The 56,405-nt window shown below is 61.0% G+C and carries 59 protein-coding genes and 1 tRNA gene (1 of these 60 only partly in view); 46 read left to right on the top strand and 14 right to left on the bottom strand.

From position 1 onward, the window contains the following. Together WOB96_RS01915 and WOB96_RS01910 are read left to right on the top strand one after the other, a co-directional pair. Positions 1-110: the end of a hypothetical protein gene (locus tag WOB96_RS01915; protein ID WP_341369573.1), read on the top strand. It extends 319 nt beyond the left edge of the window; only the last 110 of its 429 coding nucleotides appear in the window; the start codon falls outside the window, past its left edge; it ends in the stop codon at positions 108-110. Between the two features lie 79 nt (positions 111-189). Next, a complete protein-coding gene (locus WOB96_RS01910; RefSeq protein WP_341369572.1) occupies positions 190-2,208 on the top strand; it encodes a thioredoxin domain-containing protein in 2,019 nt (672 codons plus the stop codon). 11 nt (positions 2,209-2,219) lie between these two features. Here WOB96_RS01910 and WOB96_RS01905 read toward each other — a convergent pair whose 3' ends face one another. From WOB96_RS01905 to WOB96_RS01890, 4 genes are read right to left on the bottom strand one after another with little or no spacing between them, the layout of a single operon-like run. Beyond that, positions 2,220-3,662, bottom strand: a complete 1,443-nt coding sequence (locus WOB96_RS01905; protein WP_341369571.1) for a bifunctional metallophosphatase/5'-nucleotidase — start codon at positions 3,660-3,662, stop codon at positions 2,220-2,222. Between the two features lie 12 nt (positions 3,663-3,674). Then, the gene (locus tag WOB96_RS01900; RefSeq protein WP_341369570.1) at positions 3,675-4,460 is read right to left on the bottom strand and encodes a sulfite exporter TauE/SafE family protein; all 786 of its coding nucleotides are present in this window, start codon (positions 4,458-4,460) and stop codon (positions 3,675-3,677) included. Positions 4,461-4,487: 27 nt separating this feature from the next. Continuing rightward, the gene (locus WOB96_RS01895) at positions 4,488-5,102 is read right to left on the bottom strand and encodes a 7-cyano-7-deazaguanine synthase (protein WP_341369569.1); all 615 of its coding nucleotides are present in this window, start codon (positions 5,100-5,102) and stop codon (positions 4,488-4,490) included. Next, complete coding sequence (locus tag WOB96_RS01890) at positions 5,099-6,442, bottom strand: sigma-54 interaction domain-containing protein (protein ID WP_341369568.1); 1,344 nt, start codon at positions 6,440-6,442, stop codon at positions 5,099-5,101. Before WOB96_RS01890 ends, WOB96_RS01895 begins: the two co-directional genes overlap by 4 nt. 170 nt (positions 6,443-6,612) lie before the next feature. On the opposite strand from WOB96_RS01890, the gene WOB96_RS01885 reads away from it, so the two are divergent. The 39 genes from WOB96_RS01885 (at position 6,613) to glgP (ending at position 41,943) form a co-directional block, all read left to right on the top strand. Further along, positions 6,613-7,278 (top strand): MBL fold metallo-hydrolase, encoded by a 666-nt coding sequence (locus tag WOB96_RS01885; protein WP_341369567.1) that lies wholly within the window; start codon positions 6,613-6,615, stop codon positions 7,276-7,278. 7 nt (positions 7,279-7,285) lie between these two features. Then, positions 7,286-7,477, top strand: a complete 192-nt coding sequence (gene cydP, locus WOB96_RS01880; protein ID WP_341369566.1) for a cytochrome oxidase putative small subunit CydP — start codon at positions 7,286-7,288, stop codon at positions 7,475-7,477. A gap of 18 nt (positions 7,478-7,495) precedes the next feature. Next, positions 7,496-9,115, top strand: a complete 1,620-nt coding sequence (locus tag WOB96_RS01875; RefSeq protein WP_341369565.1) for a cytochrome ubiquinol oxidase subunit I — start codon at positions 7,496-7,498, stop codon at positions 9,113-9,115. A gap of 2 nt (positions 9,116-9,117) precedes the next feature. Continuing rightward, a complete protein-coding gene (cydB, locus tag WOB96_RS01870; protein ID WP_341369564.1) occupies positions 9,118-10,257 on the top strand; it encodes a cytochrome d ubiquinol oxidase subunit II in 1,140 nt (379 codons plus the stop codon). Positions 10,258-10,269: 12 nt separating this feature from the next. Further along, on the top strand, positions 10,270-10,389 hold the full coding sequence (gene cydX / locus WOB96_RS01865) for a cytochrome bd-I oxidase subunit CydX (RefSeq protein WP_341369563.1): 120 nt from the start codon (positions 10,270-10,272) through the stop codon (positions 10,387-10,389). 50 nt (positions 10,390-10,439) lie between these two features. Continuing rightward, on the top strand, positions 10,440-10,859 hold the full coding sequence (locus tag WOB96_RS01860; RefSeq protein WP_341369562.1) for a group II truncated hemoglobin: 420 nt from the start codon (positions 10,440-10,442) through the stop codon (positions 10,857-10,859). 33 nt (positions 10,860-10,892) lie between these two features. Beyond that, complete coding sequence (locus tag WOB96_RS01855; protein WP_341369561.1) at positions 10,893-11,267, top strand: rhodanese-like domain-containing protein; 375 nt, start codon at positions 10,893-10,895, stop codon at positions 11,265-11,267. A 63-nt stretch (positions 11,268-11,330) separates the two neighbouring features. Beyond that, positions 11,331-12,668 (top strand): NAD(P)/FAD-dependent oxidoreductase, encoded by a 1,338-nt coding sequence (locus WOB96_RS01850; RefSeq protein WP_341369560.1) that lies wholly within the window; start codon positions 11,331-11,333, stop codon positions 12,666-12,668. 111 nt (positions 12,669-12,779) lie between these two features. Continuing rightward, complete coding sequence (locus WOB96_RS01845) at positions 12,780-13,046, top strand: FmdB family zinc ribbon protein (protein ID WP_341369559.1); 267 nt, start codon at positions 12,780-12,782, stop codon at positions 13,044-13,046. A gap of 111 nt (positions 13,047-13,157) precedes the next feature. Further along, the gene (aspS, locus tag WOB96_RS01840; RefSeq protein WP_341369558.1) at positions 13,158-14,960 is read left to right on the top strand and encodes an aspartate--tRNA ligase; all 1,803 of its coding nucleotides are present in this window, start codon (positions 13,158-13,160) and stop codon (positions 14,958-14,960) included. 104 nt (positions 14,961-15,064) lie between these two features. Next, on the top strand, positions 15,065-16,162 hold the full coding sequence (gene nadA, locus WOB96_RS01835; RefSeq protein ID WP_341369557.1) for a quinolinate synthase NadA: 1,098 nt from the start codon (positions 15,065-15,067) through the stop codon (positions 16,160-16,162). Positions 16,163-16,180: 18 nt separating this feature from the next. Further along, entirely contained in the window at positions 16,181-16,816 is a 636-nt protein-coding gene (locus WOB96_RS01830; RefSeq protein ID WP_341369556.1) for a lysophospholipid acyltransferase family protein, read from the top strand. A gap of 68 nt (positions 16,817-16,884) precedes the next feature. Next, positions 16,885-17,640 carry a YebC/PmpR family DNA-binding transcriptional regulator gene (locus WOB96_RS01825; RefSeq protein WP_341369555.1) on the top strand — a complete coding sequence of 252 codons (756 nt, stop codon included), beginning with the start codon at positions 16,885-16,887 and terminating at the stop codon, positions 17,638-17,640. A 10-nt stretch (positions 17,641-17,650) separates the two neighbouring features. After that, positions 17,651-18,223, top strand: coding sequence for a crossover junction endodeoxyribonuclease RuvC (gene ruvC, locus WOB96_RS01820; RefSeq protein WP_341369554.1), 573 nt, complete (start codon positions 17,651-17,653; stop codon positions 18,221-18,223). Next, positions 18,220-18,810: a Holliday junction branch migration protein RuvA gene (ruvA, locus tag WOB96_RS01815; protein ID WP_341369553.1), complete on the top strand. Its 591-nt coding sequence runs from the start codon at positions 18,220-18,222 to the stop codon at positions 18,808-18,810. Before ruvC ends, ruvA begins: the two co-directional genes overlap by 4 nt. Positions 18,811-18,841: 31 nt before the next feature. Continuing rightward, positions 18,842-19,888: a Holliday junction branch migration DNA helicase RuvB gene (ruvB, locus tag WOB96_RS01810; RefSeq protein ID WP_341369552.1), complete on the top strand. Its 1,047-nt coding sequence runs from the start codon at positions 18,842-18,844 to the stop codon at positions 19,886-19,888. Beyond that, positions 19,881-20,315, top strand: coding sequence for a tol-pal system-associated acyl-CoA thioesterase (gene ybgC, locus WOB96_RS01805; RefSeq protein ID WP_341369551.1), 435 nt, complete (start codon positions 19,881-19,883; stop codon positions 20,313-20,315). The genes ruvB and ybgC overlap by 8 nt, the downstream gene beginning before the upstream one ends. After that, the gene (gene tolQ / locus WOB96_RS01800; protein ID WP_341369550.1) at positions 20,312-21,025 is read left to right on the top strand and encodes a protein TolQ; all 714 of its coding nucleotides are present in this window, start codon (positions 20,312-20,314) and stop codon (positions 21,023-21,025) included. The genes ybgC and tolQ overlap by 4 nt, the downstream gene beginning before the upstream one ends. Next, complete coding sequence (gene tolR, locus WOB96_RS01795) at positions 21,022-21,426, top strand: protein TolR (protein ID WP_341369549.1); 405 nt, start codon at positions 21,022-21,024, stop codon at positions 21,424-21,426. Before tolQ ends, tolR begins: the two co-directional genes overlap by 4 nt. 11 nt (positions 21,427-21,437) lie before the next feature. After that, positions 21,438-22,289, top strand: coding sequence for a cell envelope integrity protein TolA (gene tolA / locus WOB96_RS01790; RefSeq protein ID WP_341369548.1), 852 nt, complete (start codon positions 21,438-21,440; stop codon positions 22,287-22,289). Further along, positions 22,282-23,556, top strand: a complete 1,275-nt coding sequence (gene tolB / locus WOB96_RS01785; protein WP_341369547.1) for a Tol-Pal system beta propeller repeat protein TolB — start codon at positions 22,282-22,284, stop codon at positions 23,554-23,556. The genes tolA and tolB overlap by 8 nt, the downstream gene beginning before the upstream one ends. A gap of 89 nt (positions 23,557-23,645) precedes the next feature. Continuing rightward, on the top strand, positions 23,646-24,203 hold the full coding sequence (gene pal, locus WOB96_RS01780) for a peptidoglycan-associated lipoprotein Pal (protein ID WP_341369546.1): 558 nt from the start codon (positions 23,646-23,648) through the stop codon (positions 24,201-24,203). 2 nt (positions 24,204-24,205) lie between these two features. Further along, the gene (gene ybgF, locus WOB96_RS01775; protein ID WP_341369545.1) at positions 24,206-25,057 is read left to right on the top strand and encodes a tol-pal system protein YbgF; all 852 of its coding nucleotides are present in this window, start codon (positions 24,206-24,208) and stop codon (positions 25,055-25,057) included. 2 nt (positions 25,058-25,059) lie between these two features. Next, entirely contained in the window at positions 25,060-25,704 is a 645-nt protein-coding gene (gene queE, locus WOB96_RS01770; RefSeq protein WP_341369544.1) for a 7-carboxy-7-deazaguanine synthase QueE, read from the top strand. A 1-nt stretch (position 25,705) separates the two neighbouring features. Then, positions 25,706-26,395, top strand: a complete 690-nt coding sequence (queC, locus tag WOB96_RS01765; protein WP_341369543.1) for a 7-cyano-7-deazaguanine synthase QueC — start codon at positions 25,706-25,708, stop codon at positions 26,393-26,395. Between the two features lie 57 nt (positions 26,396-26,452). Continuing rightward, a tRNA-Lys gene (locus WOB96_RS01760) sits at positions 26,453-26,528 on the top strand. 267 nt (positions 26,529-26,795) lie between these two features. Next, entirely contained in the window at positions 26,796-27,080 is a 285-nt protein-coding gene (locus tag WOB96_RS01755) for a hypothetical protein (protein ID WP_341369542.1), read from the top strand. Further along, positions 27,077-27,478: a type II toxin-antitoxin system VapC family toxin gene (locus WOB96_RS01750; RefSeq protein ID WP_341369541.1), complete on the top strand. Its 402-nt coding sequence runs from the start codon at positions 27,077-27,079 to the stop codon at positions 27,476-27,478. The genes WOB96_RS01755 and WOB96_RS01750 overlap by 4 nt, the downstream gene beginning before the upstream one ends. Positions 27,479-27,648: 170 nt before the next feature. Next, positions 27,649-28,038: a 30S ribosomal protein S6 gene (gene rpsF / locus WOB96_RS01745; protein ID WP_341369540.1), complete on the top strand. Its 390-nt coding sequence runs from the start codon at positions 27,649-27,651 to the stop codon at positions 28,036-28,038. 5 nt (positions 28,039-28,043) lie between these two features. Continuing rightward, positions 28,044-28,373 carry a primosomal replication protein N gene (gene priB, locus WOB96_RS14435; RefSeq protein WP_423229712.1) on the top strand — a complete coding sequence of 110 codons (330 nt, stop codon included), beginning with the start codon at positions 28,044-28,046 and terminating at the stop codon, positions 28,371-28,373. Positions 28,374-28,382: 9 nt separating this feature from the next. Next, positions 28,383-28,646, top strand: coding sequence for a 30S ribosomal protein S18 (gene rpsR, locus WOB96_RS01735; protein WP_341369538.1), 264 nt, complete (start codon positions 28,383-28,385; stop codon positions 28,644-28,646). 41 nt (positions 28,647-28,687) lie between these two features. Then, positions 28,688-29,602, top strand: coding sequence for a DUF2232 domain-containing protein (locus WOB96_RS01730; RefSeq protein WP_341369537.1), 915 nt, complete (start codon positions 28,688-28,690; stop codon positions 29,600-29,602). A 64-nt stretch (positions 29,603-29,666) separates the two neighbouring features. Next, entirely contained in the window at positions 29,667-30,113 is a 447-nt protein-coding gene (gene rplI, locus WOB96_RS01725) for a 50S ribosomal protein L9 (RefSeq protein WP_341369536.1), read from the top strand. A gap of 53 nt (positions 30,114-30,166) precedes the next feature. Next, the gene (gene dnaB, locus WOB96_RS01720; RefSeq protein WP_341369535.1) at positions 30,167-31,543 is read left to right on the top strand and encodes a replicative DNA helicase; all 1,377 of its coding nucleotides are present in this window, start codon (positions 30,167-30,169) and stop codon (positions 31,541-31,543) included. Positions 31,544-31,573: 30 nt separating this feature from the next. Then, a complete protein-coding gene (alr, locus tag WOB96_RS01715) occupies positions 31,574-32,677 on the top strand; it encodes an alanine racemase (RefSeq protein ID WP_341369534.1) in 1,104 nt (367 codons plus the stop codon). Next, positions 32,674-34,035 (top strand): DNA repair protein RadA, encoded by a 1,362-nt coding sequence (gene radA / locus WOB96_RS01710; protein WP_341369533.1) that lies wholly within the window; start codon positions 32,674-32,676, stop codon positions 34,033-34,035. The genes alr and radA overlap by 4 nt, the downstream gene beginning before the upstream one ends. A gap of 83 nt (positions 34,036-34,118) precedes the next feature. Beyond that, positions 34,119-37,955, top strand: a complete 3,837-nt coding sequence (locus WOB96_RS01705) for a DUF3683 domain-containing protein (protein WP_341369532.1) — start codon at positions 34,119-34,121, stop codon at positions 37,953-37,955. Between the two features lie 8 nt (positions 37,956-37,963). Continuing rightward, positions 37,964-39,319 carry a Xaa-Pro aminopeptidase gene (pepP, locus tag WOB96_RS01700; protein ID WP_341369531.1) on the top strand — a complete coding sequence of 452 codons (1,356 nt, stop codon included), beginning with the start codon at positions 37,964-37,966 and terminating at the stop codon, positions 39,317-39,319. Between the two features lie 71 nt (positions 39,320-39,390). Then, on the top strand, positions 39,391-41,943 hold the full coding sequence (gene glgP, locus WOB96_RS01695) for an alpha-glucan family phosphorylase (RefSeq protein WP_341369530.1): 2,553 nt from the start codon (positions 39,391-39,393) through the stop codon (positions 41,941-41,943). 86 nt (positions 41,944-42,029) lie between these two features. Here glgP and mazG read toward each other — a convergent pair whose 3' ends face one another. Beyond that, entirely contained in the window at positions 42,030-42,827 is a 798-nt protein-coding gene (gene mazG / locus WOB96_RS01690) for a nucleoside triphosphate pyrophosphohydrolase (protein WP_341369529.1), read from the bottom strand. Between the two features lie 104 nt (positions 42,828-42,931). Here mazG and ycaO point away from each other — a divergent pair, with 104 nt between their 5' ends. Then, complete coding sequence (ycaO, locus tag WOB96_RS01685) at positions 42,932-44,680, top strand: 30S ribosomal protein S12 methylthiotransferase accessory factor YcaO (RefSeq protein ID WP_341369528.1); 1,749 nt, start codon at positions 42,932-42,934, stop codon at positions 44,678-44,680. Positions 44,681-44,742: 62 nt separating this feature from the next. Here the strand turns inward: ycaO and WOB96_RS01680 are convergent, their stop codons facing one another. The 5 genes from WOB96_RS01680 to WOB96_RS01660 form a co-directional block, all read right to left on the bottom strand. Continuing rightward, positions 44,743-45,135 (bottom strand): DUF202 domain-containing protein, encoded by a 393-nt coding sequence (locus tag WOB96_RS01680; protein WP_341369527.1) that lies wholly within the window; start codon positions 45,133-45,135, stop codon positions 44,743-44,745. Next, positions 45,132-45,281 (bottom strand): DUF2283 domain-containing protein, encoded by a 150-nt coding sequence (locus WOB96_RS01675; protein WP_341369526.1) that lies wholly within the window; start codon positions 45,279-45,281, stop codon positions 45,132-45,134. Before WOB96_RS01675 ends, WOB96_RS01680 begins: the two co-directional genes overlap by 4 nt. 20 nt (positions 45,282-45,301) lie before the next feature. Continuing rightward, complete coding sequence (locus tag WOB96_RS01670; RefSeq protein WP_341369525.1) at positions 45,302-45,595, bottom strand: helix-turn-helix domain-containing protein; 294 nt, start codon at positions 45,593-45,595, stop codon at positions 45,302-45,304. A 179-nt stretch (positions 45,596-45,774) separates the two neighbouring features. Continuing rightward, a complete protein-coding gene (locus tag WOB96_RS01665) occupies positions 45,775-46,167 on the bottom strand; it encodes a tyrosine-type recombinase/integrase (protein WP_341369524.1) in 393 nt (130 codons plus the stop codon). 143 nt (positions 46,168-46,310) lie between these two features. Beyond that, the gene (locus tag WOB96_RS01660; protein ID WP_341369523.1) at positions 46,311-47,000 is read right to left on the bottom strand and encodes a hypothetical protein; all 690 of its coding nucleotides are present in this window, start codon (positions 46,998-47,000) and stop codon (positions 46,311-46,313) included. 480 nt (positions 47,001-47,480) lie between these two features. Here WOB96_RS01660 and mug point away from each other — a divergent pair, with 480 nt between their 5' ends. The 3 genes from mug (at position 47,481) to WOB96_RS01645 (ending at position 52,534) form a co-directional block, all read left to right on the top strand. Then, positions 47,481-47,987, top strand: a complete 507-nt coding sequence (mug, locus tag WOB96_RS01655) for a G/U mismatch-specific DNA glycosylase (protein ID WP_341369522.1) — start codon at positions 47,481-47,483, stop codon at positions 47,985-47,987. 76 nt (positions 47,988-48,063) lie between these two features. Then, positions 48,064-51,747, top strand: a complete 3,684-nt coding sequence (gene metH, locus WOB96_RS01650) for a methionine synthase (RefSeq protein WP_341369521.1) — start codon at positions 48,064-48,066, stop codon at positions 51,745-51,747. Next, positions 51,740-52,534, top strand: coding sequence for a class I SAM-dependent methyltransferase (locus tag WOB96_RS01645; protein WP_341369520.1), 795 nt, complete (start codon positions 51,740-51,742; stop codon positions 52,532-52,534). The genes metH and WOB96_RS01645 overlap by 8 nt, the downstream gene beginning before the upstream one ends. Before the next feature lie 37 nt (positions 52,535-52,571). Here WOB96_RS01645 and WOB96_RS01640 read toward each other — a convergent pair whose 3' ends face one another. The 4 genes from WOB96_RS01640 to WOB96_RS01625 form a co-directional block, all read right to left on the bottom strand. Further along, positions 52,572-53,411, bottom strand: a complete 840-nt coding sequence (locus WOB96_RS01640) for a mechanosensitive ion channel family protein (RefSeq protein ID WP_341369519.1) — start codon at positions 53,409-53,411, stop codon at positions 52,572-52,574. An 88-nt stretch (positions 53,412-53,499) separates the two neighbouring features. Then, on the bottom strand, positions 53,500-53,880 hold the full coding sequence (locus tag WOB96_RS01635) for a hypothetical protein (RefSeq protein WP_341369518.1): 381 nt from the start codon (positions 53,878-53,880) through the stop codon (positions 53,500-53,502). 133 nt (positions 53,881-54,013) lie between these two features. Next, complete coding sequence (locus WOB96_RS01630) at positions 54,014-54,250, bottom strand: hypothetical protein (RefSeq protein WP_341369517.1); 237 nt, start codon at positions 54,248-54,250, stop codon at positions 54,014-54,016. Beyond that, positions 54,247-54,543: a hypothetical protein gene (locus WOB96_RS01625; protein ID WP_341369516.1), complete on the bottom strand. Its 297-nt coding sequence runs from the start codon at positions 54,541-54,543 to the stop codon at positions 54,247-54,249. Before WOB96_RS01625 ends, WOB96_RS01630 begins: the two co-directional genes overlap by 4 nt. A 302-nt stretch (positions 54,544-54,845) precedes the next feature. Between WOB96_RS01625 and WOB96_RS01620 the strand changes: the two genes are divergently transcribed. Then, a complete protein-coding gene (locus tag WOB96_RS01620) occupies positions 54,846-56,288 on the top strand; it encodes an HDOD domain-containing protein (protein ID WP_341369515.1) in 1,443 nt (480 codons plus the stop codon). Positions 56,289-56,405: the final 117 nt, after the last annotated feature.

Here is a 56,405-nt window from a genome sequence, read left to right as displayed (position 1 = left end):
AGCTGATCCTGCCGGGCTGGATCCTGAGCCGCCTGGCCCCGGAAGACCTCAAAAGTCAGCAGATCACGCCCGAAGGCCGGCGGCGCTGGTGGAACCGGCTGTTTGGCTGATTCACCAAAGTCGGAGCGGCCCGGTCCGAACCCGTCAGGCGGGTGGCAGTCATAACATGTAAATCACAAAGGGACTGCCATGCCTAATCACCTCGCAAAAGAGACGAGCCCCTATCTGCGGCAGCACGCCGACAACCCGGTGGACTGGTATCCCTGGGGAGAGGAGGCCTTGAACCGCGCCCGCCAGGAAGACAAGCCCATCCTGCTGTCGATCGGCTACTCCGCCTGCCACTGGTGCCATGTCATGGCTCATGAGTCCTTCGAGGACCCGGACGTGGCTTCGGTCATGAACCAGCTCTTCATCAACATCAAGGTGGATCGCGAGGAGCGGCCGGATCTGGATCATATCTATCAGCTCGCCCACAGCATGCTGACCCAGCGCAATGGCGGCTGGCCGCTGACCATGGTGCTCACGCCCGATCAGGTTCCCTATTTCGCGGGCACTTATTTCCCGAAATCCCCTCGCTACGGGCTGCCGGGTTTCGCGGATCTCTTAAGACGCGTCGAGGACCTGTATCGGAATCGGCGCGAGGACGTTGCCGAACAGAATGCCTCTCTGCTCGAAGCGCTACAGGGCAGTGGCGGCGCGGGCCCAGGCTCCGGCGAGATCAGCCGGGCGCCCCTGGAAGCGGCCCGGGCGCGACTCAAGGAGAGTTTCGACCCCCGCTTTGGCGGCTTTGGCGAGGCCCCAAAGTTTCCGCATCCAGGCGATCTTTTCTATCTCCTGCGGGACTACGCCATCCATGGCGACACCGATTCGCGCCACATGGCCTGTTTCACTCTGCGCAAGATGGCCGAGGGTGGGCTGTATGATCAGCTCGGCGGCGGATTTTATCGCTACAGCGTTGATGAGCAATGGCTGATCCCGCACTTTGAGAAGATGCTCTATGACAATGGCCTGCTGCTTGCCGCCTACGCCGAGGCTGCGGGTATCTGCCGGGACAGCGATTTTCATGCGGTGATCGAGGACACGGTGGCCTGGGCCCTGCGCGAGATGCGTGATCCCCAGGGCGGTTTTTACTCAGCCCTGGATGCTGATACCGAAGGCGGGGAAGGGGCCTTTTACGTCTGGACCCCGAAGCAAGTGCAGGGGCTTCTGACACCCGAGGAGTACGCCGTCTTCGCGCCGCGCTTTGGTCTTGAAGGTCCGGCCAATTTCGAGGGCCACTTCTGGCATCTCTTTCTGGATCGTCCCTTGGGGGAGGTGGCCAGCAGTCAGGGGCTGGACACCGAGGCCGCACAGGCGCTGATCCGTAGCGCCCGCGAAAAGCTCTTTGTCGCCCGTGAAAAACGCGCGCGTCCCGGGCTCGACAACAAGGTGCTCACCAGCTGGAACGGGCTGATGATTCAGGGGCTGGCCCGCGCCGCCTCCGCTCTTGACCGGCCCGACTGGACCCGCGCCGCCCAGCAGGCCGTGGATTTCATCCGCCGCGAGCTCTGGCGGGATGGGCGGCTGCTGGCCACCTATACCGCAGGGCAGGCTAGGCTCAACGCCTATCTCGATGACTATGCCTTTCTCCTGAATGGTCTGCTGGAGCTGATGCAGGCAGAATTCCGCTCCGAGGACCTTGCCTTTGCCCGGAACCTGGCCGATGTGCTGCTCGAAGAATTCGAGGACAAGGAGGAAGGGGGCTTCTTCTTTACCGGGCATAGTCATGAGCAGCTCATCCAGCGCCCGAAAAATGCCTTCGATGCCGCCACCCCGGCCGGCAATAGCGTGGCGGCCTTTGCCCTGCAACGGCTGGGGCATTTGCTGGGCGACATGCGTTATCTGCATGCCGCCGAACGAACCCTGCGCAGCTTCTATGGCATGCTTGAGCGCTTTCCCGGCAGCGGCGCGAGCATGTTGCTGGTGCTCGAGGAGTATCTCAGCCCGCCACGCATCGTGATTTTGCGCGGCGAAGCAGAGCGTCTGCCCGAGTGGCGGCGGGCGCTGGAGGCCCAGCGCAAGCCCGACGACATGATCCTGGCGCTGCCAAACGGCTTGAGCGACCTACCCGATGCACTGAACAAGCCCCAGGGGCATCCGGTCGGCGCCTGGATCTGTCAGGGTGTGACCTGCTCGCCGGAGGTAACGGATCTCTCGCAACTGATCTAGACTGATCTGTTCTATACCGCCACCACGCTGCCGTGCAGGTTGGCGTTCGCCGGGTCATGACGGGCAAGGTATCTTTCGAGCGCCTCGATGGCATGTATTTCCAGATGCCGGCGATTGCTGCCGTATTTCGCCGGCACGCCCTGTTCGGTGATGAAGGCGCAGGTGTAGGAGCGTTCAGGGTCAAGCAGCTCGCCATCGACAAAGAAACGCTGGATGCGCAGCCCCGGTTTGTTTTCCACCTTGATGTAGATGTTCACGCCCAGGCAACGCTTCACATAACCCCCCATCTGCTGATAAGGGTCGCAGGCGAAGGTTCGCTCCAGGTTCTCTTCCATCATGTCCCAGAGTTCCCGACCGCTAAGTTCAACCACGGATATCGGCGGGTTGGTGGGCACGATGTTCCACAGATCATTCATGGTCATCGGGCCGGGTATCACCGGCGCGCCATAGCGCCAGCCGTTGGAAAAGGCGATTTTGGTGCCGGCTGCTTCGGCTATGGCCTGGAGCAGCAGATTGTCCATGGTAGCTTCCAGGACCGTATTGCGGTTCAGCGCCGTCGCAGTATGACCGACCACCCGCTCAAGCATCGCCCGGTGCGGCGCCATGATGTCATCGATCATTTGCTGCATCGCCGGATCCGCTGGGATGGACTGATCCACCACCAGCAAGCGATGGCGCCACTCGCGGATCCTTCCTGCCTCGATCTCCAGGTCCAGACGCCCAACAAAGGAGCCGTGACAGCCCGACTGCATGATGATCGCGCCATTGATCACCTTGGCATCATAGACCCGGTTGTGAGTGTGACCACTGAGCAGCACGTCGATGCCGTCCACCTGCTCGGCCAGTTTCACTTCCTGCGGAAAACCCAGGTGCGACAGGACCACGATCAGATCCACCTTTTCCGTTTCGCGCAGGTGGCGGATATGGCCGGGCAGTTCGTCGCGCCCCAGAGTGAAGCGCAGGCCGGTACTGAAATGCGGCGGCATGGTCTTGTCGATGATGGTCGCCGCAATCCCGATCACCCCGATCCTGATCCCGGCGCGCTCCAGGATGCGGTAGGGCGGGAAGACCAGCTCATCACTGTCCTTGTCATAGCAGTTGATGGCGAGCATGGGATAATGCAGCGCCTGCACGATCTTGCCGAACTGGGCCGGGCCATAGGCGAACTCCCAATGTGCCGTCATGCCATCCAGCCCCAGCGCATTCAGGGGCTCGATGAAGGCCTCGCCCCGGGAATGCACGCCGGCGTAGGTGCCGTGGATGGTGTCGCCGTTATCCAGTGCAATCACAGCATCCGGATGCTCGGCGCGCGCCTGTGAAAACAGGGTGGCGATGCGGGCATAGCCGCCTGCCTCCCGATAAACCGCCTGATCCCCCTCCCAGAACAGTTCCTGATGCGGCTCCAGGTAGGCATGGGTATCGTTGATCTGCAGGATGCAAAGCTGCTGTGACATTGTCATCTCTCCTCAAAATTCCGATCCCGCCTTGAAAAGAAGCACGATCGCATTGATGGTGAGCATGGCCAGTACCAGCCATTGAAAGGTCTTCTGGGGAATCTTGTTATAGATCTTGATGCCTGCCCAGGCGCCCAGAAAAAGCGCGGGCAAGGAGATGGCAGCCAGCAGCATCAGGCTGCTTTCCACCCTTCCTGTAAAAAGCAGCGCGCCGAAGCGATACAGCATCAGGGTGCCGAAAAAGGCGGTGAAGACCGCCTTCATATGTTCCGACTTCCACGCCCCGGTGGCCATCAGGAAGGCGCCGTAAAGGATCATGGGGGGGCCGGGGATGGCAACCGCGCCGCCCAGAATGCCCGCCAGAAATCCCGCCGTGATGCCTGAACCGGTGCTTGGCCTAAAGTTGAGGCCCTTGATCCACTGCTTGCCCTTGGGGGAAATACGGGCAAAGGCGATCAAGGCCACCGAGACCAGCAAGGTCAACGCGATCGCGATCTGCAGGATGCGTTTGTCCATCTGACTGAAAAAATACATGCCCAGGGGCATGCCGAACGCAAGGCCGATCACTGGCACCAGCCAGTCCCGCAGGGTGAAGCTTCCGCGCACGCTCCACAGCACCCGGGCATTGCTGATCACCGCCAATGGCGTGAATACGATCGAGGCCGCCGCCGGTGGCAAGACAAGTGGTAGAAAGCCCATGCCGACCTGGGCAAAACCGAAACCTGCGATGCCATGGATCAGTGTCGCGACGAAAATGATCAACGAAACGAGGCCTGCTTCCGTCCAGTCTATCGACATGCCTTTCTCCTTGTGAGGGTGAAGTCATCAGGGGGATCGCTGGTAGAAGCCGGGTCTTTCGGGCACGCCCGCTTCAGCAAAGGCAGCCTGGCGCTTGAGGCACTGCGGGCAGCGGCCACAATGCCTGTCGTATCCCAATAGACAGCTATAGGTGCTGGAATAATCCATCCCGAGCGCCTGCCCCTGGCGAATGATCTCGGCCTTGGTAATATTAACCAGGGGTGTGCGGATACATATCCCACCAAGGGTGTTCGCCATGGCCTGAAAGCGCTCGATGAATGCCGGTGTGGCACTGGGATAGGCCTGGGTATCCTCGCGATTCAGGGCCAGGAGCAGGCTGTCGGCCCCGATCTGGGTGGCATAGCTCAGCGCGATGCCCAGGATGACCAGATTGCGGTGGGGCAGGGGCACATGCATCTGCTTGCTCTGGCCTGCCCGAAAACTCGCCCCGAGGCTGGCAAGATCCAGCACCTTGAGCGACAGACCCAGTGCCGCGCACTGCGCCTCGGCGGCCTGTCTTTCGCGCCGCGCCGCCCGCTGGCCATAGTCGGCGAAGACTGGCTGCGGCCGGGCCTTGGCCGCTTCCATCCACAGCAACGTGGCGCTTTCCACGCCGCCACTGAGCAGTATCATCTGTGTCATATCTCTTTCCGAACAGGGCTATCTTGCAAGGCCTCCAGCTTGCGATACAGGGTACGTTCGCTCACACCCAACCTATAGGCCAGCTCACGCTTGTTGTTGTTTGCGTGGATCAATGCCCAGCGCAGATAACGGCGCTCGACTTCGTCCAGCGGAATCAGGTCGGGACCGAAAGGCGTGCTGGTGACCGGTCGCGGAGGCGTCTCGGCGCATTCTTCCGGCAGGTGCTCGGGCAGGATGACATCGCCATCACACAGGAGACTTGCGCGTTCGAGAATATTGCGCAATTCGCGGATATTGCCCGGAAAATCATAGTCCGCCAGGCAGTCAAGCGCGGACGGGTGCATGGCGAGCTGCCGCTCGCCCGCAACCCGCGCCAACAGGGAGTTGATGAGCAGCGGCAAGTCTTCCCGTCGTTCGCGCAGAGCGGGCAGGCGGATCGGGAAGGTACTGAGGCGGTAATAGAGATCCTGGCGAAATTGTCCGGAGTCCATCATGGACTTCAGGTCCCGATGGGTGGCGGCGACCAGGCGGAAATCGGCCTTGATGGCCTCGACGCCACCGACACGGCGGTAAGTCCCGGTTTCCAGCAGGCGAAGCAGCTTGACCTGGAGCCCGAGCGGGATGTCTCCGGCCTCGTCCAGAAACAGGGTGCCGCCACGGGCGGCCTCGACCAGCCCCCGGGTGCGTTCATGCGCGCCGGTGAAAGCACCCTTTTCGTGGCCGAACAGCTCGCTCTCGAACAGTGTTTCCGTCAGGCCTGAACAGTCCACCGGCACGAAGGGCCCCTTGGCCCGGGTACTGGCCTCGTGCAGGGCCAGGGCCACCAGTTCCTTGCCGGTACCCGACTCGCCCTGCAAGAGCACGTTTGCATGGGATGGCGCGACGCGCTCGATCAAATGCAGCATCCGGTTGAAGGCCGGCGAGCGCCCCACCAGACCTCGCTCGCTGGGTTTGGCACTGGCGTGATGATTCGACTGCATCACCTCCACGAAATAGATGATCTCCCCCTTGGCATTGCGTATCGGAAAGATCTCCACGTCCACGTGTTCCTGTCCACGAGGAGAGTGGTGCAGGTGAAGCACGCGCTGTGGCTGGCCTGATGTCTGGCTGCTTTTGAGCGGACAATCCTCGCCGGCTTCAGAGCAGGGGGCGGCGTAGTGATGGGAAACCTCATAGCAATGCCGATGGTGTACCGGCTGGTTTTCGCCGAATTCGCGCCGATAGGCCTTGTTGGCGGCCTGAATCCTGAAACTCGCATCCAGGATGACGGCTGGCTGCTTGAGGATGTCAAGAAGTCCGGTGATCTCGGGAAGCTGTCGGGAAGCAATGGGAGTTGACATGCGCCTTTTCCAGAAATGGCAGATAAGGCTGCCTCTTTGCCAATTATGACATACATTGTGTCATAAGACCAAAGGCCGTGGTGATGCTGGAGCGCAGTGGGTCCGGACCAACGTTTGCAAGTATCTGTTTATAAAGAAAAACCTCGTGTGCATCCGGGCTGGCACGCAGCTTGCTAGATATACCTGTCAAGCAGTTGCCCGAGGACGCCATGATTTTCAAACAGATGCTCAATCCGCCGCGTGCCAGTTTCAGTTATCTGATCTGTGACCCGGTAACGCGCGAAACCTTGTTGATCGACCCCGACCAGGATCACTGCGATGCTTATCTTGCTTTCCTGAGTCACCTCGACCTGAGTCTCTCCTATATCCTGCTCACTCGCCCGCAGGCGGCGGTGCTCGGAGCCATTCCACGGCTCAAACTGAAGCACGAGGCGCGTGTGGTCGGCGTGGACCTCAATCGTAGCGAGGACATCGATCTGAAAATGCAGCCCGGTGACGTGCTGTATCTGGGAGAGGAGCGCATCGAGCTGTTGCCCCTGCCGCAATCTCCCGATGCCGTGGCCTACCGCTGGAACGACAGATTGTTCATGGAGATGGCCAAAACCGGCGACTTGCCGGACAGTTTATCCGGCCTGCCAGGCGAGACCCTGATCTATCCCGGCGTTTTGCTCAACGACTGCTGGGTTTCCTGTGTCGCCAGGGAACGTGAATCCAGGACCTCTTGCCAGTATCCGGAATTGGCGGCGTACAAGGAACCCTGCTGCGCGGAACTGAGGCCGGACAGCGCTTCCCAGGAAGCCTCGGCTTGCCGACTTCCGCATATGGCCAACATGTGAGGGAATCATGAATCTCGACTTTCTTCGCCAAAGACAAGGCGCGCTGGCACGCGAGATCCTGCTCGTCCTGCTCATCAAGCTTGCCATCATATTTGCCATCAAGGCTGTTTTCTTCAGCCATCCGATCGACGATGAACTGAGTGGAGACCGCGTACAGGCGGTGCTGCTCGGCCCTGGCTCGAATATAACCAAACCCTGAACTCAATAGAGGGACGATATGGACAGCGTGGTTGATCTTTCCCGTCTGCAATTTGCCGTAACGGCCTTGTATCACTTTCTATTCGTGCCCCTGACACTGGGCATGACCTTTCTGCTGGTCATCATGGAATCGGTCTATGTCATGACCGGCAAGGAAATCTACAAGGACATGGTCAGGTTCTGGGGCAAGCTCTTCGGCATCAACTTTGCCTTGGGCGTGACCACCGGCATCACCATGGAATTCCAGTTCGGTACCAACTGGGCGTATTACTCGCATTACGTGGGTGACATCTTCGGCGCGCCGCTGGCCATCGAAGGCCTCATGGCCTTCTTCCTGGAGTCCACCTTCATCGGTCTGTTCTTCTTCGGCTGGGACCGACTGAGCAAGGTCAAGCATCTGCTGGTGACCATCGCCATGGCCGTGGGCTCGAATCTGTCGGCGCTGTGGATCCTGATCGCCAACGGCTGGATGCAGAATCCGGTCGGCTCGGTCTTCAGCCCGGTCACCATGCGCATGGAAATGAGCGACTTCGCGGCGGTGATCTTCAATCCCGTGGCGCAGGCCAAATTCGTGCATACGGTAAGCGCCGGCTACGTGACCGGTTCCCTGTTCGTGCTTGGCATCAGCGCCTTCTACCTGCTCAGGGGCCGCGATGTCGAGTTTGCCAAGCGATCCTTCCGCATCGCCGCGGCCTTCGGCTTTGCTTCGGCGCTCTCGGTGATCGTGCTGGGTGATGAGTCAGGGTACACCGCGGGCGAGCATCAGATGGCCAAGATCGCAGCCATCGAGGCCATGTGGCATACCGAGCCGGCGCCGGCGAGCTTCAATCTGATCGCCTGGCCCAATGAAGAGAAAAAGGAGAATGACTGGGCCATTCAGATTCCCTATGTGCTCGGCCTGATCGCCACGCGCTCCACCACCGAGGAACTGCCGGGACTCGTGGAACTGGAACAGCTGGCCGCCGAGCGCATCCGTAACGGCATACCCGCTGTCACCGCCCTGGAACGCCTGCGTGCCGACAAGCAGGATCAGCAGGCCCGAGCGGTCTTCGATGCGCACAAGCAGGACCTGGGCTATGCCCTGTTGCTCAAGAAATACACCAGCGATGTGTCCAAGGCCACCCCGGCCATGATTCAAAGCGCCGCGGCGGATACCACGCCCAGGGTAACCCCGCTGTTCTGGTCGTTTCGCATCATGGTGGGACTTGGATTCTCCTTCCTGCTGCTCTTTGGCCTGGCGCTCTGGTATTCGGCCAAGGACAGCTTTGCCGAAAAGCGCTGGCTGCTGCGCTGGTCACTGCTCTGGATACCCATGCCCTTTGTCGCGGCCGAAACGGGCTGGATCGTTGCCGAAATGGGCAGGCAACCCTGGACCATCAATGGCGTGCTGCCCACGCACCTGTCCGTTTCGACCCTGTCGGCCGCTGATCTGATGGGCTCCCTGGCGGGATTCGTCCTCTTCTACACCGGGCTGTTGATCGTCGAAATGTACCTCATGCTGAAGTACGCGCGTCAGGGACCGTCCAGCTTGCATACCGGGCGTTATCACGGCGAGAAGACACAGGTGGTCGACATCCATCCCACCGGAGGCGCCGTGATCGTATCAGGCGCGGCCGTAGCCAAGAACCTGGAGGCTTGAACATGCTGGATTATGAATCCCTGAAACTGATCTGGTGGCTGTTTGTCGGCGTACTGCTGCTCGGCTTCGCCATCATGGACGGCCACGACATGGGCATCGGCACGCTGCTGCCCTTCGTTGGCAAGGATGATGTGGAGCGCCGCACCATTCTCAATACCGTTGGACCGCACTGGGATGGCAATCAGGTCTGGTTCATCACCGCCGGCGGGGCAATATTCGCTGCCTGGCCGCTGGTCTACGCCACGGCCTTCTCCGGCTTCTACTGGGCCCTGCTGGCGGTGCTCTGGGCGCTGTTCCTCCGCCCGGTGGGCTTTGATTACCGCAGCAAGCTCGAGAACCCGACCTGGCGCAGTGTCTGGGACTGGGGGCTGTTCGTCGGCGGTTTCGTGCCGCCGCTGATCTTCGGAGTGGCCTTCGGCAATCTTCTGCAAGGCGTGCCCTTCCACTTCGATGACAATCTGCGTTCGTATTACACCGGCACTTTCTTCGCGCTGCTCAATCCCTTCGCCCTGCTGGTTGGCCTCCTGGCCTCGTCCATGATCACCTTTCATGGCGCGCACTTCCTGATGATACGCACGGGCGGTGCGGTCCATGAGCGGGCCCGCAAGGCCAGCCTGATCTTTGGTTCGGCCAGCATCCTGTTCTTCGCCCTGGCGGGCATCTGGGTGATGAACGGCATCAATGGTTTCGTCATCACCAGTCAGGTCGTTGCCGGCGCGCTGCCTGACCCGATGGACAAGACCGTGGTGATGCAGGCGGGGGCCTGGCTGAAGAACTTCGAGGCCATGCCGCTGCTCTGGCTGGTGCCCTTGCTGGGCTTCGTGGGGGCGCTGCTGGGCATGGCGTTTGCCCGCATGGGGCATGCGAAGCTGGCCTTCTGGTCCAGCGCAACCGCCATGATGGGCGTGATCGGTACCGCTGGCGTGGCGATGTTCCCCTTCATTATGCCTTCCAGCACCGATCCGCGAAGCAGCCTGACGGTCTGGGACAGCGTGTCGAGCCAGATGACGCTGGAAATCATGTTCTGGGCCACCCTGATCTTCCTGCCTCTGATCATGCTGTACACGAGTTGGGCCTATCGGGTCATGAGCGGCAAGGTGACGGCCGAACATATCCGCGCCAACGAACATTCCGCTTACTGAAAGGAGATCGATATGTGGTATTTCGCCTGGGGCCTGGGGCTGACCATGGCCGTGTTGCTCGCCATCCTCAATGCCATGTGGTTCGAAGCACGTGAATGCGCCCGTCGCGATAAAGTGTCGGACGGGAACTGAAAATACGGCTCCCGCCATGCCGGGAGCCATGATCGACAAGGAGTAATCACATGTCGCAGGAAAATCCAGCAACATCCGAAAATCCAGCAACACCCTATGAAAAAATTGGCGGCGAGGCCGGTGTCGAGAAGCTGGTGAATCGTTTCTATGACCTGATGGACAGCCTGCCCGAGGCCCGGGAAGTGCGCGCCATACATGCCAAAAGCCTCAAGGGTTCGCGTCGCAAGCTCATCCTGTTCTTGTCGGGTTGGCTCGGTGGTCCCGACCTTTACGTGGAAAAGTACGGGCATCCCCGCCTGAGACAGCGCCATTTCCCCTTTGCCATTGGTGTGCAGGAACGCGACCAATGGCTCATGTGCATGGACCAGTCCCTGCTTGAAAACGTGACGGATGAGCGCTTGCGCCAGGAATTGTCGGTTGCCTTTGCCCGCCTGGGAGATCACATGCGCAATCAGGCGGAAGTCGCCTGATCGTTTTACGGACTTTTATTCAAAGGAAAGACCATGATTCTCAATGTCGAACAAATGGTAGGTGAAGCAAAAACACAAATCCGTGAAGTCGATACGGAAACGGCTCTGCGCATGATAGCCGAGGATGCGGTCGTGCTGGATGTGCGGGAGCCATCGGAATACGCCGCCGGTTCCTTGCCGCGCGCCGTGAATATTCCCCGTGGCGTGCTTGAATTCAGTGTGATCGATCATCCCGCGCTGACGCGGCGCGAGTATCCCATTCTGGTGTATTGTCGCAGCGGTGGGCGCTCGGCCCTGGCGACGCGCACCTTGCAGGACATGGGTTGTGGCCAGGTCGCGTCACTCGCCGGCGGTTTCGAGGCCTGGTCCGCGAAAGCGTTGCCGGTGGCCAGGGATACAGAGAGCTGAGAGTCTTTGGTGCATATGCTCAAAGATCCAGTCATTTTGAAATCCAATTAGCGAGAGAGACGCATGGCACATATCATAATTCTGGGCGCCGGCACGGGTGGCATGCCGGCTGCCTATGAGCTTCGGGCACTGCTCGACAAGCAGCATCAGGTCACTGTCATCAATGCCTCGGAAACCTTTCAGTTCGTACCCAGCAATCCCTGGGTGGCGCTGGGCTGGCGCGAGCGCCAGGAGACCACTTTTCCAATCCGTCCATACCTGGAGCGCAAGGGCATTGGATTCATTGCCAGTGCCGCGACCCGGATCGATGCCGCGGCCAGTCGCATCGAACTCGCCAATGGCGAATCGCTGGCCTATGACTATCTCGTCATAACCACCGGGCCGAAACTGGCCTTCGACCTCATTGAGGGCGCCGGTCCGCATGGTGGTCATACCCATTCGGTTTGCACCGTGGAACATTCCGAGAAGGCCTATGCCGACTATGGGCGATTCCTGCAGGATCCCGGCCCCGTGGTGGTTGGCGCCTTCCAGGGCGCGAGTTGCTTCGGGCCCGGCTACGAATATGCCATGGCCCTGGAAACCGATCTGCGCCGGCGCAAGCTGCGTGATCGGGTGCCGATGACCTTCGTCACCTCGGAGCCCTATATCGGCCACATGGGGCTGGGCGGCGTGGGCGATTCCAAGGGCCTGCTGGAATCCGAACTGCGCAATCGGCACATCAAGTGGATCACGAATGCGCGTGTCAACAAGGTGGAAGCGGGCAGGATGTTCGTGGAGGAATGCAATGACCATGGCGAAACGGTCCGCGAACATGTGCTGGACTTCAAGTTTTCCATGATGTTGCCACCATTCCGGGGCGTGGACGTGGTGGCCCAGGTCGAGGGCCTGTGCAACCCGGGCGGCTTTGTCCTCGTCGACGAACACCAGCGCAGCCAGGCCTACCCCAACATCTTCTCGGCCGGCGTCTGCATCGCCATCCCACCCGTGGAACAGACGCCCGTGCCGCTCGGCACCCCCAAGACGGGTTACATGATCGAATCCATGGTCACCGCCATTGCCCATAACATCCACGATGAGCTGGCCGGGCGCAAGGCCCACGCAATCGGTACCTGGAGCACCATCTGCCTCGCCGATCTCGGGGATACCGGCGCGGCATTCGTGGCCATTCCACAGATCCCGCCGCGTAATGTCACCTGGGCAAAGAAGGGCAAGTGGGTGCATCTGGCCAAGGTTGCCTTCGAAAAATATTTCATGCGCAAGATGAAGACCGGTTCCTCCGAGCCGGTCTATGAGAAATACATGCTCAAGGCTCTCTGCATCGAGCGGCTCAAGAATGTACCGGCACCGGCCATGGCGTCGACTGTCGATGAGGAGGATACCGCCAAGGAAACTGGCGCATGATGCTTTGCTGCAGGGGCATGCGAGGAACTGTCACCCGATCGTCCCGCACCTTGAAATTCCGCCGCAAACCCCTTATTTATATCAGCGGTGACTAATGATTGGAGGACTGAAATGCCTACTTATGATTATGCCTGTGCCGCCTGCGGTCATCAGTTTTCCGCCAAGCAGAAAATGAGCGATGCCCGGCTGGTGGACTGCCCCGAGTGCGCCAAACCGAACCTCGAGCGCGTGATTGGTGCCGCCGGCTTTGCCCTGAAAGGCAGCGGCTGGTATCAGACCGACTTCAAGGGCGGCAGCAAACCCGCGGAAAGCGCCGCGCCCGCCTGTGGCATGGGTGCCTGTGGGGCTGGCGCCTGCGCCGGCGGCGAGGCAGCCTGATCCATTTCCCATGCGGTGGCCATCCTGCCGCATGGGGGCTGTCTTGCGTCCCTCCCTATAAACTCCTATATTTCCTCTCTTTCATCGCCAGCGTCGGATGCAAGGGAGCTTATGCGCAGTCATTATTGTGGACAGATCAACGAAAGCCATCTGGAGCAGAATGTCACGCTCTGTGGCTGGGCCCATCGGCGGCGTGATCACGGTGGCGTGATCTTCATCGACCTGCGCGACCGGACCGGCCTGATGCAGGTGGTGATCGATCCCGATGCGCAGGCGGCCTTTGCCGTTGCCGAGCAGGTGCGTGGCGAGTACGTCCTCAGGATCAGCGGCCGGGTGCGCCGCCGGCCAGCCGGCACCGAGAATCCCAATCTTCCCACCGGCGCCGTCGAACTTGCGGTAAGGGATCTCGAAATCCTGAGCGTGGCCGAAACTCCGCCTTTCCCGCTGGAAGGGGAGGAGATCCAGGAAAACCTGCGCCTGAAGTACCGCTATCTCGACCTGCGCCGCGCGCCCATGCAGCAGAACCTGCTGCTGCGTCACAAGGTCACGCGCTTCGTGCGCAATTATCTCGATGAACAGGGTTTCATCGATGTCGAGACCCCGGTGCTGACCCGCAGCACGCCCGAGGGCGCGCGCGACTACCTGGTGCCCTCGCGCACCTATCCGGGCCAGTTCTTTGCGCTGCCGCAGAGCCCGCAGCTTTTCAAGCAGTTGCTGATGGTGGCGGGCTTCGACCGCTACTACCAGATCACCAAATGCTTCCGTGACGAGGACCTGCGCGCCGATCGCCAGCCCGAGTTCACCCAGATCGATCTGGAGACCTCCTTCCTCGATGAGGAAGGCATCATGCAGATCACCGAGGACATGATCCGGGGCGTGTTCAAGGCCACGATCGATGTCGAGCTGCCCAATCCCTTCCCGCGCATGACCTACGCTGAGTCGGTCGGGCGCTTCGGTCTGGACCGGCCCGACCTGCGCATCCCGCTGGAATTCACAGAGCTGACTGATCTCATGCGCGAGGTCGATTTCAAGGTCTTCAGCGGCCCGGCGCAGAATGGTGGTCGCGTGGCCTGCCTGCGGGTGCCCGGTGGCGCCGAGCTTTCGCGTGGCCAGATCGACGAATATACCCAGTTCGTCGCCATCTATGGCGCCAAGGGCCTGGCCTGGGTCAAGGTCAATGCCATGGAGCAGGGTCGCGAGGGTCTGCAATCCCCCATTCTCAAGTTCCTGCCGGATGGCGTGATCGACGAGATCCTGCGCCGCAGCGGCGCGCAGAACGGCGACATTCTCTTTTTTGGCGCCGACAAGACCCGCATCGTCAACGAATCTCTGGGTTACCTGCGCGTGAAGCTCGGTCAGGATCGCGGTCTCGTGCTGTCCGAGTGGCAGCCGGTCTGGGTCACCGATTTCCCGATGTTCGAGTTCGATGAAGAGGCCAATCGCTGGGTGGCCCTGCATCATCCCTTCACCTCGCCCAAGCCCGAGCATCTGGACCTGCTTGACACGCTGCCAGGCCTGGTGCTCTCGCGCGCCTATGACATGGTGCTCAATGGCAGCGAGATCGGCGGCGGCTCGATCCGCATCCATCGCACCGATGTGCAGAAGCGGGTGTTTGCGGCCCTTGGCATCGATGCGGCTGAGGCGGAAGAGAAATTCGGCTTCCTGCTCGACGCGCTCAAGTTCGGCGCGCCGCCACATGGTGGGCTGGCCTTCGGCCTGGACCGTCTGGTGATGCTGCTGGCCGGTGCCGACAGCATCCGCGATGTGATCGCCTTCCCCAAGACCCAGAAGGCGGGTGATCCGATGACCGAAGCGCCATCCATGGTGGCCGACAAGCAGTTGCGCGAACTGGGCATTCGCCTGCGCCAGAACCCGGCCGCGGCCACGCCAGAAGGCAGTGTCCAGGCGCCCTGATTGACCATCTGCAACTGTTGCAAAAACCAGCTCCCAGCGAACCGGGAAGCCATATAAGTGGTCTAAATCTGGATAAACACCGAATCCTCTGAGGAGATTGCTGCATGGCGACAAGCGCAGTTTCACTGGACAAGCTTCGCCCGGCCAGGCCGGAAGATCTCGACGCCCGCATTCGTGCCGCCAAGGAGAAGCTCGGCAAGCGGGCCATCATCCTCGGTCATCACTATCAGCGCGAGGAGGTGTATCGCCACGCCGACGTGCACGGTGACTCGCTGATGCTCTCGCGCGAGGCGGCCCAGCAGGATGCCGAATTCATCGTCTTCTGTGGCGTGCACTTCATGGCCGAGGTGGCCGACATCATGAGCCGTCCCGAGCAGGTCAGCATCCTCCCGGATCTCGCCGCGGGTTGTTCCATGGCTGACATGGCCGACATCGCCAAAGTGGAGCAGGCCTGGCGCGAACTCGGTCAGGTGCTCGATCCCGACGAGTCCGTCACTCCGGTGACCTACATCAATTCCGCGGCGGATCTCAAGGCCTTCTGCGGCGAACATGGCGGCATCGTCTGCACCTCCAGCAACGCCACCAAGATCCTCAAGTGGGCCTTTGACCGGCGCGAGAAGGTGCTGTTCTTTCCGGACCAGCATCTGGGTCGCTGGACCGGGTATCAGCTTGGCGTGCCGCTGGAAGACATGGCGATCTGGGATCCGGATCAGCCCATGGGCGGCCTCAGCCCGGAAGAGATCCGCAAGGCGCGGGTGCTGCTCTGGAAAGGCTTCTGCTCGGTGCATCAGATGTTCCAGCCGGGACATATCGACCGCTGGCGCGCGGCGAATCCGGACGGCTTCGTGATCTCGCATCCGGAATCGAGCTTCGAGGTTTGTTTGAAATCCGATTTCGTCGGCTCCACCGACTTCATCATCCGCACCATCAAGGGTGCCGAGCCCGGCACCAAATGGCTGGTGGGCACGGAGCTGAACCTGGTCAGCCGGCTGGCCGAAGAAGTGAAGCCCGAGGGCAAGCAGGTGGAATTCATGTCGCCCATGGTGTGCATGTGTTCGACCATGTTCCGCATCGACCCCGAGCATCTGGCCTGGGCCCTGGAAAACCTGGTCGAAGGTAAGGTGGTCAACCAGATCAAGGTGCCCGCTGATGAGGCCGAGCTGGCGCGCGTGGCACTCCAGCGCATGCTGGACCTTTCCTGAGGCCTTCCGGGCTATTGCATGCAGCGCCTGCCTGACCATGCCGAACAGTGGCCAGGCTGGGCGCATGTCCTGCACGGCATCATTCGCGGCTATGGCCAGCACTGGCAGCGGGCACATTGGGACTGCTCGACCGTACCCGCCCAAGGGCCGGCGATTCTGGTCTGCAATCATGTCTCGGTGCTCGATCCCCTGCTGCTGATTGCCAGCAACTTTCGCATCATCTCATTCATCATTGCCCGCGAGTATTATGAGCAGCCGGTGCTGCGCCCCTTTCTGGACGCCGTGGGCTGCATTCCGGCAAGGCGTGATGGCAGTGATCGCAAGGTCATCGTCAGGGCGCGGCAGGTGCTGAAAGAAGGTCGGGTGTTGGGCATCTTTCCCGAAGGTGGCATTGGCCGTGGGCCACAAGCCATGCAGGAGGGCGTGGCCTGGCTGGTGCAGCAGACCGGTGCGCCCGTGGTGCCGGCGCGGGTGACGAATGCCGCCCAACGCAGCTCGGACATCCGCACCTTTCTGAGCCGCCAGAAACCATATCTGCGCTATGGCGAGCCGCTGGAGCTGGATGCGGATCTGCCCCGGGACGAAATCCTGCAGCGGATCATTGCCAGCATCGAGTCCCTGGCTGACGCCCGGCGGCCTGGATGTTATGATTAGCGATTATCTTTCCAGAGAACCGGCAGTCCCGACTGCCGGTTCCGTTCAAGAATAGCAGGAGCCTTCCCATGGCGGGACACAGTAAATGGGCGAACATCAAGTTCAAGAAAGCCGCGGTTGACGCCAAGCGCGGCAAGATCTTCACCAAGCTGATCAAGGAAATCACCGTGGCCGCCCGCATCGGCGGCGGTGATCCGGCCAGCAATGCGCGCCTTCGCACAGCCATCGACAAGGCCTTTGACAACAACATGGCCAAGGACAATGTCGAGCGCGCCATCAAGCGCGGCACCGGTGAACTCGAAGGCGTGAATTACGAGGAGGTCAGCTACGAGGGCTATGGTCCGGGTGGCGTGGCGATCTTCGTCGAGACCCTGACCGACAACAAGGTGCGAACCGTGGCCGAGATCCGCCATATCTTCTCCAAGCGTGGCGGCAACATGGGCCAGGAAGGCTCGGTAGGCTATCTCTTCAAAAAGCGCGGGCTGCTCGCCTTCGACAGCACCGCTGTGGATGAGGACAAACTCCTGGAGGCCGCACTCGAAGCCGGAGCCGAAGACGTGCAGACCGAGGATGAGCGCTTCGTGGTGTATACCGATCCGGCCGAGTTCCAGGCCGTCAAGGATGCCCTGGAAGCGGCTGGCATGAAGCCCGAGCAGGCCGAAATCACTCGCATCCCGGAAACCACGGCAGCGGTGAGTGGCGAGGATGCCGAAAAGCTCCTGAAACTGCTCGACGCGCTGGAAGACAATGACGACGTGCAGAACGTCTATTCCAACGAAGAAATTTCCGACGAGGAAATGGAACGATTGCAGGCAGCGGGTTAGGCAGGTCAGCGTGAGAGGTCGGCGCGCCAGCAACTTTGTCCTGCCGACAGGTTCCGCGGCAGTCGCGCCGCTGACGCCCGTTTCCGGACGGCTGCGGATTCTCGGCATCGATCCGGGCTCGGTGTTCACCGGTTTTGGCGTCATCGATCTGCTGGGCGCGCAGCCCCGCTATGTGACCAGCGGCTGCATCCGGCTTGGCAGAACGGCCAGTTTTACCGAGCGCCTGCGCACCCTCTTCGTGGAAATGACGAGCATTCTGGAGCAGTTCAAGCCAGACGAAGCGGCCATCGAGCGGGTGTTTCTGGCACGCAACCCGGATTCTGCGCTGAAGCTCGGGCAGGCTCGCGGTGCGGCCATAGTGGCGGTGCTCAACCAGTCGCTTGCCGTGCACGAGTACTCCGCCTTGCAGATCAAGCAGGCGACCGTGGGGCGGGGACATGCCCAGAAAGAGCAGGTACAACATATGGTACAGGTGCTTTTGAATCTGCCGGGCCGGCCTCAGGCCGATGCCGCCGATGCCCTGGCCTGCGCACTGTGCCATGCCCATACCGGCTACACCCTGCAGCGGATGACCGGCCGATGATCTCGCAGCTACGCGGTACCGTCCTCAGCCAACGACCCCCCTGGCTGGAACTCGATGTCCAGGGGGTGGCCTATGAGCTGGAATTGCCCCTGTCGGCCTTTTACGAGATGCCCGCCATTGGCGAGCAATATCGCGTCTTTACGCATCTGGTGGTGCGCGAGGACGCGCATCTGCTATATGGGTTTGGCTCGGATGCCGAACGCAATCTCTTTCGGACCCTGCTGAAGGTCAGCGGGGTGGGGGGCAAGGTGGCGCTCGCCTGCCTCTCGGCCTTTACCGTGGCGCAACTGACGCATGCCATTCAGGCCGAGGATGCCGTGCGGCTGGCGACCATCCCCGGCATCGGGCGCAAGACTGCTCAGCGCATGGTGCTGGAACTGCGCGACAAGCTCGGCGTGGTCCTGCCCGGTGATCTTTCCATTTCTCTGCCCGGACAGGCCGCCAGCCATCGCGATGAAGCCATCTCCGCCCTGCTGGCCCTGGGTTACAAGCCTGCCGAGGCAAGCGCCGTATTACAGAAGCTGCCGGATGATCTCAGTACCGAGCAATACATCCGGCAGGCCCTACAAGGACTGGTAAAGGGGTGATCCCGCATCACTCCTGAGAGGTGTTGTGATCATGATTGAAACCGATCGACTGGTGGATGCCCGCGCCGGCAACCAGGAAACCCTGGATGTCATCGACCGTGCCCTGCGGCCCAAGCGTCTGGCTGACTATGAGGGCCAACCCAAGGCCCGCGAGACCATGCAGGTCTTCATCGATGCCGCCCGGGGGCGCGCCGAGGCGCTGGATCACGTGCTGCTCTTTGGCCCGCCCGGCTTGGGCAAGACCACGCTGGCGCAGATCATTGCCAACGAGATGGGCGTGGGCATCAAGGTGACCTCCGGCCCGGTGCTGGAGCGCGCCGGGGATCTCGCGGCCCTGCTGACCAATCTCCAACCCCACGACGTGCTCTTCATCGACGAGATTCACCGCCTGAGTCCGGTGGTGGAAGAGGTGCTCTATCCGGCGATGGAGGACTATCAGCTGGATATCATGATCGGGGAGGGGCCGGCGGCCCGTTCCATCAAGCTGGACCTGCCGCCCTTCACCCTGGTGGGTGCGACCACCCGCGCGGGCCTGCTGACCTCGCCGCTGCGCGACCGCTTTGGTATCACGGCACGGCTGGAATTCTATAATGTCGCCGATCTCACCCATATCGTCAGCCGTTCGGCACGCATACTCAATCTCGCCATCGAGCCCGAGGGCGCGACCGAGGTGGCCCGGCGCGCGCGCGGCACGCCGCGTATCGCCAATCGCCTGTTACGACGGGTGCGCGATTTTGCCCAGGTGCGCGCCAATGGCGTCATTACCCAGCCGGTGGCCCAGGATGCCCTGGCCATGCTGGAGGTGGACGAACGCGGTTTCGATCATCAGGACCGGCGCATGCTGCAGGCCCTGGTCGAGAAGTTCGATGGCGGCCCGGTGGGGGTGGACAGCCTCGCGGCCGCATTGGGCGAGGAGCGCGGCACCATCGAGGACGTGATCGAGCCCTATCTGATCCAGCAGGGATATATCATGCGCACGCCGCGCGGCCGTTGCGCCACGCGCCAGACCTATACGTTGTTTGGACTGCCCCAGCCGCAGCAGTCCGCCACCGCCGCCACTGATCTCTTTGATGCCTGACTGCACGCAGCACCACATCCGGGTCTATTACGAGGACACCGATCACGGTGGCGTGGTCTATCATGCCAATTATCTGCGTTTCATGGAGCGGGCGCGCACCGAGATGCTGCGCTGCATGGGGTTTGAGCTGGATGCCCTGGAGCGCGATCCGGGTATCATCTTCGCGGTAAGGCGCGCCTCGCTGGACTTTCGCGCGCCGGCTCGTTTCAATGACCACCTGCGCATTGAAAGCAGATTGCAGGCCGTGACTGGCGCCCGGCTCCAGTTTGAGCAGGGCATATTTGTCGATGACCGCCTGCTCTGCAAGGGGGATATCGAGGTGGTCTGCCTGGAGTCGGGGCGCTTTCGCCCAACCGCCCTGCCACGGGTGCTGGTCGAGGCGGCACATATTTATCTGTCCTCATCAAAGGAAAGAAAGTCCGTATGAATGATCTTGCCGCGCTCACCGCTGCCGCGCCCGGGCAATTATCCATCCTGCATCTGATCACTCAGGCCAGCTGGACGGTGAAGGGGGTCCTGGCCCTGCTTCTGCTGGCCTCCCTGGCATCCTGGACCATGATCTTCTGGAAGTGGGCGCGGATGCGCTTTGCCCAGCGGGCCTTGCACCGTTTCGAGGACCGTTTCTGGCGCGAGAGTGATCTGCGCCAGCTCTACCAGGACAGTTCCGCCGACCCGGAACTGGAACAGGGCAGCGGGGCAATCTTCCGGGCGGGGTACAAGGAATTCATGCGCCTGCGCCAGCAGGTCGGAACCAAGGCCCAGGACGCGCTCGATGCCTCGCGCCGGGCCATGCGCGTGGCACTGATGCGCGAGGTCGAAGGGCTGGAGAGTCATCTCGCCTTTCTGGCCACGGTCGGTTCGATCAGCCCCTTCATTGGCCTGTTTGGCACGGTGTGGGGCATCATGCATGCCTTCACCAACATCGGCGCGGCCCAGCAGGCCACGCTCGCCACCGTGGCGCCGGCCATCGCCGAGGCCCTGATCGCTACCGCCGCAGGACTCTTCGCCGCCATTCCGGCTGCCGTCGCCTACAACTATTTCACGCATGATCTGGACCGCCTGAACGCCCGCTACGAGGCCTTCCTGGAGGAGTTCTCGAACATCCTCAACCGCCATATCCAGGAACGCCAGCTATGAAGCGTCGGCGCCTGATGTCGGAAATCAACGTCGTGCCTTATGTCGACGTGATGCTGGTGCTGCTCGTTATCTTCATGGTGGCAGCGCCCCTGCTGACCCAGGGCGTGGAGGTAAAGCTGCCCAGTAGCGCTGCCAGCCCGGTGAGCACGGACAGAAAGCCCCTGGTGGTGACGGTTGACGCTGGCGGCAAGGTCTATCTGCAGGACGAAACGGTCAGCCTGGACAGGCTTTTGCAAGCGGTGAGCACGGCCAGGCAGGATCAGCCCGATCTGCAGGTCCTGGTGCGTGGTGACCGGGATGCCAATTATGGTCGGGTCATCGAGATCATGGCGCGCCTGCAGGCAGCGGGTATTCAGGACGTGGGACTGCTGACCGAGAGTCCCGAGCCCGCAAGTTCATAGGGAGGCAAGGCATGGTCAAGGTGTTGGCTCTGATTGCGGCAATCGCACTGCATGCGCTGATCATACTGGCGCTGCTGTTCGGGGTGCGTCTGCCCAAACCCGAGCCTGCACCCGCGCCACCCGTGCAGGCGCGTCTGGTCAGCCCCGTGGAGCCTTCGAGCCCGCCGGCAGCGGTTCCGACGCCACCGGAACCCACCCCGGCGGCTCCCCAGCCAGCGCCGCAACCGCCCAGGCCGGAGCCGGCTCCTAAACCCACACCTGAGCCTACTCCGCCCAGTCCCGCGCCCAGGCCAGCACCGAAGCCGGCGGAAAAGCCCGCGCCCAAACCGGCGCCGAAGCCGGTCGAAAAACCAGCAGCAAAGCCTGCCAAACCGGACGACAGTGTTGCCCGCCAACGCGCCTTGCAGGCCGAACTGGCTGAAAAGGCGCATGCCGAGCAGGCCCGCCAGAAGGCTGAACGCGAGCGTGCGGAAAGGCTGCGCGCGCAGATGGCCGCGGATGAACTGCGCCAGCGACTGGCCCGGGAAACCGCTGCCAGTGCGCCGGCACCTCGCCCGGCCGAGGACGCGTCCGCGCTTATCAGTAGATACAAGGGTGAAATCCGGGACCGCGTGCGCCGTTACTGGAGTTCGGATGCGCTGCGGCCCGGTTTGAGCACGGCCGTGCGGGTGCGCCTGGATACCAAGGGCAACGTGCTGACCGTTAGCACGGTGCGTTCCAGCGGCAACCGTGACTTTGATCAGGCCGTCGAGGCGGCTGTCATGCGCGCCTCACCCTTGCCGATTCCCAACCGTCCGGATCTCTATCAGGAATTCCGGGAAATCGATTTCACCTTCAGCGCCAAGGACTTTGACAATGCTTGAACGCTTCTTCGCTTTGCTCCTGAGCGGCCTGTCGCTTGCCCTTTACCTGCCCGCGGCACAGGCTGCGCTGTCGATCGACATCACCCAGACGGTCAAGAATGGCAAATCCGTCGCCGTGGTCCCCTTCGGCAATGACAATGGGCCAGGCAACAGCATTTCCGAGGTCATACGGGCTGATCTCGGGCGCAGTGGCATTTTCCGCATCATGGACAGGGCTGCCCTGCCGGCGCAGCCGGACCAGCCTTCGGAGGTCAATCTGGGCACCTGGAAGAGTGTCGGCGCGGAAGGGCTGGTGATTGGCCAGGTGCAGCGTGCGGGTGGCAATATAACGGTATCGTTCTATCTCTATACACCAAACGATGGCCGTCAGCTCGCAGCCCAGCGATTTACCGTGCCGGCAAACGAGTGGCGTGCTGTGGCGCACCGGATCGCGGACGTCATCTATGAACGGCTCACGGGCGAGCCCGGCGCATTCTTCACAAGGCTTGCCTATGTCACGCAGACCGGCAAGACCTACCGTCTGAACGTGTCGGACTCCGATGGCGCCAACCCGCAGGTGGTGGTCAGCAGCCGTCAGCCCCTGATGTCGCCGGCCTGGTCGCCCGATGGCCGCAAACTTGCCTATGTCTCATTTGAGTCCGGGCGTTCCGCCGTCTTCCTGCAGGATCTTGTCACCGGCAAGCGCGAGCGCCTGGCTTTCTTCAGCGGCATCAACAGCGCGCCGGCCTTCTCGCCGGATGGTCGCTATCTTGCCATGAGCCTCTCGAAGACCGGCAATCCGGAAATCCATGTCATGGATCTTGGCAGCCGCAGCCTGCGCCAGGTCACCCGGAATCCTGCCATCGACACCGAGCCGAGCTGGTCGCCTGATGGTCGCTACATCGTCTTTACCTCTGATCGCAGTGGCACGCCGCAGCTCTACCGCGTCAGTGCCACCGGTGGTGATGAACGGCGCCTGACCTTCAGCGGAAGCTACAATGGTTCTGCCAGCTACGCGCCGCGTGGTGGCGTGATCGCCTTCGTCCACCGGGCGGGCGGGGTTTATTCCCTGGCTCGCATCAATGATGATGGCACTGGCATGCAGACCCTGGACCGTGCCGCCAACAATGAGTCGCCGAGCTTCTCGCCCAATGGCCGCATGATTCTTTATGCTACCCTGCGTGGTGGCAGGCAGGTGCTGGCGGCAACCAGTGTCGATGGCCAGGTCAAGCAGCTCATCCAGGTGCCGCGGGAGGATATCCGGGAACCGGCCTGGTCGCCGCGCTGAGGGTGGAACCCGGCCGAAGCTGCCGCTAGAATTTCGTTTTTCCCATTCGCAAATACAGGAAGTTAAATATGGGTCGCTTGTCCAATAAAATGAATGCTGGTCTTGTGCTTGGATTTGTGGTCGCTCTGCTCGCGGGTTGCGCCACCAAGGGGGGCAATGTAACCAAGCCCGGCGCGCCGGTGACGGATCAGAATACCGCTGCCACCCAGTCCGGGGTACAAACCAGTGGTATGCAGCCCGGCTCCGTGGCGAGCGTGGACCTGACCGGCCAGCAGGCCGGCGGGCTGAGCGCGGCCGATCAGAGCGGCATGCCCCAGGAAATGCGGGTGCACTTCGCGCTGGACAGCGATACGCTCGACGAGTCCAATCAGGCCATCGTGCGGGCCCATGCCAGCTACATGGCGGCAAATCCGGCGTTACGGGTACGCCTCGAAGGCAATACCGATGAGCGTGGCACCCGGTCCTATAATCTTGCGCTTGGCGAGCGCCGGGCGCTTGGGGTGCGCAACCTGCTCATGGCCAATGGCGTTGCCGCCGACCGGATCGAAGTGATCAGTTTTGGCGCGGAAAAACCGCTGGTCAATGGCCACGATGAAATGGCCTGGGCCGAGAATCGCCGCGTCGACTTCATCTACGCCAGGCCATGATCATGATGCAGCGCAAAATCCGTCCGCTGCTTGGGTCTCTGATTCTCGGGGCCCTGCTGACGCAGGCCGTACCCGCCCAGGCCCTGTCCCAGAGTGAGCGTATCTACCAGCTGGAGCAGCAGAATCAGGTGATCCGGGCGCAGCTTGAGAGCCTGATTGCCGTTCAGGCCGCTAGCGGCAGCAAGGGCCAGGCGCTGGAGAATCTGGTATCCCAGATGCAGTCCCTGCAGCAGCAGATCCGCGATCTGCAGGGCCAGATCGAAGTGCAACAACATCAGGCAGGCGAGGCCCGGGATCTGCTCGGCAAACGTCTGGACGCGGTGGAAAGGCGCTTGCAATTGCTGGAAGATCGGGCAGCCTCACCAGCCACGCCGATGAGTGGCGCGGTCGATCCGACCACGACAATCCCGCCCGCCGTGGCACCGGCCCCTGTCGTATCCGCTTCGGGGTCAGCATCATCTGGCAATGCCAGTGAGACCAGCGCCTATGATGCCGCATTCAACCTCCTGAAACAGGGCAAGTACGCGGCTGCCGTCGATGGCTTCAAGGCCTTCATCCAGCGCTATCCGACCAGTCCACAACTGGCCAATGCCTATTATTGGCAGGGCGAGGCCGAATATGTCCTGGGTCGTACGGATGCCTCCTTGCGTACGCTTGAAATCGTCGCCACGCGTTTTCCGAACAGTCCCAAGGCGGCTGATGCCCTGTACCGGCGCGCGGCCATTCACGCGGAGGCCAAACGCTGGCCCCAGGCCAGAACGCTCTATCAGCAGGTGATCAGCAAATACCCGGCAAGCGGGGTGGCGACCCAGGCCAAGCAAAAGCTTGCCGCCATTCCCAAGAGTGCGAAATAGGCATGTCCCAGGCCCTGCGCATCACGGAGATCTTTCACAGCCTGCAGGGTGAAACCCGCAGCGTGGGGCGACCTGCCACCTTCGTGCGCCTGACCGGTTGCCCGCTACGCTGTCAGTATTGCGATACGGCCTATGCCTTCCATGGCGGCGAATGGATGGAGCAGGCAGCCATCCTCGCGCAGGTAGAGGCCTTTGGTGCGCAACTGGTGGTGGTTACAGGCGGTGAGCCCCTGGCCCAGCAAGGGGTTCACGACTTGTTGACGGCGCTGTGCGATGCCGGCCATGAAGTCTTTCTGGAGACCAGCGGGGCCCTGGATGTCAGTGCTGTCGATCCCCGCGTGGTCAAGGTGCTGGATCTGAAGTCACCGGGCTCCGGCGAAGCCAGGCGCAATTTCTGGGCCAATCTGGATTGCATTTCACCCCAGGACCAGATCAAGATGGTAGTCTGCAGCCGGGACGATTACGAGTGGGCGAGGGAAATGCTGGAGCAGCACCAGCTTGCCGCGCGCTGCGAGGTCTTGCTCTCGCCCTCACATGGGCAGGTCAGTCCCACCGAGCTTGCCAACTGGATCCTTGCCGACCGCCTGCCGGTACGCATGCAGATACAGTTGCACAAGCTGCTCTGGGGCGATGTGCCGGGACACTGACATGACAAACCAAGCCACAGCCGTCGTGCTGCTCTCAGGTGGACTGGACTCCGCCACCACGCTGGCCCTGGCGCAACGTGACGGATTCGTCTGCCATGCCATTGCCTTCGATTATGGCCAGCGGCACCGCTTCGAACTGGAAGCCGCAGCCCGTGTGGCGCAACAGCAGCAGGCCGCTTCCTTTCGTCTCATGGCGATCAATCTCGCCGCTTTCGGGCATTCCGCACTGACTGATACAGCCATTGCCGTGCCGGAAGGGGAGAGTGGGGCCGGCATTCCGGTCACCTACGTGCCCGCCCGCAATACGGTGTTTCTCTCCCTGGCGCTGGCATTTGCCGAGACCCTTGGCGCCAATGACATCTTCATCGGCGTGAACAGCCAGGATTACTCCGGCTACCCGGACTGCCGCCCGGATTTCATCCAGGCCTTTGAACGTCTGGCGCGTTTGGCCACCAGGGCGGGCGTGGAGGGCGCGGCCATGCGCATCCATGCGCCCCTGCAATACCAGAGCAAGGCCGAGATCATCCGCCTGGGCAGCAGTCTGGGCGTGGACTATGGCCTGACCCGATCCTGCTATCAACTCGATGAGCGGGGCAGGGCCTGTGGCCTGTGCGACTCCTGCCGCCTGCGCGCGGCGGGTTTCGCCGCCGTCGGCATTCCCGATCCGACCCCCTACCAGGACAGACCCTGAAGCCCTGTCTATTGACAAAGCCACTGGCGGATAAGGATAATTCGCCTCTTTCCAGAAGGGCCGGTAGCTCAGTCGGTAGAGCAGCGGACTTTTAATCCGTTGGTCGTGAGTTCGAGTCTCACCCGGCCCACCAGTAAAATCAAAGGCTTAGCCAGTATTCGGGCTGGGCCTTTTGTTTGGTTGACAATCCCCCGGAAAATAGCAGTGATTAAAAGTAGAATTTTCTCATGCTGTACCCGAGGAGGTTCTACATGAATAGGCCGCGATTCACCGCGATCCAGGACGCGGGCCATGCAGGATCGCAGGCGCTGCTGGACATTTGAGTGAATGAACCCAGTTGACCTGCCGGAGGGATTTCTGGCATCTGTCTATGCAAAAGTGCGATCATCGGAGTGAAGGTTTGTTGCCGGTATTCAACTATACCGGAAATGGTCAGCTCAGCTTGGCCGAGGAGACAATGATGCAGGTCAAACGTGAAGTGTTGGAGATCAAGGACCGCAAGTTGACGATTGATCTGCCAGAATCTTTTGTCAATCATCGGGTGGAAGTCCTGGTGGTGACTCTGGATGATGCGGAGCCGGCCAGGCGGCACCGTCGGCCGCCGCCCCAATTCGCTGGCAAGGTGCGGGAAACGGGAGACGTCATGTCCTCCGTACCTGCTGCAGACTGGGGCTTGGCAGAATGATTGTGCTGGATACCCATATCTGGCACTGGTGGATCAATCAGATCCCGGACAAGCTGACGCCCGGTACGCTGGCCCTGATCGAGGAAGCCGATGAGCTTGGAGTCTCGGCGATCTCCTGCTTTGAGATGGCCTGGCTGGCCCGGCATGGTCGTATTGATCTCGGGATGCCTTTTGAAGATTGGTTGCGACAGGTGGAGGAGGCGGATGTAGTCCTCTTCCTGCCAGTCACTCCATGGATCAGTGCGCGGGCCGTGGCCTTGCCCGTGCATCATAAGGATCCACAGGATCGCCTGATAATTGCCAGCGCCCTTCATTATGAAGCCCGCCTGCTGAGTTTTGACGCCCAGTTTCCGCTTTATCAGGAGTTGGACAATTATTTGATTACAAAGAACCTGTGACAACTAGCTCAAATCTTGTTGTGAGATAAGTTGACACCCAACCATCTCACGCCCTTGGCGAATCGCCAGCCCGGTATCTTGCATTTCCCTCCCAATGCAGTACACTGCTTCGGCTTTATCCCTCCTTGCTCCAGTTGTGTCTGGGGCTTTACATCCGAAAGGAGCTTGACTTGAAACATTATGAAATCATTTTTCTGGTCCACCCTGACCAGAGCGAGCAGGTCCCCCAGATGGTTGACCGTTACCGCGGCACGATCGAGTCCGCCAGCGGCCAGATCCATCGCCTGGAAGACTGGGGTCGCCGTCAGCTCGCATATCCCATCGCCAAGGTTCACAAGGCACATTACGTGCTGATGAATATTGAATGTGACCATCCCACCCTGCAGGAACTCGAGCACGCCTTCCGCTTCAACGATGCAGTGCTGCGTCACCTGATCGTGAGTCGTGATGAGGCAGTGACCGTGCCGTCTCCTCTCAGCCGCGAAGGGAATCAGGACGCCGACGCCAGTCAGGAACGCCGTGCGCCGGCGGCTGATGATGGCGACGAGGCCGCCGAGTAGGCAACTTGGCCCAGGATGGGCTAAATATCAATGAAGTTAGGCTGGGTGGCATTGTCATCCAGGTAGATGCAGTCCGCCGAACGCCCGCCGGCTTGCCGGTTCATGGCTTCGTCCTCGACCACCAGTCCGAGCTGCGCGAAGCCGGGATGAAGCGCCGCGCAAGCTGTCGAATCCGGGTCGTGGCGATTGGCCTGCCGGTGGCGGAAATTGCGCTCATCGATACCGGTGCGGGTTTGCTGGTGAGTGGTTTCATTGCCCGTGATCGTAGCGAGCGCGAAAATCGCCTCATCCTGCATGCCCGGCAAATCGAGGCGGCTGCAAGTGAAATCTTTTAGGAGAAAGTCATGAAGAAGCGTACACAGGGTCCCAAGAAAGACGGTGACAGAAAGGGTGGTTTTTTCCGCCGCAAGAAGTTCTGCCGCTTCACGGCCGAGAAGGTCAAGGAAATCGACTACAAGGATATCCGCACATTGCAGGCCTTTATCGGTGAAACCGGAAAGATCGTGCCCAGCCGCATAACCGGCACCAGTGCCCGCTATCAGCGTCAGCTGGCGACGGCCATCAAGCGCGCACGCTTCCTGGCCCTGTTGCCCTACAGCATCAGCTAATCCGGTCCGGCGCTGCTCGGTCGGCTACTCTGGTAACTGCCATGGAAAAGTGGTCAGGCCGCTTTGCCGGGTTTCTGCTCCGTAGCCGCTGGCATGCGGCAGCCACCCTGGCGGTGATCTTTGCGCTGGCCTGGTTGCTGCCACCCCTGGCCGGCCTGTTTTTTACCCTGTTGGGCGCTGTCATCGTCTTGATCGTTCTGCAGGTCGGAACCAGACCCAGCCTGGAGGCAGCGGTGCTTGCGGCCGCAGCGCTTGCGCTGATGACCTGGAGCCCGGCTGTTTCGGCAGCCTTCATGCTGGCTTGGCTGCCAGCCTGGATCATCGGTGAGGTGCTGCGGCGCAGTGAGAGCCTGGCAGCGGTCAGCTGGGCATTGCTGGGGCTTTCGCTGCTGGTCGTATCCATGGCCGTTTATGCGGTGCCGGGCGATGCCGTGAATTACTGGCAGGGTGTGCTGGGCGACGCGCTGAAGCAGGTCGGTGCGAATGGGCAGTCCGCCATCACCCAGGACATGCTTCGGGAGTTGTCGGGGTTCTTCCCGGGTTTGCTGGCCTGTCTGGCGCTTGCGGGCTGGGTGATCTCCCTGTTTCTGGGGCGATATCTGCAGGGTGTGTTCCTGGAGCAGCCGCAACTGGTGCCAGGAACGGGGTTTCGGGGCTGGGATCTGCCGCTGGCTTTCCTGGTCCTGCTGCCGCTGAGCATGCTGCTTGGCTGGCTGGCCTCGGGAAACCTGGCCGTGCTGATGCAGGACCTAACACTGGTGCTTGGCTTTTTCTTCGTGTTCCAGGGACTGGCTGTCGTACATGCCTGGGTACACGTCAGGCAATGGCCCTGGCAGGTACTGCCGGCCATTTATTTCATGCTGATCCTGCTTGCGCAAACCGCCATCCTCGTCAGCGGCTTGGGTATTGCAGACAAGGTGCTGAATCTGCGGCAGAGGATGCAGGGCGGGTCCTGATGAATGGTCAGGCTCGCCGCTTCGAGTTGATAAGGTTTTGCGCTTCTAGAGTAAGGAGAACGAAATGCAAGTGATTCTGTTGGAAAAGGTAAAAAATCTGGGCAATCTGGGTGATGTCGTTGCTGTTGCCCCGGGATATGGTCGCAACTTTCTGATTCCCCAGCGCAAGGCGGTTCCGGCCACCCAGAGGAATCTGGAAGACTTCGCCGCCCGTCGCGCCGAACTGGAAGCACGTCAGGCCGAAATCCTGGCCGAGGCCCAGGCCCGCGCCGAGCGCATGGAAGGCACGACTGTCGAGGTGTCTCGTCAGGCTGGCGAGGGTGGACGCCTGTTTGGTTCCGTGGGCACCCTGGACATCGCCGAAGCCCTGGCGGCTGCCGGTCATCCGGTGGATCGTTCGGCGGTGCGTCTGCCGGAAGGTGCTCTCAAGAGTCTTGGCGAACGCAGTGTCGAGATTCAGTTGCACGGCGATGTCGTGGTAACGGTCACGGTCAACGTGGTAGCCGCCTAGGTAGCATCATGCCGGGTCCGCTCGCGGGCCCGGCTTCATTCGGAGTGCCAGTCTTGGATCCGGATTACTCATCCGAAATCTCTCTCAAGTTGCCGCCCCATGCCATCGAGGCGGAGCAGGCGGTCCTCGGTAGTGTCCTGCTGGACAATACCGCCTGGGATCGTGTTGTCGAACATATCCAGGAATCCGATCTTTACCGCAAGGAACACCGGCTGATCTTCAGCGGCATGGAGCGCATGCTGGCGGAAGGCCATCCTGTGGACGTGCTGACGCTCAGCCAGTGGCTGGAGGGCAATGGCACCCTGGAAAGCGTGGGGGGCCTGGCCTACCTTGCCACCCTGGCCAATGAAACGCCGACTGCGGTGAATGTGCAGGCCTATGCCCGCATCGTGCGGGATCGTGCGATATCGCGCAGCCTGATTGCGGTTGGTGGACGGATCAGCGAACTGGCCTACCAGCCGGAGGGCCGTCCCGCCACGGCGCTGATCGACGAGGCTGAACGCATGGTCTTCGAGATCGCCGAATCGCAGGCGCGCAAGACCCAGGGGTGGCGCTCACTGAACGTGCTGCTCACGGAAGTGGTCGATCACATCGAGACCATGTCCCGGGAGAACCGCAAGATCACCGGCTTGCCCACCGGCTTCATTGACCTGGACGACCGCACTTCGGGCCTGCAGAATTCCGATCTGATCATCATTGCCGGGCGTCCCAGCATGGGCAAGACCTCATTTGCGATGAACATCGCCGAACACGTCGCGGTGGTCGAGAAGCTGCCGGTAGCGGTGTTCAGCATGGAAATGCCGGGCAACCAGATCACCTTGCGCTTGCTGTCCTCGCGGGGACGCATCGATCAGCACAAGGTGCGCACCGGCCAGCTTGGTGTGGATGACTGGCCGCGACTGGCGCATACCATGGGCGAGTTGTCGGAAGCCCCGCTGTTCGTGGACGACATGCCGGCCCTGAGCCCCACCGAGCTGCGTGCCAAGGCACGGCGGCTCAAGCGCGAGCATGGCCTATCCTTGATCGTGGTGGACTATCTGCAGCTCATGCAGGTGCCGGGCAGGAGTGACAACCGCACCCTGGAAATCTCCGAGATCTCGCGCAATCTCAAGGCCTTGGCCAAGGAACTCAATGTGCCGGTGATCGCCCTGTCGCAGCTCAACCGTGGTCTTGAAAACCGCACCGACAAGCGCCCGATGATGGCGGATCTGCGCGAGTCCGGCGCCATCGAGCAGGATGCCGACCTGATCATGTTCATCTACCGCGACGAGGTCTACCACAAGGACAAGGAAGACAACAAGGGCATGGCCGAGATCATCATCGGCAAGCACCGCAATGGTCCGACCGGCATCGTGCGCATGACCTTCCTGGGTGAATATACGCGCTTCGAAAATTACGCCGGGCCGGAGTTCGACTCCGCCTACGGCTAGGCGCCGGCACGTCCGCAGCAGAGGTTCGTCATGTCCCGTCCCACTCAGGCCCTGATCAGCCAGGGCGCTCTGCTGCACAACCTGCAGGTCGTTCGCGCTTCCGCGCCCAGGTCCCGCGTGATGGCCGTGGTCAAGGCAGACGCCTATGGGCACGGCGCGGTGCGGGTGGCCGGTATCCTGGAGGCCGCCGGGGTGGATGCCCTGGCCGTCGCCAGCCTCGAAGAAGCCCTGCAGCTGCGCGAGAGCGGCATCTCAGCCCCTGTATTCATTCTCGAAGGTCCTTTCACGCCCGACGAGATTCCTGCGGCGGCCCAGCATCGGCTTGGCCTGGTGCTGCATAGCTTCGAGCAGCTTGCCTGGCTGAGCAGGGCAGAGCTGGAATCCGACATCGAGGTCTTCCTGAAACTCGATTCCGGCATGCACCGCCTGGGTTTTGCGCCCTGCGATCTGCCTGGCGCCCTGGATTCACTTCGAGCTTGCCCCGGCGTGCATCTGTGCGGATTGATGAGCCATCTCGCGCGTGCGGACGAGCCCGAAAACAGGTATAATAATCATCAACTTGAGACATTCTCCCAGACCTTTGAACAGCTTGCGGATCAGGGCCTTGAAAGGTCCCTGGCCGCGTCGGCCGCCATACTCCGAAGTCCCGATACACATCTCGACTGGGTCCGCCCGGGCCTGATGCTCTATGGCATGTCCCCCTTTGCCGAGGTCTTTGGCCCCGCGCTGGGGCTGGTGCCGGTGCTGCAGTTGCGTTCCGCGCTGATGACGGTCCGCGAGCTGAAACCAGGCGACTGGCTTGGCTATGGCGCGGCCTTCCAGGCAGATCGCAGGATGCGGGTCGGCGTGGTGGCCATCGGCTATGGCGATGGCTATCCGCGTCAGCTTGGCAATGGCACGCCGGTGCTGGTGGGTGGCCGGCGCAGTCGACTGCTCGGCAGGGTCTCGATGGACATGCTCTTTGTCGACCTGAGCGAATTGCCCACGGCCAAACCCGGCGATGAAGTGATGCTGATGGGCCGTCAGGGCACGGAGCAGGTGACCGTTGATGAGCTTGCGCTCCTGGCGGGCACCATTCCCTATGAATTGACCTGCCGAATTCAGGGGCGGGTCCCACGGATCCTGGAATCATGAGCAAAGCCAAAAGCATATTCGTTTGTGATGCCTGCGGAAGCGCCTCGCCCAAGTGGCTCGGGCGTTGCCCGGACTGCAATGCCTGGAACAGCCTCGTTGAGAGCCTGCCGGCGGTGGCCGCCACTCCGGCCTCGCGCCATACGGCCTTTTCCGTGGCAAGCCGGGTGCAGGATCTGGCGGCGGTGGTCTCCGAGCATACGGCCCGGACCAGCACCGGCCTGCAGGAACTGGATCGGGTGCTGGGCGGCGGGCAAGTGCAGGGCGCGGCCGTGCTGCTTGGCGGCGATCCCGGCATCGGCAAGTCCACCCTGCTGCTGCAGGCCATCAGCCATCTCGCCAAAACCGGCACGGCGCTCTATGTAACCGGCGAAGAGTCGGCGGCCCAAGTGGCCATGCGCGCCCGCCGCCTGGGGCTGTCCACGGAGGGCATTCGCCTGCTGGCGGAGAACAATCTGGAAACCCTGATGGCCCAGGCGGAAGTCGAGCAGCCGGTGGTCATGGTGGTCGATTCCATCCAGACCATCTATACCGAGGCCCTGCAGTCGGCGCCGGGTTCGGTGGGGCAGGTGCGCGAATGCGCGGCGCAACTGGTGCGCTACGCCAAGCGCAGCGGTGTGGCGGTGTGGCTGGTCGGCCATGTCACCAAGGAAGGCAGTCTGGCCGGCCCGCGGGTGCTGGAGCACATGGTGGATACCGTGCTCTATTTCGAGGGCGAGTCGGGGCAGAACTTCCGCGTGGTGCGCGCCATCAAGAATCGCTTTGGCGCGGTCAATGAGCTGGGCGTGTTCAACATGACCGACAAGGGCCTGACCCAGGTGGACAATCCCTCCAGTCTATTCCTGTCCCAGCATAACGATCCGGTGGCGGGCTCTGCGGTGCTGGTGACCCAGGAGGGCACGCGGCCCTTGTTGGTCGAGGTGCAGGCCCTGGTCAGCCCGAGTCCCCTGGCCAATCCCCGGCGCGTTGCCATCGGCCTTGATCCCAGCCGCCTGTCCATGTTGCTGGCGGTGCTGCATCGCCACGGTGGGGTGGCACTCTTTGATCAGGATGTCTTCGTCAATGTGGTCGGCGGGGTGCGCCTGAACGAGCCGGCCTCGGACCTGGCCGTGTTGATGGCGCTACTGTCGAGCTATCGCAACCGGCCCCTGGACCCCAAGCGCGTGTTCTTTGGGGAGATTGGCCTGGCGGGCGAGGTGCGTGCCGTTTCACGGGCCGGTGAACGGCTCAAGGAGGCCGCCAAGCTGGGGTTCAACCGGGCCATGCTGCCGGGCGCCAGCGGACTCGAGCGCGGACTACCGAAACTGCGCATCGAGAAGGTGGACAAGCTGCCCGATGCGCTGGAGCTTGCCTTTGACTGAATCCAGATTTTCGCGAATGTCCCAGGCTGTGGTATATTAGCGAATGATTTTTTAGTTGGCCTTGACGGGACCCGACCTATTCAATGAGCAGCGTCCAGAGCCGTATCCGCGAAATCCCCTACAATTACACCTCCTTCTCCGACCGCGAAATCGTGATCCGCTTTCTCGGCGAGGAGATGTGGTCCGTGCTCGATGAACTGCGTGGTCAGCGCAAAACCGGGCGTTCGGCGCGCATGCTGTTCGAGGTGCTGGGGGATCTCTGGGTGGTCTCGCGCAATCCCTACATCCAGGACGACCTGCTGGAGAATCGCAAGCGCTTCCAGTCCCTGGCGCATGCCCTGCATCATCGTTTGGACCAGGTCATCGAGCGTTCCGAGGACAACCCCCTGGCTTTGAAGCTGGTGGATGCCGCCCGCTGTGCGGTGCGCGAGTTCGAGGCCTGGTTCCCGCGCCAGCGCGAGATGCGCAAGCGCGCCATGGCCGAATTCCGGCGCGTCACCCGGCGCGACAATGTCAACTTCGACGGGCTCGCCCGCGTCAGCCATGCCACCGATGCCACCGACTGGCGGGTCGAGCACCCCTTCGTGGTGCTCACCCCGGATACGGAAGAAGAGGTGGCCGGGCTGGTGGCGGCCTGTATCCGGCTGGGTCTGACCATCATCCCGCGCGGTGGTGGCACCGGTTACACCGGCGGCGCCATTCCCCTGCACGCCGACAGTGCAGTCATCAATACCGAAAAACTCGAAGATCTTGGCGAGATCATCTATCAAAAGCTGCCGGGCAGTGATCAGCCGGTGGCGACCATCCGCGCCGGGGCCGGGGTGGTGACCCGAAGGGTATCCGAGGCGGCGGCCCGCGTCGGGCAGGTATTCGCCGTGGACCCGACTTCCCAGGATGCCTCCACCATCGGCGGTAACATCGCCATGAATGCCGGCGGCAAGAAGGCGGTGATCTGGGGTACCACGCTGGACAATCTGCTGTCCTGGCGCATGGTCACGCCCGAGGGCGAGTGGTTGGAAATCGAGCGGCTGGATCACAATCTTGGCAAGATCCACGAGGTTGATATCGCCCGTTTTCGGGTGACGCGCTATGCGCCGGATGGCAACACCGCTATCGGCCACTCGAGCATTCTGGAAATCCCCGGCAGCGACCTGCGCAAGCAGGGGCTTGGCAAGGATGTCACCAACAAGTTTCTCGGTGGCCTGCCCGGCATTCAGAAGGAGGGCTGCGACGGCATCATCACCAGCGGTGTCTTTGTGCTGCACCAGGCCTTTCAGCATACCCGCACGGTCTGCCTGGAGTTCTTTGGCAGCGACCTGCGCGAGGCGGTGCCGGCCATCGTCGAGATAAAGGATTATCTGGACAGCCATCCCCAGGCGGTACTCGCCGGGCTGGAGCATCTCGACGAACGCTACATCCGGGCGGTGGGCTACAGCACCAAGGCTGCGCGCCCGGAACGGCCCAAGATGCTGCTGATTGCCGATGTCAGCGGGGATGACGGTGACGCCGTGGCCGCCGCCGCGAGCCATGTCGTGCGACTGGCCAATGCCCGTGGCGCGGAGGGCTTCATTGCCGTCAGTGCCGAGGCGCGCAAGGCCTTCTGGAAGGACCGTGCCCGCACGGCGGCCATCGCAGCCCACACCAATGCCTTCAAGATCAACGAGGACGTGGTGATCCCGCTCGATCGCCTGGCCGATTACAACGATGGCATCGAGCGCATCAACATCGAGCTTTCCACCGAGAACAAGCTCGCCATCCTCGACGAGATCCTGGCCTGTCTGCAGGGCCCCATGCCCGCCGCCCGCGAGCGCGAGGAACATCGCAGCGAGGAAGGGGACCTGCTGCTGGAAGACAAGCGGGTCCGGGCCATCGCGCATCTCAAGACCGTGCAGACGCAGTGGCAGGCGATCATGGCGGCGCTCGACGCACCGGCCACATCCATTGCGCTGCCTGGTGATCTGGCTGAAAAGGTCCGGCCGGGGGATACGGTGTTTCGACTGATGCAGCGGCGCGACCTGCGCATCTCCTATCGCAAGGTGGTCAAGCGGGTGCTCGGCGAGATCTTTGGCGGGCGCGAGTTCGAGGCCCTGCGCCAGCGCTTCGATGAAATCCATCAGAACCTGCGCAAGAGCCGGCTCTTCGTGGCCTGCCACATGCACGCCGGTGACGGCAACGTGCACACCAACATTCCGGTGCATTCCAACGATTATTCGATGATGCGCCGCGCCGAAAGCGTGGTCGAGCAGGTGATGGCGCTTGCCGAATCACTCGGTGGGGTGATCTCCGGCGAGCATGGCATCGGGCTGACCAAGATGCAGTTCCTGGCGCCTGCCTACGTCGACGCCTTTGCCGGCTACAAGGCCGTGGCCGACCCGCAGGGTCGCTTCAATCGCGGCAAGCTGCTGCCGGGTTCGGGTCTGAAGAATGCCTATACGCCGAGTTTCAATCTGCTGGAGGCAGAGGCCATCATCCTCGAGAGCACGCAGCTCAATGCGCTCGCGGATGACATTTCGGATTGCCTGCGTTGCGGCAAGTGCAAGCCGGTCTGCAATACGCACATTCCGCGCGCCAATCTCCTGTACAGCCCGCGCAACAAGATCCTCGCCACGGGGCTGGTCATGGAGGCCTTTCTCTATGAAAAGCAGACCCGTCGCGGCATCTCCCTGCGCCACTTCGAGGAAATGAACGACATCGCGGACCATTGCACGGTCTGCCACAAGTGCCTCAATCCCTGTCCGGTGAACATCGACTTTGGCGATGTGACGATCCGCATGCGCAACATCCTCAAGGAGCAGGGGCAAAAGCGCTTCAGCCCCGGCACCGCGGCGAGCATGGCCTTTCTGAATGTCACCGATCCCGCCACCATCAAGCTGATGCGCAAGGGCATGATCGAATGGGGCTACAAGGGCCAGCGCCTGGCCCATGGCATTGCCAAAAAGCTTGGCATCCTGCACGAGAAACGGCCGGCGTCCACCACCGGCAAGCCCGAGATCAAGGCCCAGGTCATCAATTTCGTGCGCAAGCCCATGCCCGGCAAGCTGCCCAGCAAGACCACGCGCGCGCTGCTGGGTGTCGAGGACGCGAGCATCGTGCCGATCCTGCGCGACCCGCTCAAGGTCAGCGAGCAGTCGGACGCGGTATTCTATTTTCCGGGCTGTGGCTCGGAGCGCCTTTTTAGTCAGATCGGTCTGGCCACACTCGCCATGCTCTATGAGACCGGCGCCCAGACCGTGCTGCCGCCAGGTTATCTTTGCTGTGGCTATCCGCAGACCTCGGGCGGCGACCAGGCCAAGGGTGACCAGATCACTGCCGAGAATCGCGCACTCTTCCACCGGGTGGCGAATACGCTGAACTATCTCGATATCAAGACCGTGATCGTGTCCTGCGGCACCTGCATGGACCAGTTGCTGCGCTATCAGTTCGAACAGATCTTCCCCGGTTGCCGCCTGCTCGATATCCATGAATACCTGATGGAGAAGGGGGTGCGGATGGAGGGTGTATCGGGCGTGCAGTATCTCTATCATGATCCCTGTCATACACCGATGAAGACCTACAAGCCCCAGCAGGTGGCGTCCACCCTGGTGGGGCAGGGGGTTGAGCTGTCGGATCGCTGCTGTGGCGAGGCCGGCACCCTGGCGGTGGCGCGCCCGGACATCTCCACGCAGTTGCGTTTTCGCAAGGAAGAAGAGATTCACCGGAACGTGGAGACTTTGATCGGCGAACCGGTTGCCACCGGACAGGTGAAGATGCTCACCAGTTGCCCGGCCTGTCAGCAGGGGCTTTCCCGCTATGCCGCCGACACCGGTGTGGAAACGGACTATATTGTCGTGGAATTGGCAAAGTCCTTGCTGGGCCCCGACTGGGACAGCCGCTTCGTCGAGCAGGTGAGAGAGGGCGGGCTGGAGCGCGTGCTGCTTTAGGAGTGTACATGGATACGACTGTGGATTACGTAGCAAGACGCGAGCGCCTGCTCAGGCGCATGGGGCAGGGCGTCGCCATCATTCCCACCGCCACGGAAAAGACGCGCAATGCCGACGCCCATTACCGCTTCAGGCACAACAGTGATTTCTACTACCTGACCGGCTTTCCGGAACCGGAAGCCGTGCTGGTGCTGGCACCCGGCCATCCCCTGGGCTCGACCATCCTGTTCGTGCGACCCCGGGATCCCGCCCGCGAGATCTGGGATGGCTACCGGGCCGGCCTGGAGGGCGCGCGCGAGCAGTATGGCGCCGATCAGGTCTTCAGCATCCATGAGATCAACGACATCCTGCCGGGTTTTCTTGAGAATCAGGACCTGCTCTTCTACAGTGTCGGGCGCAATCCGGATTTCGATGCACGGGTGATGCACTGGCTCAATCAGGCCCGCGCCAAGGTGCGAGCCGGGATCAGCGCCCCGCGCGAGATCGTCGATGTGGACGAGATGATCCACGAGATGCGCCTGATCAAGGACGATGCCGAAATCGAGCTGATGCGCCGCGCCGCCGGTATCTCCGGGGCAGCCCACCGCCAGGCCATGCGCGTGTGCCGGCCGGGGCTTTACGAATATGAGCTGGAAGCCGAACTGGAATATGTGTTCCGGCGTCAGGGTGCGACTGCGCCGGCCTACACCAGCATCGTGGGCGGCGGCGTCAATGCCTGCGTCCTGCACTACATCGAGAACAGCCGAATGCTTGCCGATGGCGATCTGGTGCTGATCGATGCCGGTGCCGAATATGGTGGCTATGCCGCCGACATCACCCGCACCTTTCCGGTCAATGGCCGCTTCAGCCCCGAACAACGCGATTTGTATGCGCTGGTGCTGGCGGCACAGCAGGCAGCCATCGAGGCCGTGCGCCCCGGCAGTCCCTACAATGCCTACCATGATGCCGCCGTCGCGGTGCTGGCACAGGGCTTGCTGGATCTCGGGATCATCCGGGGCTCGCTCGAGGAAAGTCTCGAAACAGGCAGCTACAAGCCCTTCTATATGCATCGCACTGGGCACTGGCTGGGCATGGACGTGCACGATGTTGGTGCATATAAGCTCAAGGGCGAGTGGCGGCCTCTGCAAGCCGGCATGGTGCTCACCGTCGAGCCTGGGCTTTACATCGCGCCGGATGCGGAAAATGTCGATGCGCGCTGGCGCGGTATCGGCATCCGTATCGAGGATGATGTGCTGGTGACGGAAAACGGACACGACATCCTCACGAAAGATACTCCCAAGCGCCTCGAGGAGATCGAGGATCTTATGGGCCAGGCGGCGCCACGGCTGGGTTTGAGCGCGGAAGAGCTTGCCTTGTTTGAATGATTTTGCCTGCTGGCAATGTCAAGATTTTGACCTATCTGTAAGAAGGCACTGCCCTTACACAGGAGTTTCTTATGCCGGGCACGGTATTTTCACTTGAGGTCAATCCGCAGATTCCCGCCAAGCTGGCACGTCTGTCAGAGCTGGCCAATGATCTCTGGTACAGTTGGGATCGTCCCACGCGCGAGCTTTTCTTCCGGCTCGATCCCGTGCTCTGGGACGAAGTCGGCCACAATCCCAAGCGCTTTCTCCGCCAGGTCGAGGAAAAACGCCTGCAGGAAGCTGCCCAGGACCGCGTCTTTCTGGAGAGTTTCTATCGGGTGCTCTCGGCCTACGACACCTACATGCTGGAACAGTTGCGGCCCCAGGGCCAGCCGGGGCTGGACCAGGGTGACCTGGTTGCCTATTTCTGCGCCGAATTCGGTTTTCACGAGAGTTTCCCGATCTATTCCGGTGGTCTGGGCATCCTCGCGGGTGACCATTGCAAGGCCGCCAGCGATCTCAGTCTGCCCTTCGTCGCCATGGGTCTGCTGTATCGCCAGGGCTATTTCTATCAATTCATCGATGCCGAGGGCAATCAGGTCGCGACCTACGCCGATTCCGACTTCGAGAATCTGCCGATCTCGCCGGTCCTGACGCCCGGTGGCGCCGAAATCAAGGTCGGCGTGGAACTGCCGGGGCGCACCGTCACGGCCAAGCTGTGGATGGCGCGCGTCGGGCACATCAAGCTGTATCTCCTGGATACCAATCTGCCGGAGAACAGCGACGAGGACCGCTACATCACCCATCGCCTCTATGGCGGCGACATCACCATGCGCATCAAGCAGGAGATGATCCTCGGGATTGGTGGCGTGCGTGCCCTGCGCGCGGTAGGCATCAAGCCGAGCGTCTGGCACATCAATGAGGGCCACGCGGCCTTCATGATCCTGGAACGGGCTCGCGAGTTGGTGAGCCAGGGGCTGGACTTCAATGCCGCTCTGGAAGCCACGGCCAGCGCGACCATCTTCACCACCCACACTCCGGTGCCGGCGGGCCATGACATCTTCCCGCGGGAGCTTATGCTGGAATACTTTGGTGGCCAGATACAGGCCCTGGGCCTGGACACTGAACGCTTCCTAGGCCTAGGCTTGAAGTCCAATGAAGGTTTCGGCTTCAATCAGACAGCCCTTGCGGTACGTGGCTCGCGCTTCCAGAATGGGGTCAGTCGCATCCATGGGCATGTGTCCTCGGAAATGCTGGCCGATCTCTGGCCGCAGGTGCCACCCGAAGAGAACCCGGTTTCCTATGTCACCAATGGTGTGCACGTACCGACCTTCCTGGCCCAGGAGTGGCGCGAACTCTTTGATTCCTATCTCGGTGGCGAATGGCGCAATCGGCTGTGTGACACCGACTTCTGGCGTCGTGTGGAGCAGATTCCCGATCACCTCTACTGGAGCGTGCGTCAGGCCCTGAAGTCGCAGATGATCAAGGAGGTGCGCGAGCGACTGACCCTGCAGCACCGGCGCAATGCCGGCAGCGAAGCCCATCTCGACCGCTTGCTGCGCCACCTCGATCCGCTGGATCCGAGCGTGCTGGTGGTGGGCTTTGCGCGACGCTTCGCGACCTACAAGCGCGCCACCCTGCTGTTTGAGGATCTGGAGCGGCTCAAGGCCATCGTCAATCACGCCGACCGGCCGGTGATCTTCATCTTTGCCGGCAAGGCCCATCCGGCCGATCGACCGGGGCAGGAGCTCATCCGCGACATTCATCGTCTGGCGCGTCAGCCCGGCTTCGAGGGCAAGATCCACATGATCGAAGGCTATGATATGGGTCTGGCCCGGGCGCTGGTCTATGGCGTGGACGTGTGGCTGAACAATCCCGAATATCCGATGGAGGCCAGCGGTACCTCGGGTGAGAAGGCCGGCATCAACGGCACGATCAACCTGAGCGTGCTCGACGGCTGGTGGGGCGAGGGTTATAACGGCCACAATGGCTGGGCCATCAAGCCGGTGCATACTGCCGATCCGCTGCGCGCGCGTGCGGAGGAGGCCGCCACGCTCTATGAACTCCTGGAAAACGAGGTCATGCCGCTTTATTACCAGGCGGGCAGTTATGGCTTTTCCAGCGGCTGGGTGAAAAAATCCAAGCACTCCATGGAAACCCTGCTACCGCGTTACAACGCAGCGCGCATGGTGAGTCAATATGTGCGGGAGCTCTACCGTCCGGCAGCGATCCACGGCCGGCGGGTCTGTGGCGAGGAGTACCGCGGCGCACGGGTCCTGTCGCAGTGGAAGCATCGGGTGCAGTCGGCCTGGAGTGGGGTCAGTATCAGCCGTCAGGACCATGCGCCGGATCGCATCCGCTATGGCAATGCCCTGCAACTGGAACTGGCGGTCGAACTCAATGGCCTGCAGCCCGAGGACGTGCGGGTGGAATGCATCCTGAGTCAGCACTTCGAGCGCCGCAATCTGCGTCTGGAGAAGAATTACTTCCTGCGCCATGAAGGGCAGACAGTGGATGGGCGTCACCGCTTCGTGCTGAACCTGGAGCCGGACGCCTGCGGACGCATGGATTACCGCATCCGCATCTATCCCTATCACGAACTGCTGGCCCAGGCCCATGAAACGGGGCTGATGATCTGGCTCTGACGAGCCAGGCAGAGAGCAGTAGCGCAGTACCTTCAAACCGCGACTTTGGGAGAAACCCCGGAGTCGCGGTTTTTCTAGTTGTAGGATCAGCCCCTGCGTCGCGCGAGTTCCCGTTTGGCGCTTTCCCAGAGCGCGTCGAGCTCGCTGTCGCTCAGATCCTGCAGATTCAGGTCCTGCTTCCTGGCCTGCACCTGCACCTCGTTCAGGCGCTCGCGGAACTTGCCGCAGGACTGGCGCAGCGCCTGCTCCGGATGCACATCCAGAAAGCGCGACAGGTTCGCCAGCGCAAACAGCACGTCGCCATATTCGTCGATGATCTCTGCGGGGTTGCCAGTCGCTACCGCATCCTTGAGCTCCTGCCATTCCTCGGCGCACTTGGCCCAGACCGGTGCGATGTCGTGCCACTCAAAACCCAGATTGGCGGCTCGCTCCTGCAACTTGTAGGACCAGAGCAGGGCAGGGAGGGCGCCCGGAATGCCGGCATCCCAGGCGGTATCCCGGTCAGTGGGCTTGTCCTTCAGTTCCTCGGCTTTCAGGGCCTGCCAGCGCTTGTTAAGGGTATCGAGATCGGTGATGCTTTCCTCGCCAAACACATGCGGATGGCGGCGGATCATCTTGTCCACCGCAGCCTGGGCAACCTCCTCGATGGAAAAGAGCCCTTGCTCGCGGGCAATCTCGGCATAGAAAACGATGTGAAAGAGCAGGTCGCCAAGCTCCTTGCGCAGCTCCTGCCAGTCTTTCGTCTCGATGCTCTGGACCAGTTCGTAGCTTTCCTCGATGGTATAGGGCGTGAGACTTTCCAGGGTCTGGGCCTGATCCCAGGGGCAGCCCCCAGGCCCGCGCAGGGTGCGCATGATCTCAACCAGCTTGTCAAAGGCGTCCATAAAGGCCATTCTCCCGGCAAAGGCGAAATGCCGAGTGTAACCCATGGGCGCTTCAGCCCATATCTGTACCGCGACTGGCCGCTAGCTGGCCGAAAGGTGGAAAGATGAGCGAGCAGACTTATATCAAAGGCAAGGACCGCGATCTCGAATCGAGCATCCAGCACATGCTCGACCAGCTTGCCCGGCATGGCTTTCAGATCGAGGAGGCCTCCTGGCTCAATCCGGTGGCCAATGTCTTTTCCGTGCACATTCGCGACCGCGACTGTCCGCTTATGTATACCAACGGCAAGGGCGCCAGCCGCAAGGCCGCGCTCGCCAGCGCGCTTGGCGAGTTCTTCGAGCGGCTGCAGACCAACTACTTCTGGGCCGATTATTATCTGGGTGAGGCACTCGCCAACGATGAATTCGTGCATTATCCCCAGGAACAATGGTTTCCGGTCAAGGGCAAGAAGCTGCCGACGGGTCTGCTGGATACCGAGCTCTGGCAGTTCTACAACCCCGAGGGCGAACTGACGCCGGCGCAACTGGTCGACACCAACTCCGGCCACCCCGAGCGCGGCATCTGCGCCTTGCCCTTCCTGCGTCAGCGCGACGGCGAGACGATCTGGTTTCCGGTCAACATCGTCGGCAATCTCTATGTCAGCAACGGCATGTCCACCGGTAATTCAGAGGCCGAGGCACGGGTACAGGCACTCTCGGAGATCTTCGAGCGTTATGTGAAAAACCGCATCATCGCCGAGGGCATCAGCCTGCCGGACGTGCCGCTCGATGTGATCGAGCGTTTCCCGCGCATCCGCGAGGCCATCACGGAACTCGAAGGACACGGCTATCACATCCTGGTGAAGGACGCCTCGCTTGGCGGGCAGTTCCCGGTCATGAACGTGACCATGATCGATCCCGTGCACGGCACCTGCTTTGCCTCCTTCGGTGCCCACCCGAGCTTTGAGGTCGCGCTGGAGCGTACCCTGACCGAACTGTTGCAGGGCCGCAGCCTGGAGCGTCTCGACGGATTTCAGGCGCCGACCTTCGATCAGGCCGCGGTGGCCGAGCATCACAATCTGGAAATGCATTTCATCGATTCCAGCGGCCTGATTTCCTATGATTTCTTTCGTGATACGCCCGACTATCCCTTCAGCGACTGGGATTTCGGCAGCGATACCGCCAGTGAATTTGCGTTCTTGAGTGGACGCATCCAGGCGCTCGGCTTTGACATCTACATCATGGATTACCAGCATCTTGGCATGTACTCCTGCCGCATCCTGGTGCCCGGCATGTCGGAGATCTACCCGGTCGAGGACCTATGGCTCTCGAACAACAACGAAGGCGCGCAGCTACGCGCCCTGGTCCTGCATCTCGAAGACCTTGATGAAGAGGGGCTGGAGGAACTGCTGGATGCGCTGGAGGAGGGGGGCTTCTCCGAACATCAATTGGTGGCGGCCCTGATCGGGGTCGCGCCGGACCCGGGCTCAGCCTGGTCCAGCCTGACAGTCGGCGAGCTCAAGGCCCTGATCGCGGCGCGGCTGGATGATCCCGAAGCGGCGCTGGAATGGGTGGAGGGCGTGTTGCACAGCCAGACGCTCGGGCGCGAGCGAATCAAGTTCTACCGGGCGCTTCAGGCCCTCCTTGAAATCGAGCTCGATGAGGAGCGCGACCCGGATGATTATCGCGCGAATCTGGTGCGGCTCTATGGCGAGCAGGATGTCCGGGCAGCCGAGGACCTGATTGCCGGCGAGCCCGGCTTCCCCGGCCTGCACGCGCCGGGCCTGCCTCTGGATGGCCTACCGCTGCACGGGCAGTTGCTGGATGCCTACCGCAAGCTGCACGCGGCCAAAGCCGCGTTTTACGGAAAATGATCAGACCGGAGTGGATATCTACAGCCCATTCAGAAAAGGTCAGGTTTTGAAACAGTGCCCGATCATGATGCGACGCCAGGACCGTCCTTGCCGCGTCCTGCCAGCGCCTGATTGATGAGATCGTTTTCGATGCGTGTCTCTTTCCTGATTTGCTCGGGAAGCTCTTCGTCCCGGATTTCGGACAGCAGATGATAATGCTTCTTCATCTTGCGATAGCGCTTCAGACCAAAGAAAAAGATCGACAGCCCGCCAGCAATGAATACGTAACCAATGATGGAATACACGACATGTCCGAAAAACTTGATAAAGGACAATCCGGAGATCACGAGGGTAAGCGTCGTGCGCCCGTAAGCGAGAAAGGTTCGCTCGTTGGCGAGCACGGTGCGGTCCAGGGCCAGCCAGTCCCGGATAATGAATTCTCTGGGGTTGAAGTTGTCGTAGGGCAGGTGTTTCATGGGGTAATCCTCCCCTTTTTAGGGGTCCGCGAAGTAGAGGTCATGCCCACGTTGACGTTCCAGCTCAGGGACAGTTCCTTGATGATCTTGTCCTTACTGAACTCAATCACCAGAATGTCATCTGTCGCGTTGTAGGTGATCTTCATGGGGTCACCTGCCAATGGGTTCAGGCAGCACTGGGGATGTCCTTGAAAACCTCCCGCAAAACCTCAGGCCGCTTGGCCGCAATGAACAGCAGGGACTTGGCCGCCCCGGAAGGCTGGCGCCGTCCCTGTTCCCAGTCCTGCAAGGTGCGCGGACTGACGCCCAAAAGCGCGGCAAAGGCCGATTGACTGAGCCCGGTATGCTCGCGGATGGCTTTGACGTCGGTGGGCACCTCCACACTATAGTGGCGCCCCTCGCCGCGCTGAATGGCCTGGATACCTTCCAGGATCTCCTGTCCGATATTGCGCTTAGTCATGGTCCAAGCTCTCCTTGATCGTCCGTAACACATGAGCCGGGATGTTCTCCGCCTCGTTCTTGGCGTAGATGGTCAGCAGCAATCGAGAGAACAGCGGGGTATCAATGATATTCGATCATGTCAAACTATGATACGGCAGCGCCGTATAACCTGCAAGAAGGCCAGCACTCTGCATTGATCTAGCCCGCCCTGGTCAGCGGCACGACGTCAGCGCCGGGCTCGGCATCCTCCAGCAGTGCGAGCTTGCGCGCCCAGGTGTCCAGGGCTTGGCGCTTCTCGGCATCATAGGAATGCCGGTCATAGACGGCTGTAATGCCTTGCTCGGCATGGTTCAGGATCTTGGAAACCGTAAGCCGGCTGATGCCAATGCCGGTCATGTGGCTGGCTGCCGTGCGCCGCAGGTCATGCGGGGTAAAGGGTGCTATCCCGAAAGCCGTCAGATTGTCGCGGATTGCCTGACTGGCCGCAGCCACGCCCATGGGCCTGTCACCTCGCGGGGAGGGGAAGACATACGCGCCGCCATCAGCCAGCGCCCGCGCCAGGATCTCCAGCGCCAGGGGGGAGAGCGGCACACCTTGCCATGATCGTTGGTCTCCCAGACCTCGTAGCGCTCGGTTCGGGGCTTGAGATTGAACAGGCCCTTTTCGGTGAATTTCATGCCGGTGCCTCCCGGGGTAGCGTTCGGAATCGGCACTGGCATCGTTGCGATCAAGGTTCATTGCAGGTAAGTGTAAGCATGGATCGAAGGTAGAAACGGATCAGGCTGCAGATGCGTGTCACGGCGCTGGCTACGCTTTGTGCGTTTCTGACGGTCCTCGGCAATCGGGGTCAGTTCCGGCAAGGGCTCGCCAGGTCTGGCCGGATAGAAGAGGGGCAGAGATGCACGAACCTGCATCATCTGCTTGTCTGGCCAGAATATATTCGCACGGGCATGCGGCCTGGCACGCCCGATTACGCCCAGGGGCGTATCCGGCTTCAAGCCCGAAAGCTTTTCGAGCTGCCAGGCGATATGGGGTTGGTCTGCCCCCAGGGCTTCGAGACGCCGGCGCGCCTCCGCGCAATCGATTCGATATACCTTCTTGGATTCAGACCAGGCAAACCAGACCGCCGCTGGCCGCGCCGAGAGTACCGGTATGTGCCGCCAAGCCTGCAGCCGATGCAGGCGGGCATGCCCCAGGCGGGTCAGGGTATGCTGGTCGGCTTGTGCCCGCCGTGTCCGACCCTGCGCGCTGGTCAGTTCAACTGTCTGGCCTTTTAGTGCCATGAGCGCTTTTCGTACTGCATCCTTGTGACCATTGACCACCTCTGCCAGCGCCAGTAATTCATCACTGGCACCAATCAGCCCCGGCAGTATCACAGCCTCATTGCCAATCTGGCCATCCTCATAGTCAATCTGGGTAATCAATGACGCCACTTTGTTTCGAGCGTCAGCATCCCACAAGTCGGCGGATGCCCAGGCCGCAAACCTTTCAGAACGGACGAGATGGGCAAATTCGAAAAGAGAAGATTCCAGCTTCGTCATGGCTTGGTGTAGATCCATTTCCGCATACAAGGTTGTCATTCGCTGATCTCCAGCTTATACCTACTCCTAATGATCACTATGCTACAAATTGTATTTATTTTTATCCTACTTAAGTTTTAAATTGAGTTGAGATGGTAATTTGATTATGTAAATGTGAAAAATTATGAGTAGGTATAAATGCCTGCTGCATCGTTCCAGTCCGGGTATTATCATTCATGATCAGAATATGAAAGTGGCAGGATCATAGGTCGCTTTTACTCTGGATGATGGATCATGTTCGTCGATTTCGCTTCAATGAAAGGAGCCGGCCATGCCATACAAGGAAATTTCCGCTCTCCCCAAGGCGCAGGTGGGAGGACCAGTTTGAGCATTCCCGACCTGATCGCACCGGATCTCGACGTACTGTTTTGCGGTATCAATCCGGGCCTGCATTCGGCTGCCCTTGGCCATCATTTTGCTCGGCCCGGCAATCGCTTCTGGCGCGCGCTCCATGAATCCGGTTTTAGCCCGCGTCAGCTTACGCCCGCCGAAAAATCCAGGCTTCTGGAATATGGGCTCGGAATCACTGTGCTGGTGCAAAGGCCTACGCGCAGGGCAGCGGAATTGCAAATTGAAGAGTTGCGTCGGGGTCTAGGAGAGCTGGAAAGGCGGGTAAGCCACTGGCGCCCGCGCTATCTGGCCTTTCTTGGGGTGGGGGCTTTCCGGTTGGTCTTTGCATGTCCCGGTGCCCAGCCCGGCCTGCAGGATTTCCGCCTGCAGCAAAGCCGCGTCTGGCTGCTGCCCGAGCCCAGCGGCCTGAATGCCCATTACCCGCCACAACGCTTGGCGGCCTGTTTTCGCGAGTTCCTTGAAGAGGTGCGGCGCAGCTGATCCCACTGCTCCGTCCAGCCCTGTCCTGTGTGCCCGATTCCGCTATAATCAGGTTTTTGCTCGCGAGGGATAGGATTTGGACCGGAACAAGCGCATCGGACAGCTGGCTGACAGGGCGCGGGAGCGCATTCTGATTCTTGATGGCGCCATGGGCACCATGATCCAGAAACACCAGCTCCAGGAAACTGATTACCGGGGCACGCGCTTTGCCGACTGGCCCTCGGACCTCAAGGGCAACAACGATCTGCTGACGCTCACGCAGCCTGCCATCATCCGTGGCATTCACGAGGCCTATCTGGATGCGGGCGCGGATATCATCGAGACCAATACCTTCAATGCCAATGCCATCTCCATGGCTGATTACGGCATGGAGGCCCAGGTATATGAGCTCAATTTCGAGGGCGCCAAGCTCGCCCGCGCCGCCTGCGATGCCTTTGAGACCGATGAGCGCCCGCGCTATGTGGCGGGCGTGCTCGGTCCCACCAGTCGCACGGCGAGCCTGTCGCCGGACGTCAACGATCCCGGTTTCCGCAATATCGATTTTGACACCCTGGTCACCACCTATCTCGAAGCGGTGCGCGGCCTGGTGGATGGCGGCGCGGACATGCTGATGATCGAGACGATCTTCGATACCCTCAACGCCAAGGCCGCCGCCTTTGCCATCACCCAGTACTTTGAGAACGAGGGACTCAAGTTGCCGGTGATGATTTCGGGCACCATCACAGATGCCTCGGGCCGCACGCTTTCGGGCCAGACCACGGAGGCCTTTTATAACTCCCTGCGCCATGTCGAGCCTTTTTCGATTGGCCTGAACTGTGCGCTGGGCGCCAAGCAGTTACGCCAGTATGTCGAGGAGTTGTCGCGCATCTCCGAAACGCAGGTCTCGGCCCACCCAAATGCCGGCTTACCCAACGAGTTCGGGGAATACGATGAGTCTCCCGAGGCCATGGCCCGCGAGATCCGCGACTGGGCGGAGTCCGGCTTTCTGAACATCGTCGGTGGCTGCTGCGGCACTACGCCCGATCACATCCGCGCCATCGCTGAGGCGGTTAAAATATTTCCGCCGCGCGCCATCCCCGAAATCGAACCCGCCTGCCGACTTTCCGGTCTGGAGCCCCTGGACATCACGGCGGAAAGCCTCTTTGTGAATGTCGGCGAGCGCACCAACGTTACGGGCTCGGCGCGGTTCAAGAAGCTCATCAAGGCCGGTGACACCGAGGCGGCGCTGGAGGTCGCGCGTCAGCAGGTCGAAAGCGGCGCGCAGGTCATCGACATCAACATGGATGAGGGCCTGCTGGATTCCCAGGCCGTGATGGTGCGTTTTCTGCACCTGATCGCCAGCGAGCCGGATATCTCGCGCGTGCCGATCATGATTGATTCGTCCAAGTGGGAGGTGCTGGAGGCGGGGCTCAAGTGCATTCAGGGCAAGGGCATCGTCAACTCCATCAGCCTCAAGGAAGGCGAGGACAGGTTCCGCGAGCAGGCGCGACTGGTGCGCCGCTATGGCGCGGCGGTGGTGGTCATGGCCTTTGATGAGACCGGGCAGGCCGACACCCAGCAGCGCAAGATCGAGATCTGCGCGCGTGCCTACCGTATCCTTACCGAGGAAATCGGCTTTCCGGCCGAGGACATCATCTTCGATCCCAATATCTTTGCAGTCGCCACCGGCATCGAGGAGCACAACAACTACGGCGTGGATTTCATCGAGGCCACGCGCGCGATCAAGCAGCAACTGCCGCATGCCCTGATCTCGGGCGGCGTGTCGAACGTGTCCTTCAGTTTTCGCGGCAATGATCCGGTGCGCGAGGCCATTCATGCCGTGTTTCTCTATCACGCCATTGGTGCGGGCATGGACATGGGCATCGTCAATGCCGGCCAGCTTGCGATCTATGAGGAGATCCCGGCGGAACTGCGCGAGCGGGTGGAGGATGTGGTGCTCAACCGTCGCCCGGATGCCACCGAGCGACTGCTGGAAATCGCCGACCAGTATCGCGCCGGGGGCGGTGAGAAGCAGCAGGAAACCCTGGAATGGCGTACCTGGCCGGTGGAAAAGCGGCTGTCTCATGCTTTGGTCAAAGGCATTGCCGATTATGCCGAGGTAGACGCCGAGGAAGCGCGCCAGCGGGTGAATCATCCCATCGAGGTCATCGAAGGCCCGCTGATGGACGGCATGAATGTGGTCGGCGATCTGTTTGGCGCTGGCAAGATGTTCCTGCCTCAGGTGGTGAAGTCCGCGCGCGTGATGAAAAAGGCCGTGGCCTATCTCATCCCCTATATCGAGGCACTCAAGACCGAGGGCAGCCGCGCCCAGGGGCGCATCCTCATGGCCACGGTCAAGGGCGACGTGCATGACATCGGCAAGAATATCGTCGGCGTGGTGCTGCAATGCAACAACTTCGAGGTGATCGATCTTGGCGTCATGGTGCCGGCGCAAAAGATTCTGGATACCGCTCGCGAGCGCGACGTGGACATCATCGGGCTTTCGGGCCTGATCACGCCATCGCTGGAAGAAATGACCCATGTCGCCAAGGAAATGGAGCGTCAGGGTTTTGAAGTGCCGCTCTTGATCGGTGGCGCGACCACCTCCAAGGTGCATACGGCGGTCAAGATCGAACCCGGCTACAAGCGCGGACCGACGGTCTATGTGCCGGATGCCTCGCGGGCGGTTGGCGTTGCTCAGAGCCTCTTGTCTCCGGAGCGGCGCGATGCCTACATCGCGGGCATCCGCGATGAATATACCGGGATTCGCACCGCGCGCGCGGCCCAGAGTGACAAGCGCAAGAGCGCCTCGCTCGAAGCCGCTCGGCAGAACCGGGTGCCGATCGACTGGGCAAGCTATACCCCGCCGAAACCCAGCTTTCTGGGCATCCGCAGTTTTGAGGATTACCCGCTACAGGAACTGGTCGAGCGCATCGACTGGACGCCCTTTTTCCAGTCCTGGGAGCTGGCCGGCAAGTACCCGCGCATCCTGGATGACGAGATCGTGGGGGAGGAGGCGCGCAAGCTATTTGCCGATGCCAAGGCGATGCTCCAGCGCATCGTCTCGGAAAAATGGCTGCAGGCTCGTGCTGTGATCGGCTTTTTCCCGGCCAACCAGGTGAATTCAGACGACATAGCACTGTATCGGGATGACTCCAGAGCCGAGCGCCTGACCACCCTGCACATGATTCGCCAGCAGATGGATCGTGGTAGCGGGCGCCCCAATGTCAGTCTCGCCGATTACGTCGCGCCCGAAGGGACGCCTGATTATCTCGGTGCCTTCGCCGTGACTACCGGCATCGGTATCGAGGAACATCTGGCGAGGTTCGAGGCCGACCACGACGATTACAATGCCATCATGCTCAAGGCCTTGGCCGACCGGCTGGCCGAGGCCTTCGCCGAGCGACTGCATGAGCGCGTGCGCAAGGAATTCTGGGGCTACGCGCCCGACGAGCAACTGGACAATGATGCCCTGATTGCCGAGCAGTACCAGGGCATCCGCCCAGCGCCCGGCTATCCGGCCTGCCCGGATCACACCGAAAAGGCCACGCTCTGGGAACTGATCCGCCCGGACCAGCATGCCGGCATCAGCATCACCGAAAGCTTTGCCATGCTGCCTACGGCGGCTGTTTCAGGCTGGTACTTCAGCCATCCGGAATCCCGTTACTTCGGCACGGGCAAGATACAGCGCGATCAGGTGATGGACTATGCCCGACGCAAGGGCTGGACCGAAGCCGAGGCCGAGCGCTGGCTGGCGCCCATTCTAGGCTACGATGCCTGAGTCGGGGGGCGGGGCAGGTCATGCGCCAATCCCGCTGGTCTGCCCGGATCCTGCCTTGTGGGAGTGGGCAGAACATTTTGCCGGGAAATATGGCTTTTCCATCCATGAGCGGCCGCCCAGTGAAGCGGATATCGTTCTGCTGCTGACGCCTGAGCGCCTGCAATTGCAGCAATTGGGGCCCGATGCGCCCGGCCCGGTATTCGTGGATTTCGCAGGCGGTCGGCTCGACTTTCGTCGGCGCCACGGCGGGGGCGTCTCGCAACCCCTAGCGCGCGCCGTGGGTCTGAAGGGCGGGGAGCGACCGCTGGTACTCGATGCCACGGCAGGGCTTGGGCGCGACGCCTTCGTGCTTGCCAGCCTGGGCTGTCGGATTACACTGCTGGAGCGGCAGGCTGCCATTGCGGCCCTGCTGGCGGATGGCCTTGAAAGAGCCGCAGCCGTACCGGAACTGGCCGGCATCGTAGCGCAAATGACGCTGCGAATGGGCGAGGGCGCGGCGCTCATGCAGGTCGTCAGTGAAGCCGAACCCCCCGACACCATCTATCTCGATCCCATGTACCCGCCGCGAAACAAGCACGCTCTGGTCAAAAAGGAAATGCAGCTATTGCACCGGGTGGTCGGTCAGGATCTGGATGCTGCCAGCCTGCTGGAACAGGCCCTGCATTCAGCCAGGAAACGAGTCGTGGTCAAGCGGCCGCGCCTGGCGGAGCCCCTGTCAGGGCCCACACCAACATTCTCGATCGATAGCCCCAATACCCGCTATGACGTTTATCTCCGACGAACATGAGTGCCTGACAGTCATCATTATCTCTGACAGCGCCCAGCTATCGGTCAATGCGCCGCCTCTCCGGTGGCACTGGCTGAAATTCTCCGAGGAAACGCCGCAGGATGGCCTGTTCCAGCCGGTCGCGTGCATGATCTGGGGTGGGGAAACGCAACAGCAGATGAATGACTTCCGGCGCGGGCAGGGTTACCAGCACCCTCGGCTCAGGAGCCGGGGTACTGATGCCATATCTGCCTTCCAGGTTTTGCATGTGTTCGCGCACCTCATCCAGAAAAGGGCCGCATTCCATTTGCGCGGCCTCCAGCAGAAGCTGCTCTGCGTATTGCCAGTCTGTGTCCGAGGCTATCGGGATCGTGAGCACCTTCACCGTGAACCTGCCAATATAGGATTCGTTGTAGATCGGCTGACTCAGCATCAGGCTGTTGGGAAAGGTCACGGACCGCCCGGTATACTGGTTGGAGATCACCTCCATCACTGTCGTGCCGAGCAGAGTCTGATCCACGACCTGCCCACGTATATCATTGATTTCGATGACATCCCCGATGCCATAGGCATTCGTGCCTGTGCGGAAAATGGTGCCGAGTACGCAGAGAATCAGTTCCTTGGTGGCAATGACCATGGCCACGGCCAGGGCCACCAGCGAGACCGCAAAAGTCCGTATTTCCGAGGCCCAGATGAACACCGATCCCAGGAGAAAAAGAAAAATCAATCCATTACGGATGTTGACGGAAAACTTCCTGCGCTTGTCGACACCCAGCCCGGTCTGGTGGCGGAGGCCGCGCTCGCTGAGATGGCGTACCAGCAAAAGGAGAGCAATCAACAGCCCGGTCAATACGAGATTGGTGACGAGTTTGTCGGGACCGGGCAAGGCAAAGGTCATCAGTTCAGGCCATCAGAGCAAGGGGGAATTTACGGAAATGATACGGGAATGACAGCCGGGAGGGTAGGATACACTCCCGGCCGGTATCTCAGGCCGGAAGCTTGCCTTTGAAATGAACGACATTGGTGTTACCAATCCTGACCTGCTCCTGCACCTGTAACAGTTCATTATTGGCTTCCGTCAGCACCTTCGTGAGCTTGGTGGTGGAAAGCTGGGATATCTCCAGCAAGGCTTCACTGGTAGCAATGGTGTGTTTCACCTTGTAATAGGCAAGCTCAAGCAGCAGCGTCTTGGTACATTCTTCGAGATCATCCCTGCTCAACTGACGCACCGACTGTGACATCGTATCAATCAACTCCTGCAGGCGGTTGACACTGAGCCGCAATGCAGTGGTTTCCGGCCGCTCCTCGGCTGCGCGCATGAGGCTCGCCAGCGTCTGTTCGCGAAACAGTTGCTCGGACAGTTGCATGATTATTCCTCCCCTATATTGCTGTTGTATAAAAGTAAAAAATTTGGGGGGCGGGAAGAAGGGACTTTCGTCCTGAATCTTTCAGGCAACCTACATCCGGGATGGGGATATCGCCCTGTTGCGCCTGCCGGGTTCAGAGCGCGAGGGAGTAGTTGTCGTCAAACAGGCAATTCATGCTGGCGGTCTGCAGGTTTTCGTGGGAACATCCATGGAACAGGCAGTTCTGGAAGTAGGTTTCCCGGCTGCTCTCATCCACCGAGATCCGGCAGTTAAAAAAGGAACAGGCAACGAAACTGGGCGCTGGTTCACCAGCACCAATGCGGATTTCTGCGCCATAGATCTTGGCGCCCTGGATTGTAAGGGCACTCATGCGCAACCTGCCTGTGCCGATTCGCCAAAGCTGTCCTGATACGTTGATCCAGACCAGCGAGCATCATTGAAAACGACCACCTTACGTTTTTCATCGTACCGGCAGGCCAGATGTTCCGTGCTGCAGAGGGTGCGAATGCGTTGGCAGATGTTCGCTGGTAGCCGGCCAGCTTCCATGGCCTCGTCCTGAATGACCGGGAATATTTCGGTCAGGGCGAAAAAGGGCACGACACAGTTGCCGTTGGCCTTGATGCTTGCCTTGATCACTGCCAATAGTCGATTGGTATTTTGCATTTCCTGATCCTTGATAATTTCTAATGACTTTTTTCTTTTATGGTGAAAGCATAGCTTTTTTCCCTCTTTAGTACCTCAGACGAAAAGAGGATATGTGTGATCAGCTGTAACAAATCCACAACATCACCGAGAACAGCCTGTCCTGGCTGAACTCACGCGCAAGGGGTGAAGTTGGACATTGATATGATATCCTGGAATCCGGCTTGGCTGGTGAACATGGGAAACAATATGGAATAGGCTGAAATATCGTTGAAAATGGGAATGTATGAATTTTCATTATTTAATAACTTTAGTGACAGCTAATGAAATCCTCGCAAAAGCCAGGTAAAAAGCTGGACACCCAAACCTGGATCACGGCCGTTTCCGAGCAGCAATTGCCGATTCTGAGAGCAACCCTGCACAGCTTCTCTGCCATCGTTGATGACGAGCGTAGCTCGACCATGCGCCTGACCCAGGCCATCCTGCAGGATGCTGCCCTGACTACCCGTATTCTTCGGGCGGCCAACAGCTCTTTCTATAATCCCTCGGGCCGCACCGTCAGTACTGTCAGCCGCAGCCTCATATTGCTCGGAACCGATCTGCTCAAGAGCATTGCACTGTCCATTGCCATCCTGGATACGGTCCTGTGTGCGGAGCTTAATGAGCGTGCCTCGCAGGTGAGTTCACGGGCCTTCCACGCTGCCGTGCAGGCAAGGGCCCTGGCAGTGGTGCGCGGCGATCCCGCACCTGAAGAAGCGTTCATAGCTGCATTGCTGCTGCCCATTGGCGAGCTGGCTTTCTGGTGTTTTTCCGATGGCCTGGGCCTGGTCGCCGATGAGGCCTTGAAGCAGGGAATGTCCCTTTCACAGGTGGAAGAAGAAGTGATCGGCTGCCGCTTTCAGAGACTCACCAGTGAACTGGCCCGCGAATGGAAGCTGAATGCTTCGCTCCTGGAGGTGCTGCAAGATCCACAAGGGCGCCAGCCACGAATCCAGTCAGTGCGTCAGGGGCATGAGATTGCATTGCTTGCTGAAAGGCATGGCTGGTCATCTCCCGAAACAATGAAATTCAGCACGGATCTGGCGACAGCGCTGCATAGGGATGTCGAGGAGGTCCAGAAGTTTCTGCAGGAAAATGCTAGGGCCGCGGATGAATTGCTGCGCCAGCATGGTTTTGTCGGCCCGGATCCTGGACAGGGCCAAGCCGAGATAGTCGAAGCAAGGGAAGCGGCACCCGTCTGGCTGCCTGCCGACCCAGCCTTGCAGTTGCGCATCCTGCGTGAACTGACTCAGGTGTTTTCCGATGACAGCCCCTTGCAGATGGTGCTGGAGATGGTGATGGAAGGGCTGTTCCGCGGGCTTGGTCTGGATCGCGTCGTTTTCGCGGTACTGTCCGCAGACAAACAGGTATTACAGATTCGCTACGTGCTCGATGCCGGTAACCCACAAGCAGATACCGGCCAGAAAATCCCGCTTAGAGCCGGCGGCGAACTGCAGGCGCACCTGGACAGGGCGGCCTGCATCTGGCAGAAACAGGTCGCGCCTCTCGCTGCCCGGGATCTGGGCCTTCTGGCCGGTCCTTCACCAGCCAATGGATATTTTCTCGGCCCGGCCATCATCCGAGGCAAGACGATCGGGGCCTTCTATGGTGATCGTCAGGCAAGCGGACGGGCACTGGACGAGGACAGCTTCGAGGGTTTCAAGCTTTTCGTGCAGCAAGCCCGCCTTGGCCTTGAGCATAAGCAGCGGCCTGGCAGGGGCGGCTGAGAGGTGTTCCAGTCTTCCGCTTAGTTTGAAAAGTCATTATTTGCTTGTATCCCGGAAACACTTGCGATTGAATCAGTTCTTCGGTGGATCAAGCACCCAGGCATGGCAAGGAGCCCA

This window comes from Thermithiobacillus plumbiphilus (assembly GCF_038070005.1).
GTDB lineage: Bacteria > Pseudomonadota > Gammaproteobacteria > Acidithiobacillales > Thermithiobacillaceae > JBBPCO01.
Note: the sequence above shows the minus strand (reverse complement) of the source record. Positions and strands in the feature narration are given on the sequence as shown.

Bases quoted from the DNA above. Each gene is read 5' to 3' on its own strand.
- WOB96_RS01890 (WP_341369568.1), bottom strand. From the start codon at position 6,442: ATGTCAACTCCCATTGCTTCCCGACAGCTTCCCGAGATCACCGGACTT.
- pal (WP_341369546.1), top strand. From the start codon at position 23,646: ATGAATGCTGGTCTTGTGCTTGGATTTGTGGTCGCTCTGCTCGCGGGT.
- WOB96_RS01910 (WP_341369572.1), top strand. From the start codon at position 190: ATGCCTAATCACCTCGCAAAAGAGACGAGCCCCTATCTGCGGCAGCAC.
- WOB96_RS01750 (WP_341369541.1), top strand. From the start codon at position 27,077: ATGATTGTGCTGGATACCCATATCTGGCACTGGTGGATCAATCAGATC.
- cydP (WP_341369566.1), top strand. From the start codon at position 7,286: ATGAATCTCGACTTTCTTCGCCAAAGACAAGGCGCGCTGGCACGCGAG.
- WOB96_RS01860 (WP_341369562.1), top strand. From the start codon at position 10,440: ATGTCGCAGGAAAATCCAGCAACATCCGAAAATCCAGCAACACCCTAT.
- WOB96_RS01630 (WP_341369517.1), bottom strand. From the start codon at position 54,250: ATGAGTGCCCTTACAATCCAGGGCGCCAAGATCTATGGCGCAGAAATC.
- WOB96_RS01675 (WP_341369526.1), bottom strand. From the start codon at position 45,281: ATGAAGATCACCTACAACGCGACAGATGACATTCTGGTGATTGAGTTC.
- pepP (WP_341369531.1), top strand. From the start codon at position 37,964: ATGGATACGACTGTGGATTACGTAGCAAGACGCGAGCGCCTGCTCAGG.
- ruvB (WP_341369552.1), top strand. From the start codon at position 18,842: ATGATTGAAACCGATCGACTGGTGGATGCCCGCGCCGGCAACCAGGAA.
- tolR (WP_341369549.1), top strand. From the start codon at position 21,022: ATGAAGCGTCGGCGCCTGATGTCGGAAATCAACGTCGTGCCTTATGTC.
- WOB96_RS01620 (WP_341369515.1), top strand. From the start codon at position 54,846: ATGAAATCCTCGCAAAAGCCAGGTAAAAAGCTGGACACCCAAACCTGG.
- WOB96_RS01645 (WP_341369520.1), top strand. From the start codon at position 51,740: ATGCCTGAGTCGGGGGGCGGGGCAGGTCATGCGCCAATCCCGCTGGTC.
- mazG (WP_341369529.1), bottom strand. From the start codon at position 42,827: ATGGACGCCTTTGACAAGCTGGTTGAGATCATGCGCACCCTGCGCGGG.
- WOB96_RS01625 (WP_341369516.1), bottom strand. From the start codon at position 54,543: ATGCAAAATACCAATCGACTATTGGCAGTGATCAAGGCAAGCATCAAG.
- WOB96_RS01900 (WP_341369570.1), bottom strand. From the start codon at position 4,460: ATGTCGATAGACTGGACGGAAGCAGGCCTCGTTTCGTTGATCATTTTC.
- tolA (WP_341369548.1), top strand. From the start codon at position 21,438: ATGGTCAAGGTGTTGGCTCTGATTGCGGCAATCGCACTGCATGCGCTG.
- ybgC (WP_341369551.1), top strand. From the start codon at position 19,881: ATGCCTGACTGCACGCAGCACCACATCCGGGTCTATTACGAGGACACC.
- WOB96_RS01850 (WP_341369560.1), top strand. From the start codon at position 11,331: ATGGCACATATCATAATTCTGGGCGCCGGCACGGGTGGCATGCCGGCT.
- ycaO (WP_341369528.1), top strand. From the start codon at position 42,932: ATGAGCGAGCAGACTTATATCAAAGGCAAGGACCGCGATCTCGAATCG.
- WOB96_RS01895 (WP_341369569.1), bottom strand. From the start codon at position 5,102: ATGACACAGATGATACTGCTCAGTGGCGGCGTGGAAAGCGCCACGTTG.
- queC (WP_341369543.1), top strand. From the start codon at position 25,706: ATGACAAACCAAGCCACAGCCGTCGTGCTGCTCTCAGGTGGACTGGAC.
- WOB96_RS01705 (WP_341369532.1), top strand. From the start codon at position 34,119: ATGAGCAGCGTCCAGAGCCGTATCCGCGAAATCCCCTACAATTACACC.
- WOB96_RS01680 (WP_341369527.1), bottom strand. From the start codon at position 45,135: ATGAAACACCTGCCCTACGACAACTTCAACCCCAGAGAATTCATTATC.
- glgP (WP_341369530.1), top strand. From the start codon at position 39,391: ATGCCGGGCACGGTATTTTCACTTGAGGTCAATCCGCAGATTCCCGCC.
- WOB96_RS01640 (WP_341369519.1), bottom strand. From the start codon at position 53,411: ATGACCTTTGCCTTGCCCGGTCCCGACAAACTCGTCACCAATCTCGTA.
- WOB96_RS01845 (WP_341369559.1), top strand. From the start codon at position 12,780: ATGCCTACTTATGATTATGCCTGTGCCGCCTGCGGTCATCAGTTTTCC.
- alr (WP_341369534.1), top strand. From the start codon at position 31,574: ATGTCCCGTCCCACTCAGGCCCTGATCAGCCAGGGCGCTCTGCTGCAC.
- queE (WP_341369544.1), top strand. From the start codon at position 25,060: ATGTCCCAGGCCCTGCGCATCACGGAGATCTTTCACAGCCTGCAGGGT.
- WOB96_RS01905 (WP_341369571.1), bottom strand. From the start codon at position 3,662: ATGTCACAGCAGCTTTGCATCCTGCAGATCAACGATACCCATGCCTAC.
- rpsR (WP_341369538.1), top strand. From the start codon at position 28,383: ATGAAGAAGCGTACACAGGGTCCCAAGAAAGACGGTGACAGAAAGGGT.
- cydB (WP_341369564.1), top strand. From the start codon at position 9,118: ATGCTGGATTATGAATCCCTGAAACTGATCTGGTGGCTGTTTGTCGGC.
- ybgF (WP_341369545.1), top strand. From the start codon at position 24,206: ATGATGCAGCGCAAAATCCGTCCGCTGCTTGGGTCTCTGATTCTCGGG.
- WOB96_RS01830 (WP_341369556.1), top strand. From the start codon at position 16,181: ATGCAGCGCCTGCCTGACCATGCCGAACAGTGGCCAGGCTGGGCGCAT.
- tolQ (WP_341369550.1), top strand. From the start codon at position 20,312: ATGAATGATCTTGCCGCGCTCACCGCTGCCGCGCCCGGGCAATTATCC.
- WOB96_RS01730 (WP_341369537.1), top strand. From the start codon at position 28,688: ATGGAAAAGTGGTCAGGCCGCTTTGCCGGGTTTCTGCTCCGTAGCCGC.
- rplI (WP_341369536.1), top strand. From the start codon at position 29,667: ATGCAAGTGATTCTGTTGGAAAAGGTAAAAAATCTGGGCAATCTGGGT.
- nadA (WP_341369557.1), top strand. From the start codon at position 15,065: ATGGCGACAAGCGCAGTTTCACTGGACAAGCTTCGCCCGGCCAGGCCG.
- WOB96_RS01855 (WP_341369561.1), top strand. From the start codon at position 10,893: ATGATTCTCAATGTCGAACAAATGGTAGGTGAAGCAAAAACACAAATC.
- WOB96_RS01670 (WP_341369525.1), bottom strand. From the start codon at position 45,595: ATGACTAAGCGCAATATCGGACAGGAGATCCTGGAAGGTATCCAGGCC.
- WOB96_RS01875 (WP_341369565.1), top strand. From the start codon at position 7,496: ATGGACAGCGTGGTTGATCTTTCCCGTCTGCAATTTGCCGTAACGGCC.
- radA (WP_341369533.1), top strand. From the start codon at position 32,674: ATGAGCAAAGCCAAAAGCATATTCGTTTGTGATGCCTGCGGAAGCGCC.
- aspS (WP_341369558.1), top strand. From the start codon at position 13,158: ATGCGCAGTCATTATTGTGGACAGATCAACGAAAGCCATCTGGAGCAG.
- WOB96_RS01635 (WP_341369518.1), bottom strand. From the start codon at position 53,880: ATGCAACTGTCCGAGCAACTGTTTCGCGAACAGACGCTGGCGAGCCTC.
- ruvA (WP_341369553.1), top strand. From the start codon at position 18,220: ATGATCTCGCAGCTACGCGGTACCGTCCTCAGCCAACGACCCCCCTGG.
- cydX (WP_341369563.1), top strand. From the start codon at position 10,270: ATGTGGTATTTCGCCTGGGGCCTGGGGCTGACCATGGCCGTGTTGCTC.
- WOB96_RS01825 (WP_341369555.1), top strand. From the start codon at position 16,885: ATGGCGGGACACAGTAAATGGGCGAACATCAAGTTCAAGAAAGCCGCG.
- tolB (WP_341369547.1), top strand. From the start codon at position 22,282: ATGCTTGAACGCTTCTTCGCTTTGCTCCTGAGCGGCCTGTCGCTTGCC.